The sequence below is a fragment of the Pseudomonas sp. Irchel s3f19 genome, from assembly GCF_900187555.1.
Lineage (GTDB): Bacteria > Pseudomonadota > Gammaproteobacteria > Pseudomonadales > Pseudomonadaceae > Aquipseudomonas > Aquipseudomonas capeferrum.
The window spans coordinates 1-57671 of the sequence record NZ_FYDW01000001.1 but is presented as its reverse complement, the minus strand read 5'-3'; the positions used below and the strand labels follow the sequence as shown (position 1 = coordinate 57671).

Sequence of the window (57671 nt, the reverse complement as noted above, 5' to 3'; positions counted from 1 at the left end):
CGCCGTCGTCGAACATGTGGGCGACGTGTGCCTGGCCGATCACGGGCTTGCTATGCCTGGTTGTACTCCGGGTTCAAGGCTGCATCGACGACTTCGATCCAGTGCCTTACTGGTGTGCGCCCGGCCCCGTCGAGGTGGGTTTGGCAGCCAATGTTGGCGGTGACGATGATAGACGGCATGCCGCTTTCCAAGGCGTCGAGGCGGTTGTCGCGCAATTGCCGTGACAGCTCAGGTTGGGTCAACGAGTAGGTCCCGGCCGAGCCGCAGCACAAATGACCGTCCGGCACCGCGGTGAGGGTGAAGCCCAGCCGTGTCAGCAGGCTTTCCACTGCTCCGCTGAGCTTGAGGGCGTGTTGCAGGGTGCAGGGGCAATGGAAGGCCACGCGTTGTTCGGCGCACAGGCCAAGTTGCTCGACCGGCTCTTCACGCAGCACTTCCACCAGGTCACGGGACAGGGCGCTGACCCGTGCAGCCTTGGCGGCGTACTGCGTGTCCTTCTCCAGCAGGTGGGCATAATCGCGCACAAACGCGCCGCAGCCGCTTGCCGTCTGCACGATGGCTTCGGCACCTGCCTCGATGGCCGGCCACCAAGCGTCGATATTGCGCCGAGCGCGCTGCAAACCCTGGGCCTGGGCGTTGAGGTGGTAATCCACCGCGCCACAGCAACCGGCCTCGCGGATCGGTTCGACGCTGATGCCGAGGCGGTCCAGCAGGCGTGCGGCGGCGGCGTTGGTATTGGGCGACAGTGCAGGCTGCACGCACCCTTCGAGCAACAGCACCCGGCGCGCATGGCGCGGCGCCGGTCTTTGTCCGGGTGCGGCGACCTGGGCCGGCAACTTGCTTTTGAGTAGCGCCGGCAACAGCGGGCGCAGCGCCTGGCCGGTGAAGCTCAGGGCCTTGAACAGTGCGGGGCGCGGCACCACGGCCCGTAGGGCCTGGCGCAGCAGGCGCTGGCCAAGCGGGCGCGGTACTTGTTGTTCGACCACGGCGCGGCCAATGTCCAGCAAGTCGTGGTACTTCACGCCGGAAGGGCAGGTGGTTTCGCAGTTACGGCAGCTCAGGCAGCGGTCCAGGTGCAGTTGCGTGCTGGTGGTGACCGGCGCGCCTTCGAGCACCTGCTTGATCAGGTAGATGCGCCCGCGTGGCCCGTCCAGTTCGTCGCCGAGCAACTGGTAGGTGGGGCAGGTGGCCGTACAGAACCCACAGTGCACGCAGCTGCGCAGAATGCTTTCGGCCTCTTCGGCGCGGGCCAGGCGTTTGGCGGCTTCGCTCAGATTGGTTTGCATGGCAGGGCCTCACAAGTCCGGGTACAGGCGGCCAGGGTTGAAAATGCCCTGGGGGTCGAGCTGTTGCTTGAGTGCCCGGTGGTAGCGCAATAGGGCCGCAGGCAGTGGTGCGCTGCTGTCCTCACCCGGCGCGTAGCCGGTGACATGGCCGCCGACCTGGGCGACGGCGGCACGAAGCGACTGGGCCGATGCGCTCGACTTCAGCCAGCGCTGCGCACCGCCCCAGTCGATGAGCTGGCGCCCAGGCAAGTTCAGCGCCCCGCTGGCGATGGGCACGGACAACCGCCACAACGGCGCCGGGTCGTCGAAAAAGGCCATGCGTTGTTCGCGCAGGTCGTGCCAGAACCCGCTGTCGAGCTCGTCGCCCCCCAGGCGTTGGCGTGCCGACTGCACCGAGCCTTCACCGCCTTCCAGGCGCAGGTAAAGTGCCTCGCCGTCATGGCAGGCGGCGCTGATCGGCAGCGGCTGCTGGCCCCATTCGGCCAGTGCCGCGAGCGCCTGCTGGCGGCCCATCGGCAGGCACAGGCTCAGGCATTGGCGCGGCTGCGGCAATACCTTCAGCGACACCTCGGTGAGCAGGCCAAGGCACCCGAAACTGCCGGCCATCAGCCGCGAAACGTCGTACCCCGCAACATTCTTCATCACCTCGCCCCCAAAGCGCAGCAGCTTGCCGTGGCCGGTGATGACACGAGTGCCGAGCACGTAATCGCGCACCGCCCCGGCCCATGGCCGCCGTGGCCCGGACAAGCCCGCAGCGACTGCGCCGCCGAGGGTGGCTTCGACGCCCAGGTGTGGGGGTTCGCAGGGCAGCATCTGGCCGGCTTCGTGCAGCGCCGCCTCGATCTCCAGCAGCGGCGTGCCAGCGCGTGCGGTAATCACCAGCTCGGTCGGGTCATAGCTGACGATGCCGCGATGGTTGCGGGTATCGACGAGCTCCCCGGTCACCGGGCGGCCCAGCATGGCCTTGCTGTTGCCGCCCTGGATACGCAGCGCAGTGCCCAGCCTCAGTGCCTGGTTGACCTGGTCCAGCAGGGCCTGGCTCATGTCGCGGTCCTTGCTCATCAGAAGCGCTCCAGCTCGGGGAAGGGCAGCTGCCCGTGGTGCACGTGCAGCGCGCCGAACTCGGCGCAGCGGTGCAGGGTAGGGATGTTCTTGCCCGGGTTGAGCAAACCCTGCGGATCGAAAGCGGCCTTGACCGCGTGGAACAGGGTGATTTCGTCGCGGTTGAACTGCGTGCACATCTGGTTGATCTTCTCTCGCCCGACGCCGTGCTCGCCGGTGATGCTGCCGCCCACGGCCACGCACAGTTCGAGGATCTTGCCGCCGATGGCCTCGGCGCGTTCCAGTTCGCCTGGGCGGTTGGCATCGAACAGGATCAACGGGTGCATGTTGCCGTCGCCGGCATGAAACACGTTGGCCACACGCAGGCCGTACTGCTCGGAGAGTTCGCTGATGCCCTTGAGCACCCGGGGCAGCTCGCGGCGGGGGATGGTGCCGTCCATGCAGTAGTAGTCCGGCGAGATGCGCCCCACCGCCGGGAACGCGTTCTTGCGCCCGGCCCAGAAGCGCGCGCGTTCAGCCTCGTCGCAGGCCAGCCGCACCTCGCGGGCGCCTGCCTGGGTCAGCACCGCTGCGACCCGCTGGCAGTCGTCATGCACGTCTGCCTCGACACCATCAAGCTCGCACAGCAGGATCGCCGCCGCGTCCACCGGGTAGCCGGCGTGGATGAAGTCCTCGGCGGCGCGAATCGCCAGGTTGTCCATCATCTCCAGCCCGCCAGGGATGATCCCGGCGGCGATGATCTCGGCCACGGCCCTGCCTGCATCCTCCACGCAGTCGAAACTGGCCAGCAGCACCCGCGCCACCTGGGGTTTGGGCAGCAGCTTGACGGTCACCTCGGTGATGATGCCGAGCATGCCTTCGGAGCCGGTGAACAGGGCCAGCAGGTCGAAACCGGGGCTGTCGAGGGCGTCGCTGCCGAGCGTCAGGCGTTCGCCCTCGACCGTGAGCATCTCCACTTTGAGCAGGTTGTGCACGGTCAAACCGTACTTCAGACAATGCACGCCGCCGGCATTTTCCGCCACATTGCCGCCTATGGTGCAGGCAATCTGTGATGAGGGATCGGGGGCGTAGTACAGGCCATGGGGCGCCGCAGCCTGGGAGATGGCCAGGTTGCGTACCCCGGGCTGAACACGGGCGAAGCGGCCCTGGGCGTTGATTTCGAGAATGCGATTGAAGCGCGCCATCACCAGCAGAATGCCTTTGGCAAGTGGCAAGGCGCCGCCAGAGAGACCGGTGCCGGCACCGCGCGCCACCACCGGCACACCGCGCTGGTGGCAGAGTTGCAGCAAGGTCTGCACTTGCTCCAGACGCTCGGGCAGCACCACCAGCAGCGGCACTGTGCGGTAGGCCGAGAGGCCGTCGCATTCATAGGGTTTGAGGTCTTCCGCGCGGTGCAGAATCGCCAGGTCCGGCAACGCTTGATGCAGGGCCAGCAGCAGGGCGGGCAGGTCCACGGCAGGCAGCGCCCCATCGACCCGCTCGTCGTAGAGGATGTTCATCGGCTCACTCGGCGGCAATTGTTATTGTTGCTGGAAGCCTATCACCCCTTCAGCCGGCTGCGAGTCCTGTCGGAATCTTTGACGCACAAACCCGCACCTGCTCATGCTGCTAAAAGGGTAGGTGCGGGTTTGCTTGAGGCGGGGTGATCAATGGTCGGCGACAGGGTCGTCCTGCGAGAGTATGGCCCGGGCCAGTTCTTCATCATTGGCCTGCAGGCCGGGATGGTCCTTGCGCGCCTGTTCCAGCGCCGACTCCACATAGGCGCCGCGGATCGCACCACCGCTGGCGACGAATGCAGACAGCTCGTCACGGGCCGGGATGATCCGTTTGTCGTCCTTGAAGGTCGAATACAACGAAGCGGAAACACCGGCCGAGGTGGCCACGTCGCCCGCGTCGACGCGGGCCAAGGCAGCACCGGCAGGCAGCAGGAGCAGCAGCGCGGGGGCGAGGAATAGGTGGCGCATAGCGTATTCTCCAGTAGCGTGAAGCCCAAGGAAATAAACCACTCAGTGTTTAAGAGCGCCTCAACGTGCGAGTAGTTCAATTCCTGGGTTGCCGCCGCATGGCGCCACCAAGCGCCGCTTACGCCAATTGGTAAGTGGTCTTCACCCGGGTAAAAAACTGCCGCGCATGGGTCCCTTGCTCCCGCGAGCCCAGGCTCGAAGCGCCGTTGCCGCCAAACGGCACGTGATAATCCACCCCCGCCGTGGGCAGGTTGACCATCACCATCCCCGCTGAACTGTGCCGTTTGAAATGCTCGGCGTGGCGCAGCGAAGTGGTCACGATCCCGGCTGAAAGGCCAAATGCAGTGTCCTCGGCAGCCGCAAACGCCGCGTCGTAATCACTCACCTTGAGCACACTCAGCACCGGCCCGAAGATCTCCTCGCGGTAGATGCGCATCTGCGGCGTGACCTCGGTGAACAGGGCGGGGGTGAACAGGTAGGCCCCGGCCTGGTTGTCGATACGCTCCCCACCACACACCAGCTTCGCGCCCTGCTCAAGGCCAGAGGCCACGTACGACAGGTTCTGCTCCAACTGCCGGCTATCGACCACGGGGCCGATGTCGGTAGCCGCTTGCAACGCATCGCCCACCTTCAGCGCGCGGGTGCGCTCCGCCAGGCGCGCCACGAAGGCGTCATGAATACCTTCGGTGACGATGACCCGAGAACTGGCCGTGCAGCGCTGGCCGGTGCTGTAGAACGAGCCGTTCAGTGCCACCTCCACTGCCTGTTCAAGGTCCGCATCGTCCAGCACGATCAACGGGTTTTTGCCCCCCATCTCCAGCTGCACTTTCTTCATGCCTTCGGCGGCCAGCCTGGCGATCTGCCGGCCGGTGTGCTCGGAACCTGTGAAGCTGATGCCATCAACCAGCGGCGAGCGGATCAGGGTGTCGCCCACGCTGCGCCCTGGCCCGATCAGCAGGTTGAACACCCCGGCGGGCAAGTTGGCCCGCGAGATGATCTCGGCCAGCGCCCAGGCCGAGGAGGGCACCCGTTCGGCCGGCTTGAACACCACGCAGTTACCGAAACACAGCGCCGGGGCGATCTTCCACGCCGGGATGGCGATCGGGAAGTTCCACGGGGCGATGATGGCGACCACGCCCAGTGGCTGGGTGAACACATCGATGCCCACGTCCTGGCGCACCGATGGGTACTTTTCGCCTTCGGCGCGCAGGGCTTCCTGGGCGTAGAACTTGAACGAACGGCCGGCCCGGTCGACTTCGCCCAGTGCCTCACGCAGCACCTTGCCCTCCTCGCGGGCCAGCAGCGTGGCCAGTTCTTCGCGGCGGGCAAGTATTTCTGTGCCAATGAAGTCCAGTGCGTCGGCGCGTTGCTGCGGGTTGCTGCGGGCCCAGGCGGGCGCGGCGCGGCGGGCAGCCAGCAGGGCCCGCTCGGTCAGCGCCTGGTCGGCCCGCACGAAACGCTCGATCACCTCGCTGGGGTTGGACGGGTTGCGGTTTTCCAGCACATTATTGCTGCTGTCCAGCGCGACGAAGGCGCCATCGACATAGTTGCTCTTGGTGACCAGGGTCATGCGCTTCGGATCCTTTTTGCGTTGGCTTGGCGGGCGACGAAAGCGCTGATGTTGTCCACGGCGCTGTCCATCAACTGCTGCATGGCATCTTCACTGCTCCAGGCGATGTGCGGGTTGAGCAAGAAGTCGTCGCGGTCGATCAGCTGGAACAGCGGGTTGCTCGGGTGCAGCGGCTCCTGCTCGACCACATCCAGTGCCACGCCGCCCAGGCGGCCTGCCTGCAGCGCCTGGATCAGCGCAGCCTCATTGACCACGCCGCCACGGCCGGTATTGACCACCACGGCATCGGGCTTCATCAGCGCCAACTGCGCGGCATCGATCAGGTTGTAGGTGGCCGGCGTCAGTGGGCAGTTGATCGACAGCACGTCGCAGCTGCGCAGCAATTCGGCCAGCGGCCGGCAGTCCGGGCCCTGGCGCTTGCCGCCGCGGTCTTCGAACAGCACCTGCATGCCGAAGGCTCGCGCCAGGTGCGCCAGGCGCAGGGCGATCGGGCCGCTGCCGATGATCGCCAACTGCTTGTCGCGCACATCGCGGATGCGGTGGTTGAAGTAGATGTTCTGGTACGGTTTTTCGCCGGCATGCACCTGGCGCATCAGCCGGGTGAACGCGGCCGGGCGACGGAACAGTTCGAGGATCATCGCCAGGCTGTGCTCGGCCACGGTGTTGGCGGCATAGCCCGGCACGCTGGCGACCTCGATGCCATGGGCGTCGCAGTAATCGACGTCGACGATATCGCGGCCAGTGAGGGCAAGCGAGATCATCTTCAGCTTCGGCAACTGGCGCAGGTGTTCCTCACGCAGCGGCACGCTGCAGGTGAAGGCGATGGTCGCGTCCTGCAGGTGGTCGAGCATCTGCTCGGGGCAGGTGTAGGCAAACTGCTGCCAGGTGTGCGCGCAGTCGGGGCGCTTGAGGCGGGTGGAGGGCGCCAGGCCCTCGTCGTCGAGCAGTACGATATGTTCGCTCACGGTCCGTTCCTTACTTTTTCTGGGCTGGCACGTAGCCGGCCGGGGCCATGGCCACCAGGCGGCGGGTGACGAAACCGGCATCCTGATCATGGTCTTCGAGGGTTTCCTTGCGAACCAGGGCGTCACGCACCAAGTGCGCGCCGAAGAAGCGCAACGGCTCTGGCGGCAACATTTTCATCTTCTGGTTGACCAGGCCACAGTTGGCCCATTCGTCATTGGCGTGCTCGACCAGCGACTTGATGATGCGGCTGGCAAACACGGTGGTCGCCACGCCGTTGCCGGAAAAACCAATGCCGTAGCTGATGTTCTGGTGGTGGTCGAGGTAGCCGAAGTTCGGCAAGCCCTTCATGGCCCGGTCGATGGGGCCGGTCCAGCTGCTGACCACTGGCACATCTTGCAGTTGTGGGTACAGGCGGCGCAGTTCGGCTGCGACCTTGTCGGCCGCTGGCGAGGGTTTTTCATACAGGTTGCCAATGCGCCCGGCGTAGGCGAACTGGCCCAGTGGCTTGCCGAACACCACGCGCCCGTCGGGGGTGTTGCGCCAGTAGTTGAGTACGGTGCGCGAGTCGGTCATGCATTCGCCGCCACTGAAGCCGATGGCATCGAGCTTGGCCTTGACCGGTGCCGTCGCCACCATGTCGCTGGACATGATCGCGATCATCCGGCGCAGCTCCGGGAACTGCGCGCCCCAGGCGTTGAGTGCCAGTACCACCTGTTTGGCTTTTACCTGGCCCTTGGCGGTGTGCACCACGGGGCTGGCGCCGCGCTGCAGGTGGGTGAACGGTGACTTCTCGAATATCTGCACGCCCAGCTTCAGCGCCACTCGGCGCAGGCCACGGGCGAGCATGGCGGGCTGCACGGTGGCGGCGTTGGGGTCGTAGATGCCGCCCAGCACCAGCGGCGAGCCGACCCGCCCGCGAATGGTCTGGCGGTCCAGTTCCTGGAAGGGGTTGACGTCGAGCTTCTGCAGGCCGTCGGTCAGCACTCGCCACGAATTCATCTGGCGCGGGTTGGTGGCAGTCCACAGCCAGCCGTCCTTGCGGTACTGGGCCTCGATGCCGTGTTCCTGGCAGAAGCTGCCGATTTCGTCGATGGCCGACTCGGCGGCCTCGCAGATGCGCCTGGCTTCGGCGTCGCCGCAGATGGTGCGCACCGACAGGTACTTGCCCCACCAGTTGGTGGCAACGCCGCCGTTGCGTCCGCTGGCACCCGAGCCACAGCGGTCACGCTCGACGATGACAATGGTCTGTTCTGGGTGGGCCTGCTTCAGGCGGATAGCCGACCACAGCCCAAGGAAGCCGCCGCCGACGATACACACGTCGGCTTGAATCGAGTCCTGCAGGGCAGGGGCGAGGTCGTTGTCCAGGTCCAGCGCCTGGGCATACCAGAATCCACGGTACATGAGGGGTGCCTCTGAGCATGTTTGTCTTGTGCATACATGATGCTCAGCGCGGCCAGGGGGCGATATTACAGTCATGACAATTGATAGGAAGTAGGCGTTCGCTCAGCGAGGGACTGGCACCCTTGTCAGAGTAAGGAAGAGCGAGGCCTTGGTGGGGCATCTCGGCAGTCAACCGTAGCGTCCTGCCTTGTCTGAGATCTTCTATTTATAGTGCTGAATATGATAGGGCGGACGCCGGTGTACGCTTAGAATGGCATTCACTTCGGATGTGATGAGAGCAGCGTCCATGGTCGCCGAACAATACCTACAACAACCGCAGGCCGCCGAAACCGTCTCGCAGATCAAGCCTGAACTGCGGGTCGGTTTCCTCCTTCTCAATCAGTTCACCTTGGTGCCCGTCGCCGGGCTGGTCGACTCGCTGCGCTTCGCCGCCGACAAGTCGTTCCGCAGCCAGCAGGTGTACTGCCAATGGGACTGGATGACCCTCGACGACCAACCGATCACCGCCAGCTGTGGCATGCCCATTTCGCCAACCAAGCCGCTGAACTTGTTTGCCCAGTACGACTACATCGTGCTGGCGGGCGGGCTGTTGAGCGAAACGCGCAACCCGCCAGGCTGGCTGCTCGATGCGCTGCGTGAGGTGCATGCCGCGAACATCCCGATCATTGCCCTGTGTTCGGCGTCGTTCGTGCTGGGCAAGGCAGGCCTGCTCGATGGCCGGCGTTGCGCGTTGCATTTCACCTTGCGCGACGAGTTCAAGGAGCGCTTCCCGCTGTCCACCGCAGTGATCGACAAGAGCTATGTGGATGACCGTGGCATCATCACTTGCCCGGGCGGCACGGCGATCGACCTGGCGGCCAACCTGATCCGCAGGCATTGCGGTGCGGTGCGGGCGCAGAAAGGGCTGGAGTACCTGCTGGTGGACGAGCGCGCCGACCAGCAAGAAGGCCAGGCCGCCAGTGATTCGGTGTACCAGAACGACCGCGTGCAGCGCGCCATTGCCTTCATGCGCGCCAACCTGGATGCATCGATGACGCTCAAGGCCGTGGCCGAGGCGGTGGGCACCCACCCTCGCCAGTTGCACCGCGAGTTCGTCGCCAACACCCAGGAACCACCGGCCAACTATTGGCGCAAGCTGCGCCTGGACCATGCGCGGCGGTTGCTGGTGAATACCAGCCAGAACATCACCACCATTGCCCTGGCGTGCGGGTTTTCCGATGCGTCGCACTTCATCTTGTGGTTCCGCAAGCAGTATGGCGAGACGCCGTACAGCTTCCGCAAGCGGCGCCACGAGGTGGAGCGGTTCGATTGGCATGGGGACAAGGTAGGGCTGGACCCGGAGTTGTAGGGTGTTGCTCAAGCTTTTTTGGGGCCGCAAACGGCCCCAAAATCTCAGTCAGATGCACTGTCAAAACCAGCCAAACGCCTGAGTCTCGATCCCAACTGTCTCACGCCTAGAACAACACGTAAGTCTTGCGCAGGGTCTCGTGGATGTCCCACACGCCTTCGCAGTTCTCCGGGAACAATACCGCGTCGCCCGCCCGCAGCTCGACCGGCTCGCCGCCGTCGGGGGTAAAGGTGCAACTGCCGCTGACGATGTGGCTGAACTCACGGTTTTTCAGGTAGCGGCGGAACACCCCCGGGCTGCTTTCCCAGACGCCGATGCTGGCGCCGACCGCTTCATCGGTCTGCTCCTGCGCCGTGGCGGCCTGGGCAATCGGTTCGCCGATCGGCAGGCGGGCAGGGGCGGGTGCGCCCAAGGGCGAAGCAGCGGCATTGCGTACAACGGTAAGTACTTGAGTCATGGAAGGGCTCCTTCAGGCTTTACGAGCGACAGTTTTGTGGGATGGTGACGGTGCAGCGCTGGTGCTGCCCAGCGCGGCGGCCTGTTGCAGGTCGAGCTTGCTGGTCTCTGGCGCCAGCCACCACGAGATCAGTGCACCGAACAGCGAGATCAAGGCGGCGGCGAACATGGTGTTGGCAATGCCGTAGGACACCAGCGAGATCGGCACCAGGTAGGTACCCACGGCCGCGCCAACACGCGATAGCGAAGTGGCCAGGCCCACGGCGGAGGCGCGGATTTCGGTGGGGAACAGTTCGTTGGGGTAGACGTATTCCAGCACCTGAGCACCGCCAATCAGCACCGCGTAGGCACCAAACAGCACCAGCACGGTGGTGGGTGATGCATCGGGGAACAGGCCCAGCAGCAACAGCGACATGCCCGACCAAAGGAAGCTGTGGATCAGCATCTTGCGCCGCCCCAGGCGGTTGATCAGTTTGGTGGCCACCAGGCAGCCCAGGGTGAACAGCAAGGTGATGGCGATCGAGCCATAGGCCGCCCAGTCACCGGTGAGTTTCAGCGCCTGCAGCACCTTCGGGGCGAACGCGTAGATGGCGAACAGCGGCACGATGGCGCACGTCCAGAACAGCGTGACGAAGGCCATGCGCTTGCCGTAGCCGGAGTGGAACAGCGACCACACCGATACGGGTTTGTCGCTGACTTGCTCCGGCAGGTCGGCGATGGAGTAGTCCGGGCCATAAACCCGCTTGATCACTGCATCCGCCTCGGCAATGCGGCCTTTGCTCAGCAGCCAGCGTGGTGATTCCGGCGTGCCGCTACGGGCAATCAGGAACAAGGCACCCGGCACCAGCGCACTGGCCAGTACCCAGCGCCAGCCATCATCGCCGCCGACCCGCAGCAACAGCTCGCCGACCATGTAGGCAGTGGCGGCCCCGGCGAACCACATCAGCACCATCGCGGCCAGCAGCGGCCCGCGTTGCTTGCGTGGCAGGAACTCGGCCAGCAGCGAGGTGGCGATGGGGTAGTCGGCGCCCACCGCGATACCGATCAACAGCCGCCAGGCAAACAGCGCCCAGGCCGACTCCACCCAGAACTGCGCCACCGAAAACCCGACAATGGCGATCAGGTCGACCAGGTACAGCACCTTGCGCCCGTACTTGTCGGTAAACCACCCCCCCAGGAACCCGCCAAGGAACACCCCGATCAGCGCCGAGGCAGCAATCAGCCCCTCCCAGAAGGCGGACAGTTGCAGGGCATTGGTGATCTGCAGCATGTCCACGCCGATGATGCTCAGCACATAGCCGTCGAGGAACGGCCCGCCAGCGGAATAGACCGTCAGCTTGCGGTGGAACGCATTGAGTGGCGCATCTTCGACGGAGCGTTTCGATACGGACATTGGACTTACCTCTTGTTGTTATTCGACGCAGTAGCGCCGCCGCACTATCGCACCGGGCCGCAGAGGTTCCATATAACGGTTGGGACGGGTCATGGCATGCCCTTGCCGGGTGGCTTGGCACCTGCCGTAACGGAACTTATTGAATTTCGTTGGCGCGCAGGATGGCGGCCACGCCTGTGCGGGTGTCCAGCTCAGTGGTGACGGGGTAGGGTGCGGGTGGCAATGCCGCTGCCTATGGGCGCTATACAGACTCGGGGGTCCACAGATGTGGGAGCGGCCTTGCGCCGCGAAGCGCCGCGCGGGCGGCGCTCGATCTCACAGGCGCCAGAAAAATCAGGCCATGCACTTCAAGACCAGCGCCCGATCCTCAATCCCTGACCAACTCCCGCAACGCCGCCCTGGCCTCCGGCGTGCGCAAGCACTCGATAAACAACTGGCTCTCCCGCTCCACAGTCGCCTCCAGCGCCTCACGCAGCCCATCCTTGAGCAGGCGCTTGCTGACCCGCAACGCTTCCTGCGGATAACCCTGCAGGCGCCGCGCCAGTTGCCGTGCAGCCGCCAGGCACTGCTCGCCATCGTCATGCAGCTCATTGGCCAACCCCCAGGCCACCGCCTGCTCGCCATCGAGCAGCTCGTTGGCCATCAGCAAGCGGGCGGCGCGGGCATGCCCGAGCATACGCGGCAGCAACAGGCTGGAACCAAACTCCGGGCATACCCCCAGCGGCGCAAAGGGCATGCGCAGCTTCACCGAACGGCTGACCAGTACCTGGTCGCAATGCAGCAGCAGGGTGGCACCGATGCCGATCGCCGCGCCACTGACCGCAGCGATCAGCGGCTTTTCCAGGCCCATGACAATGCGCATCAGGCGGAACACCGGGCTGTCCCTGTCGCTGGGCGGGTTGTCGAGGAAATCGCGTAGGTCGTTGCCGGCGCTGAAGCAGTGCGCGCCGCCGGTGATGAGGATCGCCTCCACCTGCGGGTCTTCACCCGTCGCCAGCAGCAGGTCGCCAAACTGGCGGTACATGGCGATGTTCAGGGCATTGAGCTTGTCGGGGCGGTTGAAGGTCAGGGTCAGCAGGCCCTGGTCCAGTTCGCGTGTGATCAGGTCGTTCATGGCAGCCGCTTTTGTTGTTGTGGGTGAGCCCGGCAACAGGGTAACCGCCGGGCAGTGGCCATCAGGGTTTATCATGGCGTTCGGCTTGTTGTACAGTCGTTCAGCCCCGTCAACCGCCCGAGAACCGCCGATGAGCCAGGAAGCCCGCTACCACCGCATGCTGCCGCAATTGCGCAAGGCCAACCTGGTCGAAGCGACCTTGGTCTGCCTCAAACGCCATGGTTTCCAGGGGGCCTCGATCCGCAAGATTTCCGCCGAGGCCGGGGTGTCGGTGGGGCTGATCAGCCACCATTACGCCGGCAAGGACGAACTGGTGGCCGAAGCCTACATGGCGGTCACCGGGCGGGTCATGGGCCTGTTGCGCGAAGCCATGGCCCAGGCCGCGCCCACGGCCCGCGAGCGGCTGTCGGCGTTCTTCCGCGCCTCGTTCTGCGCCGAACTGCTCGACCCGCAGCTGCTCGATGCCTGGCTGGCGTTCTGGGGCGCCGTCAAGACCGCCGAGGCGATCAACCAGGTGCATGAACACTCGTATGGCGAATACCGCAACGAGCTGAGCCGGCTGCTTGCCACGCTGGCCGTGGAAGAGGGCTGGCAGGGCTTTGACGCCGACCTGGCGGCGATCAGCCTGAGCGCCTTGCTCGATGGCCTGTGGCTCGAATCGGGCCTGAACCCCGGCACCTTCACCCCGGCCCAGGGTGTGCAGATCTGCGAGGCCTGGGTCGATGGCTTGCAGGCCGGTGGGCGGCAACGCTTCCGCCTGCCCGAGGGCTGTTGATCGCCCGTTCAGTAACGAGTACGCTGCTGTCGCGAGTGTGTAGACCAAACCAATAAAAAAAGAGACGACACGCAATGACGCCTCGGGTATTGATCGTCGATGACGATCCGCTTATTCGTGACTTGCTGCAGGCCTATCTGTCCCAGGAAGGCTACGACGTGCACTGTGCCGACACCGCCGAAAAGGCCGAGGCGCTGCTTGGCAGCCACGACGTCGACCTGGTGCTGCTGGACATCCGCTTGCCCGGCAAGGACGGCCTGACCCTTACCCGCGAGCTGCGGGTGCGCTCGGAGGTCGGCATCATCCTCATCACCGGGCGCAACGACGACATCGACCGCATCGTCGGCCTGGAGTGCGGCGCCGACGACTACATCATGAAACCGCTCAACCCCCGTGAGCTGGTTTCGCGCGCCAAAAACCTGATTCGCCGCGTGCGCCATGCCCGCGAGGTGCACCCAACCCCCGCCTGCGCACAATCGCTGAAGCAGTTTGCCGACTGGGCGCTGGACACTGACCGCCGGCGCCTGATCGACCCCCGTGGCGGGCAAACCTTGCTGACCCACGGCGAGTTCCAGTTGCTCAGCGTGTTCCTGCGCAACAGTGGCCATACCTTGAGCCGCGACCAGCTGATGGACCAGATTCGCAACCGTGAGTGGATGCCCAACGACCGTTCCATCGACGTGCTGGTCGGCCGCCTGCGCCGCAAGCTGCACGACGACCCGGCCGAGCCGCAGTTGATCATCACCATCCATGGCACCGGTTACCTGTTCACTGCCAGCGTGCCGGCGTGAACACCCTTGGCAGCCTGCTCGCCCTGGCCTTGCTGCTGCCAGGCGTGCAGGCCGCAGCGGCCGAGCCGGTGCGCTACTGCGACTACCCGGTATACCCGCCGATTTCCTGGAGCGACGGCCACCAGGTGCGCGGCCTGGCGCCAACGGTGGTTCGTGAGTTGTTCGCGCGGATGGGCCGAGACGTGCAGACCATGGTGCTGGGCAACTGGAAGCGTTGCCTGATGGACGTTGCCGCCGGGCGGGTGGATGTGGTGCTGGCCTACGACAGCGACCAACGTGACCAAGGCATGCGGTTTTCTTCGGTGCCGGTGATCCGTGAGGAAGTGGCGGTGTTTTACAACCGCCGTCGACCCGTGCAGTTCGAGCACCTGGAAGACCTGGCCCGGTACCGTGGCGGGTTGCTCTACGGTGAAAGCTATGGCGCCGAATTCGACCGTTTCGTCGCCCGTCACCAGAACATCGAGCGGGTCTCGTCCAGCCAGCAGAACTTCGGCAAGCTGATCCGTGGGCGCATCGACTTCGTGATTCAGGAGCGGCGCACCGGGGAGCTGTTCATCGAGCACCTGCCCGGCGCCGAAGACATCCGCGCCTTGCCCGCCGCCCTGAGCGTGGACTACCTGCGCGTTGCGGTGTCGCGGCAATCACCGTTGAGCAAGCACATGGACGAGATCGACCGTCAACTGCAGCGCATGCGCGAAGCCGGCGAGATCGACCGTTGGCTGGAGCAGAGCGAAGTGACCTACCGCGACATGATCGACCTGCCGGCGGACGCGCGATGATCCGCCTGCGCACCGATGGCCTGCTGCGGCGCCTGCTGCTGTTCATCCTGCTGTTCAGCCTGTGCTTCACCGTGCTGGCCAGCTCTGTGCAGTTGTACTTCGAATACCGCCGTGAGATGCGCGATATCGAAGCGCGCATGGCGTTGATCCGCGCCGGTTACCTGGCAAGCCTCGAGCGCAGCCTGTGGGACCTCGACGAAGCGCAACTGGATGTGCAGTTGCGTGGCCTGGTGGACTTTTCCGATGTGGCCCGGGTACGCCTGGTCAGCGATGACTTCACCCTGTTGCGCGGTGATGCCGAGCCCAAGGGGCCCCTGCGCATCGAGCGCTTCCCCCTGGATTACCAGCCGCCCTCGGGGCCCGCGCGGCACCTTGGCGAACTGGAGGTCAGCATCGACCTGGGCGCGGTGCACCGGCGGCTGTATGCCACAGGCCTGGCCAGCCTGCTGTGGATGGGCGTTTTCCTATGTGGCCTGGCCGTCGCGCTGTCGGGGTTGTTCTACCGCCTGGTGACGCGCCATTTGCAAGTGATGGCCGAGTTTGCCCGGCGCATCGGTGCCGGGCATTGGCAGCAGCCGCTGCGCCTGGACCGGCGCCGCTCGGCGCGCCCGGACGAAATCGACACCGTGGCCCATGCGCTGGACGATATGCGCCGGGCCATCCTCAGCGACATCGAGCGCCGCGAGCTCGACCGCCTGGCGCTGCAGGGCAAGCGCGATGAGCTGCAGGCCATGGTCGAGCGGCGCACGGCGAGCCTGGCCCGGGCCAAGGACGAGGCTGAAGCCGCCAACCTGGCAAAGTCGCGCTTTCTGGCGACCATGAGCCATGAGTTGCGCACGCCGCTCAACGGCATTCTGGGCATGGCCGAACTGCTGCGTGGGGCCCGGCTCGACGCTACCGACCGGCAACGCCTGGAGGCCCTGTACAAGGCCGGCGAGGGGCTGCTGGCCATTCTTGACGAGGTGCTTTGCTTTGCCCGCCTGGAAGAGGGTGAAAGCCACGCCGAAACGCTGGTTTTCTCGCTGCGCCAGCTGTGCGGGGAGGTGCTGGCATTGCTCGAACCCATGGCCCTGGAGCGCGGCGATACGCTGCACGTGGCGATCGACGGGCAGCTGGCCGAGCACCAGCACGGCGCCGAGCAGTACCTGCGCCAGGTGCTGAGCAACCTGCTGGCCAACGCCATCAAGTTCACCGAGCACGGCCAGGTCACGCTGAGGGTGCAGGTGCTGGCCAGCGATGAACGCGGGCAGCGGCTGCGGGTGTCGGTCAGTGACAATGGCATCGGCATCGAACCGGCCATGCAGGCGAAGATCTTCGACCGCTTCATCCAGGCCAGCGAAGCCGTGGCCCGGCGTTACGGGGGCACCGGCCTGGGCCTGGCGATCTGCAAGCACCTGGTGCAAAAGCTGGGCGGGTGCATAGGCCTGGACAGCGTGCCAGGGCAGGGCAGTTGCTTCTGGTTCGAGCTCGACATGGCGCGTGGGCAGCCTGCCGTCGCCCGTGAGCACGCTCACGTAGCCTCGGCCAGCCTGGATATCCTGGTGGTCGAGGACGTGGCGCTGAACCGCGAGGTGGTGGGCGGCTTGCTGGCCCGCGATGGCCACCGGGTGTGCTTTGCCGAGGACGCCGAGCAAGCCCTGCAAGCCTGTGCCCAGCGGCGGTTCGGCCTGATCCTGCTGGACGTGCACTTGCCCGGCATGAACGGGGTGGAGTTGTGCCGGCGTATCCGCGCCACCCCAGGGCCAAACCGTGACAGCCGCATCCTGGCGCTGACCGCCGGGGTGCAGCCAGCGCAGGTGCCCGGTTACCTGGCCGCCGGCATGCAGGGGGTACTGGCCAAGCCGCTGCGGCTGGGCCAGCTGCGCCAGGCCCTGGCCGAGGCGGCGCCTGCCGAGCTGGCTGCGCCTGCCGATGGCTTGGGCATGGACTGGTCGCTGCTGCAAACCCACCGCAGCTTGCTCGGTGAGCAGAAGCTTCAGGACCTGCTGGCGGTGTTGCGCCAGTCGCTCGAGCAACACGCTACCGCGTTGGCCGATGCCCTGCAGGCCATGGACTGCACAGAGGTGTTGCACCTTGCGCACCGCCTGGCGGGCAGTTGCGATTCCCTGGGTTTTGCCGGCCTGGCTGCGCTGTTGCGCCGCCTTGAGGCGGCAGCGCAGCGTCACGACGCGCAGGCGCTGCTGGCGCTCGGCGAGCCGCTGACAGCCCAGCTGGAACAGGCCCGCACGACCCTGCAACAGCTGACCCAGCGCTGACGTACAAAAAACTTACGACTTTTTACATCTTCGAGCGGTTCGTACAACGGCACCTTACATCCGTTTCCAATAATCGATGGCAACCGTGTTGCACGCGGTCCATGAGGCTTATTGGAGATAACAATAATGACATGCCGTAGCGCTCAGCCCCTCCTTGAACCAACGCTTGTAAGCGGCGCGCCCGCGTTGCCACGCACCCCCAGCAACGGGGGGATGCGCCATGACTGACACTCACGAAGGCAAGATCCAGCTCACCCGCGCGCTGAAAAGCCGGCACATCTTCATGCTGTCGCTGGGCGGTGTGATCGGCACCGGTCTGTTCATGGGCTCGGGCGTGACCATCAACCAGGGCGGGCCGATGGGCGCGATCCTGGCCTATCTGGTGGCGGGGCTGTTGATGTACCTGGTGATGGTCTGCCTGGGCGAGCTGTCGGTGCAGATGCCGGTCTCCGGTTCGTTCCAGGCTCACGCCACCAAGTTTATCGGCCCGGCCACCGGCTTCATGATCGGCTGGGTGTACTGGATGAGCTGGGCCACCACCGTGGGCCTGGAGTTCACCGCTGCAGGCATGTTGATGACCCGCTGGTTCCCCGAGGTGCCGATCTGGTACTGGTCGGCGTTGTTCGTGGTCGTGCTGTTCGGCCTCAATGCCTTGGCCACCCGGGCCTTTGGCGAGGCGGAGTACTGGTTCTCGGGGATCAAGGTGGCGACCATCCTCGGCTTCATCGTGATCGGCCTGCTGGTGATCTTTGGCGCCATCCCGCTGAACAGCGGGGCGCCGGCGCCGATGCTGAACAACCTGATGGGCGAGTCGGTGTTCCCCCACGGGCTGTCGGCGGTGTTCGCGGTGATGATGACCGTGGTGTATGCCTTCCAGGGCTGCGAAATCATGGGCGTGGCGGCCGGCGAGACCGAGCACCCGGAAAAGAGCATCCCCCGCGCCGTGCGCAACGTGGTGTTCCGCGTGCTGATCTTCTACGTGCTGGCGATTGCCGTGCTGTCAGCCATCGTGCCCTACGAGCAGGCCGGCTTGATGGAAAGCCCGTTCGTGCAGGTATTCGACATGGTCGGCATTCCTTATGCGGCCGACCTGATGAACTTCGTCATCCTCACCGCCATCCTGTCGGTGGGCAACTCCGGGCTGTATGCCTCCACACGCATTCTCTGGGCGATGTCGAAGACGGGCATGGCGCCCAGAAGCCTGTCGCCGTTGAGCAAACGCGGGGTGCCGCTGCGTGCCCTGAGCATCACCCTGTGCTTTGCCCTGGTGTCGCTGATGACCAGCTTCATCGCCGCCGACACCTTGTTCATGGTGCTGATGGCGGTGAGTGGCATGTCTGGCACGGTGACCTGGATCGTCATCGCCCTGGCGCAGTACCGGTTCCGCAAGGCGTTTCTGCGCGATGGTGGGCAGCTGCAGGACCTCAAGTACAAGGCGCCGCTGTATCCGCTGGTGCCGCTGCTGTGCATCACCTTGTGCTGCTCGCTGTTCGTGTTCCTAGCCATGGATGAGACCCAGCGGCCGTCGTTGTATTGGGGCTTTGGCTTCATTGCCCTGTGCTATGCGGCGTATTTCGTGGTGAACCGTCGGCGCCAGGGGGCCTTGGCGCCGAGTGTGGGGTAGGGCTTGGGTCTGCCGGGGCCGCTCCTCCAACAGAACGCGGTCGTCTGTAGGAGCGGCCTCGCGCCGCGAAAGGGCTGCAAAGCAGCCCCCCGCTATCTCACAGCTCACCGCAAAAACCCGAGTTGTGCAAAGTTGTAACAACCCACTCCACCTTGTTGAACACTCGTTTAGTATCAGCTCGTCAAGCCCTCCACCCCTAACAACAATACCGAGAGGCCCCCCATGACTACCCCGTCATCGTCGCTGTTGAGCAAGGTCGAAGCCGGCGTTGCCTGGATCACCCTCAACCGCCCCGAACAGCGCAACGCGCTGGACATCCCCACCCTCAAGCAACTGCATGCCCTGCTGGACACCTGCAACAGCGACCCGGCTGTACGCGTGGTGGTGCTGACCGGCAGCGGGCGCAGCTTCTGCGCTGGTGCCGACCTTGCCGAGTGGGCCGAAGCCGAAGCCCGGGGCGCGCTGGAAAGCTACGGCTGGACCGAGACCGCCCACGCCCTGATGCTGCGCCTGCACACCCTCGACAAACCCACCCTCGCCGCCATCAATGGCACCGCCGTCGGCGGCGGCATGGACCTGAGCCTGTGCTGCGACCTGCGCATCGCCGCCGCCTCGGCCCGTTTCAAGGCCGGTTACACCAGCATGGCCTACAGCCCCGACGCCGGCGCCAGCTGGCACCTGCCGCGGCTGATCGGCAGCGAGCAAGCCAAACGGCTGTTGTTCCTCGATGAACTGTGGGGCGCCGACCGCGCGTTGGCGGCGGGGCTGGTGAGCGAGGTCTGCGCCGACGAGCAATTGCCTGCAGTGGCTGCCGAACTGGCCGGCCGCCTGGCCAACGGCCCGACCTTCGCCTACGCGCAGACCAAGCGGCTGATCCGCGAGGGCGCGCAACGCACCCTGGCCGAGCAGCTCGAGGCCGAGCGCCAGGCCGGCTTGCTGTGCGGGCGTAGCCAGGACGGCGCCGAGGCGCTCAAGGCCTCGGTGCAACGCCGCCCGCCACACTTCGTTGGCCAATAACCCGTTCCCCCTCCAGGACCTTCGCAGATGAATTTCCAACTGACCCAAGAACAAGAAATGTTGGTGGAAGCGGTACGCAGCTTCGTGGCCAAGGAACTGCTGCCCCATGAAGAGGCGGTGGACCGCGCCGACGCCGTGTCGCCGGAGCTTGCCGCGCAGATCCGCGGCAAGGCCATCGCCGCCGGGTTCTACGCCTTCAACATGCCCGAGGAAGTCGGCGGCGGTGGCCTCGACTACCTGTCCCAGGCACTGATCGAGCGCGAGTTGTCCAAGGTTTCCTGGGCACTGCACGTGTTCGTCGCGCGCCCCTCGAAAATTCTCATGGCCTGCAAGGACCAACAGATCACCGATTACCTGCTGCCGTGCGTGCAGGGTGAAAAGACCGATTGCTTCGCCCTGACCGAACCCGGCGCCGGCTCTGACGCCAACGCCATCAAGACCCGTGCCGTACGCCAGGGCGACGACTACGTGATCAACGGCAGCAAGCACTTCATCAGCCACGCCGGCCATGCCGACTTCGCCATCGTCTTCGCGGTCACCGACACCTACGAGCACAACGGGCGCAAGCGCAATGCGGTCACCGCCTTGCTGGTCGACCGGGATACCCCCGGCATGACCATTCGCCGCGGGCCCAAGTGCGTGAGCAACCGGGGTTATCACACCTACGAGCTGTTCTTCGACGACTGCCGGGTACCGGCCAGCAAGGTGCTGGGCGAGGTCGGCAAGGGCTGGGAAGTGGCCAACGCCTGGCTTACCGCCGGCCGCGTGATGGTCGCCGCCAACTGCGTCGGCCAAGCCCAGCGCGCACTCGACGCCTCCCTGCAGTGGGCTGCCGACCGCAAGCAGTTTGGCCAACCCATCGGCAGCTACCAGGGCGTGTCGTTCAAGCTGGCCGACATGGCCACGCAGATCCGCGCCGCCGAACTGCTCACCCTGCACACCGCCTGGAAGATGGACCAAGGCAACATGACCGATGGCGAAGCGGGCATGGCCAAATTGTTCGCCAGCGAAGTGTTGGGCAAGGTCGCCGACGAAGCCGTGCAGATTTTTGGCGGCATGGGCCTGATGGACGAAGGGCCGGTCGAACGCATCTGGCGCAACGCCCGCATCGAGCGGATCTGGGAGGGCACCTCGGAAATCCAGCGGCACATCATTGCCCGCGAACTGCTGCGCCCGTTGCTGCGTTGATCGCCCTGGAGAATCAGCATGTCGCATTCGATTCGTGACAACCTCAAGCGCCTGCTGGCGCCACGGCACTTGGCCTTCGTGGGCGGGCGCAGCATGGCCCGGGCCCTCAAGCGCTGTGCCGAAGGTGGCTTTGCCGGCCCGCTGTGGCTGGTCAACCCGCAGCACGCCAGCCTTGAGGGCATCCCCTGTGTAGCGCAGGTGGCGGACTTACCCTGCGCGCCTGACGCGGTGTTCATCGCCACCAACCGTGAGCTGACCCTGCACTGCGTCGAGGCGCTGGCCGCCCTCGGTGCCGGGGGTGCCATCTGCTATGCCTCGGGCTTTGCCGAGAGCGGCGAGCAAGGCCACCTGCTGCAGCAGCGCTTGCTGTCGGCGGCCGGCAACATGGCCTTGCTCGGCCCCAACTGCTATGGCCTGCTCGACTACCTGCACGGTGCCGCCCTGTGGCCGGTGGCCCATGGTGGCAAGCAGGTAGAGAAGGGCGTGGCGATCCTCACCCAAAGCGGCAACTTCGCCTACAACCTGTCCATGAGCGACCGTTCGTTGCCGGTGGCTTACATGGCGTCGGTCGGCAACCAGGCGCAGTTGGGCGTGGCCGAGCTGATGGACGTGCTGCTCGACGACCCACGGGTGACCGCCATCGGCTTGCACCTCGAGGGCCTGAAAAACGTGCCCGGCTTTGCTCGCGCTGCGTACAAGGCGCTGCAGCAGGGCACGCCGATCATTGCCCTGAAGACCGGCGTGTCGCAGATCGGTGCGGAACTGGCGCTCAGCCACACCAGCTCGCTGTCTGGCTCCGATGCCCTGTATGACAGCCTGTTCCAGCGCCTGGGCGTGATTCGCGTGAGTGGCCCGGTGAGCTTCGTCGAGACGCTCAAGGCCGCCGCTTGTGGCCGCCTGCCTGGCGATGGCCGGCTGCTCGCGCTGGCCTGTTCGGGCGGTGACGCCGGTTTGATCGCCGACTACGCCGAGTGCAACCAGCTGAGCCTGCCCAGCCTGGAGCAGGGGCAGGTCGCCGCGCTGGCCCACGTGCTGCCGGCCTACGCCAACCTGGTCAACCCGCTGGATTTCACCACCGCGATCTGGGGTGATGAAGCGGCCCTGCAACGCATGCTCGACAGCACCCTGTGCGGCGCGGCGGATGCGGCCATGCTGGTGCTCGACTACCCGGCGCAGTTCACCGGCGAGCGCAAGGAATGCGACCTGTTGCTGGCGCTGTACTGCGATGCGCTGGAGCGCCACGGCAAGATCGGCTTCGTCACCTCGGCGTTTCCCGAGCTGTTGCCGGCAGCCGCCCGTGAACGCCTGCATGCGCGCGGCATCGCTGCGCTGCAAGGGGTTGAAGATGGCTTGGCGGCGTGGGGGCGGATCGTGGCGTATCAACGCAGCCGCCAGCGCCTGCTGGAGCAGGGCGAGGCGGCGCAGGTACCGCTGAGCCCACAGCCCCTCGAAGGCGCTGGCCGGCTGCTGGATGAATGGCAGTCCAAACAAGCCCTGAGCGCCTTTGGTCTGCCGGTGCCGGCCGGGGTGCTGAGTACCCCTGAACGCGCGCTGGACGATGCTGCCGGGGTGGGCTACCCACTGGTGCTCAAGGCTGTCAGTGCGCAGTTGCCGCACAAGACCGAAGCCGGTGCGGTTGCGCTGAACCTGCGTGATGCAGCGGCGCTACAGGCCGCCCTGGTGCAGATGCGCGAGCGCATCGGCGCCTATGCGCCAGGCGTGCCGTTCGACCAGATACTGCTCGAACCCATGGCGCCGCCGCCGTTGGCCGAGCTGATCGTCGGTATCAAGCGTGAAAACGATTTCGCCCTGGCCTTGGTAATCGGCGCTGGCGGCGTGCTGGTGGAGTTGCTCAAGGACAGCGTCAGCCTGTTGCTGCCGACCACCGACAGCGCCATCCGCGCCGCGCTGCTGGGCCTGCGCAGCGCCAGCCTGTTGCAAGGTTTCCGTGGCCGCCCGGCGGCCGACCTGCAGGCACTGGTGGCGGCGATCCGCGCCGTGGCCGACTACGCCTGTGAAAACGCCGGGCAATTGCTGGAACTGGATGTGAACCCATTGATGGTCGGTGCCCACGGCACCACCGCGGTCGATGCGCTGATCCGCCTCGGCCAGCCGCAAGGAGATCAACATGCATGAGCGCCCGATGACTGCCGGCCAGGCGCTGGTACGGCTGCTGGCCAACTACGGGGTGGATACTGTGTTTGGTATCCCTGGGGTGCATACCCTGGAGCTGTACCGCGGCTTGCCCGGCAGTGGCATCCGCCATGTGCTGACCCGGCATGAGCAGGGCGCCGGCTTCATGGCAGATGGTTATGCCCGGGTCAGTGGCAGGCCGGGGGTGTGCTTTGTCATCACCGGCCCAGGCGTGACCAATGCCGCCACCGCCATTGGCCAGGCCTATGCCGACTCGATCCCGCTGCTGGTGATTTCCAGCGTCAACCACACGGCCAGCCTGGGCAAAGGCTGGGGCTGCCTGCATGAAACCCAGGACCAGCGCGCCATGACTGCGCCGATCACGGCGTTTTCCGCCGTGGCGCTGGGCGCCGACGACCTGCCCGAACTGATTGCCCGTGCCTGGGCGGTATTCGATAGCGAACGCCCGCGCCCGGTGCACATCTCGGTGCCGCTGGACGTGCTGGCCGCGCCCGTTGCCCGCGACTGGAGCGACGAGGTGGTGCGCCGGCCAGGGCGGGGCCAGCCCGACCAGGCCACGCTGGGCCAGGCCGCGCTGAAGCTGGCCGCAGCCAAACGGCCAATGATCATCGCTGGCGGCGGCGCGTTGCACGCTGCCGAACAACTTCAGCAACTGAGCACGCGCCTGGCCGCGCCGCTGTTCACCAGCGTCGCCGGCAAGGGCCTGCAGCCTCCCGAGGCGCCGCTCAATGCCGGTTCGAGCCTGTGCGTGGCGCCAGGCTGGCAACTGATCAGCGAAGCCGATGTGGTGCTGGCGGTGGGCACCGAAATGGCCGACACCGACTTCTGGCGCGAGCGCCTGCCGGTCAATGGCGAGTTGCTGCGGGTGGACATCGACCCACGCAAGTTCAACGACTTCTACCCTTGCGCCGTGGCCCTGCACGGTGATGCGCGGCAGACCCTCGACGGCTTGCTGGCGTCCTTGCCCGAGGGCGATCGCGACCCTCGTCAGGCTATCGCAACGGTGGCCGCCCTGCGCCAGGCCATCCGTGACGGGCATGCGCCGTTGCAGGCCATTCACCAGGCCATCCTCGATCGCATCGAAGCGGTGCTGCCGGATGACGCCTTCATCAGTAGCGACATGACCCAACTGGCCTACACCGGTAACTACGCCTTTGCCAGCCGGGCGCCGCGCAGCTGGCTGCACCCCACCGGTTACGGCACCCTCGGCTACGGCCTGCCGGCAGGTATCGGCGGCATGTTCGCCACTGACCACCGCCCCGGCCTGGTGCTGGTCGGCGACGGCGGTTTCCTCTATACCGCCCAGGAGCTGGCCACCGCCGTCGAGGAACTGGACCGGCCGCTGGTGGTGCTGCTGTGGAACAACGATGCCCTCGGGCAGATCCGTGACGACATGCTTGGCCTGGACATCGAGCCGGTTGGCGTGCTGCCGCGCAACCCCGACTTCATCGGCCTGGCCCGCGCATTTGGCTGCGCAGTGCGCCAGCCGCGCGACCTGGATGCCTTGCAGGCAGACCTGGCCTGCGGCTTCGCCACGCCAGGCGTGACCTTTATCGAACTCAAACATACCTGCGTCTGCTGACAGCGGCGCATTACCCATGACAAGAGAAACCCCCATGCCATTTCGCCGCACGCTTCTGGCTGCTTCCCTGGCCCTGCTGATCACCGGCCAGGCCCCGCTGTATGCCGCACCACCGCTGTCGATGGACAACGGCAGCAACGCCCTGACCGTGCAAAACAGCAATGCCTGGGTCGAGGTCAGCGCAAGCGCCCTGCAACACAACATCCGCACCCTGCAAGCGGAGCTGGGTGGCAAGTCCAAGCTGTGCGCCGTGCTCAAGGCCGATGCCTACGGCCACGGCATCGGCTTGGTGATGCCCTCGGTCATTGCCCTTGGCGTGCCCTGCGTGGCGGTGGCCAGCAACGAGGAAGCCCGCGTGGTGAGGGCCAGCGGCTTTACCGGGCAACTGGTGCGGGTGCGCCTGGCCAGCCTGAGCGAGCTGGAAGATGCCTTGCAATACGACATGGAAGAACTGGTCGGCAGCGCCGAATTTGCCCGCCAGGCTGACGCCATCGCCGAGCGCCATGGCAAGACCTTGCGTATTCACCTGGCGCTCAATTCCAGCGGCATGAGCCGCAACGGGGTAGAGATGGCCAGTTGGAGCGGGCGCGGTGAAGCGCTGCAGATCACCGACCAGAAGCACCTGAAGCTGGTGGCATTGATGACCCACTTCGCTGTGGAAGACAAGGACGATGTACGCAAGGGCCTGGCAGCGTTCAACCAGCAGGCCGACTGGCTGATCAAGCATGCCAAGCTCGACCGCAGCCAGCTGACCCTGCACGCGGCCAACTCCTTCGCCACCCTGGAGGTGCCCGAGGCGCGCCTGGACATGGTCCGCACCGGCGGTGCGCTGTTCGGCGATACCGTGCCGGCGCGCACCGAGTACCAGCGCGCCATGCAGTTCAAGTCGCGGGTGGCCGCCGTGCACAGCTACCCGGCCGGCAATACTGTCGGCTATGACCGCACCTTCACCTTGGCGCGTGACGCGCGCCTGGCCAATATCACCGTCGGCTACTCTGACGGCTACCGCCGTGTATTCACCAACAAGGGCCATGTGCTGATCAACGGCCACCGCGTGCCGGTGGTGGGCAAGGTGTCGATGAACACCTTGATGGTCGATGTCACCGACTTCCCCGACGTCAAGAACGGCAACGAGGTGGTGCTGTTCGGCAAGCAGGCCGGGGGTGAGATCACCCAGGGCGAAATGGAAGACATCAACGGTGCATTGCTGGCTGACCTGTACACCGTGTGGGGCAGCTCAAACCCGAAGATTCTCGTCGACTGACCCCGTACTGAAGGGAGATTGCCATGCATTACGCCAAGCTGACCCAACGTATCGCCGGCGACGGCGCCGCCGCCTGGGACATCCATTACCGCGCCCTGGCGCTGCAGGCCGAGGGCAAGGACATCCTGCTGCTGTCGGTGGGGGACCCGGACTTCGACACCCCGGGCCCCATCGTCGAGGCTGCTATCGACAGCCTGCGAGCAGGCCATACCCATTACGCCGATGTGCGCGGCAAGCTCGCCCTGCGCCAGGCCATCGCCGATCGCCACCGGCAACGCAGCGGCCAGGCCGTCAGTGCCGAGCAGGTCACGGTGCTGGCGGGTGCGCAGTGCGCGTTGTTCTGCGTGGCCCAGTGCGTGCTCGACCCCGGCGACGAGGTGATTGTCGCCGAGCCCATGTACGTCACCTACGAGGCGGTGTTCGGTGCCTGCGGCGCCAAAGTGGTACCGGTGCCGGTCAAGCCGGAGAACGGTTTTCGGGTGTGCCCGCAGGACGTCGCGGCGCGCATCACCCCGCGTACCCGCGCCCTGGCCCTGAACAGCCCGCACAACCCCTCGGGGGCAAGCTTGCCGCGCGCGACCTGGGAGGCACTGGCAGCGCTGTGCATCGCCCACGACCTGTGGCTGATCTCTGACGAGGTGTACAGCGAGCTGCTGTACGACGGCGAGCATGTCAGCCCTGGCAGCCTGCCGGGCATGGCCGAGCGCACCGCGACCCTCAACAGCCTGTCGAAATCCCACGCCATGACTGGCTGGCGGGTGGGCTGGGTAGTGAGCTCGCCTGAGCTGGCCACGCACCTGGAAAACCTGGCCCTGTGCATGCTGTATGGCTCGCCGGACTTTATCCAGGACGCCGCCGTGGTGGCCTTGACCCAGCCGATGCCAGCACTGGAGGCCATGCGCGACGCCTATCGCCAGCGCCGCGACCTGGTGTGCGAACACTTGGCGGGTTGCCCGGGCGTCAAGGCCCTGAAACCCGATGGCGGCATGTTCGTGATGGTCGATATTCGCGCAACCGGCCTCAGCGCGCAGGCCTTTGCCGACCGCCTGCTGGACCGCGAAGGTGTGTCGGTGCTGGCCGGCGAGGCCTTTGGCCCCAGCGCCGCCGGGCACATCCGCCTGGGGCTGGTGGTGGGCCCCGAGGCGCTGGTCGATGCCTGCCGGCGCATTGCCCGTTGTGCCCAGGCACTGATGCAACAGCAGGCCCCTGCGTGAGTAGGCGCGGCTGTATCGAGTGTTGCGCCGTCGCTGACGCATCCCGTTTTGTGTGAGGAGAAACGTTGTGAATGTACTGATCGTCCACGCTCACCCCGAGCCACAATCCTTCACCGCAGCCCTGCGTGACCAGGCCGTGGCCACCTTTCGCGACCAGGGCCACCCGGTGCAGGTCAGCGACCTGTACGCCATGGGCTGGAACCCGGTGGCCAGTGCTGATGATTTCGCCCAGCGCGAGAACCCCGAGTACCTGGTCTATGCCCTGGAGCAGCGCCTGGGGGTCAAGAGCGGCGCTATCGCTGCGGATATCCAGCAAGAGCTGGACAAGCTGTTATGGGCGGACCTGCTGGTGCTGAACTTCCCGATCTTCTGGTTCTCGGCGCCGGCCATGCTCAAGGGCTGGATCGACCGGGTGCTGGTGTCGGGCGTGTGCTATGGCGGCAAGCGCTTCTACGATCAGGGCGGGCTGGCTGGCAAGAAGGCGCTGGTGACGGTGACCCTGGGCGGGCGTGAGCACATGTTTGGCGAAGGGGCGATTCACGGGCCGCTCGAGGACATGTTGCGGCCGATTCTGCGGGGGACGCTGGCCTATGTCGGGTTCGAGGTGCTGCCACCGTTCGTGGCCTGGCACGTGCCGTACATCAGCGCCGAGGCCCGCCAGGGGTTTTTGCAGCAATACCAGCAGCGTCTGGAGCAGTTGGCAGACGACCAGCCGCTGGTGTTCCCACGCTTGGCGCAGTTCGATGAGGCGTTGTATCCGCTGAGGTAACGCGGTTGTGTATGTGTGTGTAGGAGCGGCCTTGCGTCGCGAAAGGGCTGCGCAGCGGCCCCCGGATATGTGCGGTGACGCTGAAATCGAGGGGCCGCTACGCAGCCCTTTCGCGACGCAAGGCCGCTCCTACAAACGGCCACCCACACATTCGGGGTATGTTGCCCTCAAGCAAATCCCCCGATAGTGAACCCATCGGCTCGATCCGGAGCAGTCACACGATGGAGTTGCTATGCGCAAGGCACTGAAGGTGATTGGCGGTCTGCTGCTGGCGTCGGCCGCCACGCAGGCACTGGCGGTGGAGGAGGGCAGCGCGAACACGCTAAGGCTGTACAACTGGACCGACTACATCGGCGAGACCACCCTGGCCGACTTCGAGAAGGCCACCGGCATCAAGGTCGTCTACGACACCTTCGATGGCTACGAGACCGTCCAGACCAAACTGCTGACCGGCCGCTCCGGCTATGACCTGGTGATGCTCAACGCTTCCCTGGTCCCCCCCTTGATCCAGGCTGGCGTGTTCCAGGCGTTGGACAAGCAGCAACTGCCCAGCTGGCACAACCTGGATGAGCAGGTGGTCAGCAACCTGCAAGGGTACGACCCGGGGCTGAAATACTCGGCACCCTACACCTGGGGCAGTTCAGGCATCACCTACAACGTCGACAAGATCACCGCACGCATGCCCGATGCACCGATCGGCTCGCTGGCCATGCTGTTCGACCCCAAGATCGTCTCGCGCTTCGCCGACTGCGGCGTCACCTTGATGGACGCGCCGACCGAGGTGATCCCGCTGGCCCTGCAGTACCTGGGCAAGGACCCACGCAGCGCAGCGCCGGCCGACCTGAAGGCTGCCGAGCAACTGCTGATGGGCATTCGCCCGTACATCCGCAAGTTCGATTCGGTCAACTACCTCACCAGCCTGCCCAATGGCGATGTCTGCCTGGCACTGACCTGGTCAGGTGACTACGCCACTGCCCAGGCCCGTGCGGTAGAGGCGAAGAAGGCCATCAAGCTGTCGTTCTTCATCCCCCAGGAAGGTTCGCTGATCTGGTTCGACAACCTGTACATCCCCAAGGACGCGCCGCACGCGGCCAACGCGCACCGCTTCATCGAGTTTTTGCTGCAGCCGCAAACCATGGCCAAGGTCACCGACTACATCCACTACGCCAACAGCAATGCCGCTGCCACGGCGTTGGTACAGGCCGACATCCGCCAGGACCCGGCGATCTACCCCGATGCCAAGACCCGCGAACGCCTGTTCGCCCAGAAGACCCAGAGCCCCAAGGACATGCGCGCCATCACCCGGGTCTGGAGCACGGTCAAGACCGGTTTCTGAACACTGCCAACCGATTCCCGCCAAGGAGCTGCCCATGGCCACCCCAAGCAAAGCATTCGCCATCGCCCACGACCCACTGGTGGACGCCGACAAGGCCCACTACATGCACGGCTACCATGTGTTCGACGAGCACCGCGAACAGGGCGCGCTGAACATTGTCGAAGGTGAAGGCGCCTACATTCGCGATACTCACGGCAACCGTTTTCTCGATGCGGTCGGCGGCATGTGGTGTACCAATATCGGCCTGGGCCGCGAAGAGATGGCCCTGGCCATCGCCGACCAGGTACGCAAGCTGGCCTACTCCAATCCGTTTTCCGACATGGCCAACGACGTCGCCATCGCGCTGTGCCAGAAGCTTGCGCAACTGGCGCCGGGCGACCTCGACCACGTGTTCCTCACCACCGGTGGCTCCACTGCCGTCGACACCGCCTACCGGCTGATCCAGTACTACCAGAACTGCCGTGGCAAGCCGCACAAAAAGCACGTGATCGCCCGTTACAACGCCTATCACGGCTCCACCACGCTGACCATGGCGATCGGCAACAAGGCGGCCGACCGCGTGCCCGAGTTCGACTACGCCCATGAGCTGATCCACCACGTCTCCAACCCCAACGTGTACCGTGCGCCGGACGACATGGACGAGGCCGAGTTCCTTGACTTCCTGGTGGCCGAGTTCGAAGACAAGATCCTTTCCCTGGGCGCCGACAACGTGGCCGCGTTCTTCGCCGAGCCGATCATGGGTTCGGGCGGGGTGATCATCCCGCCCAAGGGCTACTTCGAGCGCATGTGGCAGGTGTGTCAGACCTACGACATTCTGTTCGTCGCCGACGAAGTGGTGACCTCGTTCGGTCGCCTGGGCACCTTCTTCGCCAGCGAGGAGCTGTTCGGGGTAACCCCGGATATCATCACCACCGCCAAAGGCCTGACCTCGGCCTACCTGCCGCTGGGTGCGTGCATCTTCTCGGAGCGGATCTGGCAGGTGATCGCCGAGCCAGGCAAGGGCCGCTGCTTCACCCACGGTTTCACCTACAGCGGGCACCCGGTGTGCTGCACAGCGGCCCTGAAGAACATCGAGATCATCGAGCGCGAGCAGTTGCTGGCGCACGTCAAGGATGTTGGCAGCTACCTGGAACAACGGCTGCACAGCCTGCGCGACCTGCCCTTGGTCGGGGATGTGCGCTGCATGAAGCTGATGGCCTGTGTCGAGTTCGTTGCCGATAAAACCAGCAAGGCGTTGTTCCCCGACGCGGTCAACATCGGAGAGCGTATCCATAGCAAAGCCCAGGCCAGGGGGTTGCTGGTGCGGCCGATCATGCACCTGAACGTGATGTCGCCGCCGTTGATCATCACGCACGCGCAAGTGGATGAAATCGTCGAAACCTTGCGCCAGTGCATCATCGAAACGGCGCGTGAGCTCACCGCGCAAGGGCTGTACCAAGGCCGATGAGCCTGGCGCAAAGGGCTGTGCGTGGGCGTGCCTGGCAGGCTAGACTGCCGGGCATGACCCAAGCCTCTCCCGACACTCCGCTCACCCTTTCGCTGGGGGCACTGCAGCAATGGCATGCGGCGCTGCAGCGTGCCCTGAGCCACAGCGAAACGGCCGATGCCCTGCACTACGTGGCCGCCGCGATTGGCGAACTGGTGCAGGTGGAGTCGATGATGATCAGCCTCGAATGCCAGGGGCAGGCACCGCAGCTGCTGTATCAGCAGGGCATCCCCGAAGTGCACCGTGCTGCGGTGCTGGAGCGCTATTTCGCCGCCGGCTATCTGCTCGACCCCTTTTGCCTGGCCGTGCAGAGTGGCCTGGCCGAGGGGTTCTATCACCTCGAAGAAATCGCCCCGGACCACTTCTTCGACAGCGACTACTACAAGGCCTATTACCTGGGCACCGGCTGCAGCGAAGACAGCTACTACATCGTCGACCTCAGCCAGGGGCGCAAGCTGTCCTTCAGCCTGTTCCAGGGGTGCAGTGGCACGCGCTTGAGCAGCGGGCAGATCGACTTGCTGCGGGCGGTCGAGCCGATGGTGCGCGAAGTGCTGGGGCGTTATGCCCGTTACAACCTTGAAGCCGCCACGGCTTCGGCCGAGCGCGGCAGCGTTCAGGCGGCGTTCGAGAGTTTTGGTTGCCAGGTGCTTACCGATCGGGAGCGAGAGGTGGCGCACATGATCTTGCGGGGGCATTCGGTGAAGTCCACGGCGGTGCAGCTGGGGATTTCACCGGAGACGGTGCGGATGCACCGCAAGAACCTGTATCTGAAGCTTGAGATCAATTCACAGTCGGAGTTGTTTGCGCGCTTTATCGACTGGTTACGGCAGGGGGCGGTTGCGAGCTGATAAGTGTTTGGCGTGAGGTTTGTGGCGCCTATGAGGTCGAGCGCCGCCCGCGCGGCGCTCGACCTCATAGGCGCCAAAAACCTCACGTCAAACACCTGGCAGCCCTCACAACCCCCTCAGCTTCGCCTCCAGCGCCGCAATGTGCGCCTGCAACCGCTCATGCTCCTGCCGCTCGGCGGTGATGTCTTCAAACACGCTGATCAGGTGCTCCGGCTCACCGTTGTCGCGGCGCTGCAGCGAGGTGCGGGCGCGCACCCAGATGTATTCGCCGCTCTTGTGGCGCACGCGTTTTTCCACCTCGTAGCGCTCGGTTTCACCCGCCAGCATGCGCGCCAGCAATTGCAGGTTCAGCGCCAGGTCGTCGGCATGGGTGATGTGCTGGAAGGTCATGGCGTACAGCTCTTCGGCGCGGTAGCCGAGCATCTCGCAGAGGCTGTTATTGACCCGCTGCCAGGTGCCGTCCGGGTCGATGTAGGCGAGGGCACCCCAGGCCAGCTCGAAGATCGCGCGAAAGCGTTCTTCGCTGTTGCGCAACGCCTGCTGGGCAACCTGGCGCTCGGTGTTGTCCATGCTGATGCCGACCATCTTCACCGAGCGCCCGGCGCTGTCGCGTACCACCGTGGCGCGGGAGGAAATCCAGCGCACTTCACCCTCAGGCCGGGTGATACGGAAATCACACTCGCAGCCACTGCCCTCGGCGACGGCCTGGGCGTACATCGCCTGCATGTGCGCCACGTCTTCATCCGGCAGATGGCGCCAGAAGTCTTCGTTGCGGTGCACTGGCCAGCCATACACCTGTTCGACGTTTGGCGAATAGGTGACCTCGTCGCTGATCAGGTTCCATTCCCAGGTCACGATACGCGCACCTTCCTGGGCCAGTTTCATGCGCGTTTCGCTTTCCATGATTTCGGCGGTGTAGCGCCTGCGCAGGTCGGTCATCGGCAACTCGACCACCTGTGGCTGCTGGATGTTCTGCAAGGCTTCGTCGCCATAGCGCAGCCAGATCCAGTTGACCTTGAGAAAGTCGGCCAATTTACGCAGGTTGTCGTAGTCGATCTCCCCGCCGCGGGTCCATTTGTGCACCGCTGTGCGGGAAATACCCAGGGCCGTGCCCACGGCTTGCAGGGTCAGCTTGTGATGCTCGAGCAGTTCCTTGAGGCGAAAGGCAAAGCTGTTTTCCAACATCGGCAGAGTGTCCTGATCGGGGCCAAGAGCCTGCCAGTATACTCAAGCTGTCAACTTTTGGTTGACGGTGAAACCCGTGGGGCCGCCCCGCAGCCCCGATCGCGCGTTACAGGTCCAGCACCAGGCGTGCCGAGCGTGCCCGCGACACACACAGCATGATGCTCTGCTGGGCAGCCTTTTCGTCATCGCTCAGGTACTGGTCGAAGTGCTCGGCTTCGCCTTCCAGGATGGCGGTTTCACAGGTGCCGCAGACGCCTTCGCGGCACAGGCACTCGACCTTGGCGGCCTTGGACTTCTCGATGGCCTGAAGAATGGTCATGCCTTCTTCCACCTGCAACTCGATGCCCGACTGCGCCAGCACCACGGTGAATGCCGAACCGGTCACCGGGGCTGCGGCAAACTGCTCCCAATGCACGCGTTGCTCGGCAATACCGGCCTTGGCGGCGCAGGCGATGACTGCATCGATCAGTGGTTTGGGGCCGCACACGTACAGGTGCGCGGACGCATCCAGGCCCGCGCACAAGGCCGCCAGGTCAAGCTTGCGATCGAGGCTGTCGATGTAGAAGTGGGTGTTGTCGGCATGCGGGCCGTTGGCCAACTGGGCCTGGAACGCGCCATGTTCCGGGGCGCGGAAGGCGTAGTGCAGTTCGTAGTCGGCGGCGCCGCCTTCGAGCTCGTGCAGTTGTGCCAGGAAGGGGGTAATGCCGATGCCGCCGGCAATCAGCACATGGCGGCCGGCCGCTGGGTCCAGGGCGAACAGGTTGTTGGGCGAGGAGATGGTCAGGCGGGTGCCGACCTGCACCTGCTGGTGCATGAAGGCCGAGCCGCCCTTGGATTGTTCCTCCAGGCGCACGCCAATCTGGTAGCTGCGGGTATCGCGCGGGTCGCTCATCAACGAGTAGGCGTTGCTGAACTGGCTGCCGTCGGCACCCTGCATCTGCACGATGACATGGCTGCCACCGGAGAAGGCCGGCATCGCCGCGCCATCTTCGCGGGCCAGGGTAAAGCGCTTGATCAGCGGCGTGGCCTGTTCCACTTCGGTCACGCACACGCTGAACATTTCATATGTGTTGGCCATGGTTCACCTCGACTGCCAGGGCGCGCGGCAGGCCGTGCCGCGCACCAGTACGTGCAAATGACTCAAGCGGTAGCGATCAATCGTCGAGGTGGGCCACGGCGATCAGGTTGTGGAAGTGGGCAATGCCGTGCTCGCTCATGCCGCTGCGCTCGCGGTCGGCCATGATCCGGCCCTGGCCACGGTAGCCGCGGGATTTCAGGCCCTTCTGCACGCTTTCGACCAGGCGCAGGTCTTCTGGGCGAAACACTTCGCGGTACCAGTCGATCAGCTTCTGTTGCTCCTCGGTGATGTCCGTGTTGAGGAAGTAGATGTCGTAGTGCTGCAGGGTCGTTTCCGCATCCACCGGGAACTCGTAGATCACGGTCATGAAGTTGGCTCCTGGCGGCACGTTGAACATGGTGCACGGCCAGGCCCAGAAGCCGGCGAAGGACGGGTCTTTCACGCTTTCATCGAAGGTGAACGACTGCTCCGACGGTTTTGCCAGGCCGTACTGCAGGGTCCAGTTACCATGCATGCTGTGGCTGTACTGGCCGACGTCTACCGAATCGGAGAAGCCGGGGTGGGCAGGGGCGCAGTGGTAGCACTCAAGGTAGTTGTCGACGATCGACTTCCAGTTGGCCGGGGTGTCGCTGACGAAACGTGCGGCCAGGTGCAGGTCGTCGATCACGCCACAGGCTTCACGCATGCGCGCTTGCAGGCCCGGCAACTGGTCTTCGACCGAGCCTGCGTCCATGTCCATGTCCATGTTGATGAAGATGAAGCCTGCGTATTCTTCGACGCGCAGCGGCACCAGGGTGGAGTTCTCTTTGTCGAAGTTCACCACGTTGTCGCAGTTACGGGCGTGGGCAAGCTCGCCGTCGAGCTTGAAGGTCCAGGCGTGGTACGGGCAGGTGATGACGTTCTTGGCCTTGCCGCTGCCGCTGAGCAACTGGTGGCCGCGGTGCGGGCAGACGTTATAGAACGCGCGCAGCACGCTGTCACGACCGCGCACCACGATGATGCTCTCGCCAATCACTTCGCGGGTGATGTAGGCATTGTTCTGCGCCACTTCGCTGCGGTGGCCGACACAGATCCAGCTGCGCGCGAAGATGGCTTCCTTCTCGTGCTCGAAAACCGAGGCCTGGGTGTAGAAGCTGGCAGGGATAGTGAACGCCTCTTCGGCGTTCGCACAGAAATCGGCGGGCAGGCGTTTGAAGTCATTCATGACGGGATCTCACAAGCTCGGTTTATAGTTATTGGTTAACACGTATCTATTGGTTAACAAGCCGGGCAAAAAAATTTGCCGTCGTGGGGCGAGGCCGCCCCACACAGGCCAGTTCAGTTCACTCGTTTCAATGCACGGCGGCGGCACTGCGCGGGGCATGCTCGGCAGGTGTTTCACCGGCCAGGCGCGCTGCCTCTTCCTCGATGCGGTAGGCCGAGACCTGGCCGTAGTCTTCGAACATCCACTTGAAGAAGCCGTAGATCTTCACCAGCAGAATCACCATGAACGGGATCGCCGTCAGTACCACCGCGGTTTTCATGGTCGACAGCGATGCCTTGGCGAACAGCATGGCCAGTGGCACCAGGGTCAGCACCACGCACCAGAACAGGCGATGGGTCGGTGTCGGGTCATCGCCTTCGCGCAGGTTGCGGGTGCTGGTGGCCGCTACCGCATACGCGGCGGCGTCCATGTGCGAGGCGCAGAAGATCGCCATGATGAACAGGTACACACCCAGGAACACCTGGCCCCATGGCAAGGCCAGCAACAGGTGTGTCACCGCCGATTCGCCGCCTTGTTCACTGAGCATTTTCGGCACGTCGATGGCACCGGTGATGAACTGGTGCATGCTGTAGCTTTCCAGCGCGCCGAAGAAGAACCAGCAACCGAAGCTGCCGCCCATCAGCAGGGCCATCACCACTTCCTTGATCTGCCGGCCGCGCGACACGCGGGTCACGAACATCGCCACGCCCGGTGCGTACGACACCCACCAGAGCCAGTAGAACACCGTCCAGTTGCGGGTGAAGGCACCGTCGCCGGCCGGGTCGGTGAACAGGCTCATGTGCACGTAGTTCTGGATCATCAGGCCAATCGAGTTGGCCGTATTGTTGATGGTGAACTGCGTCGGGCCAACCAGCAGGATGACGGCGGCAAATACCAGCGCGCCGATGCACACCATCTTGCTCAGGCGCTGCAGGCCGCCATCGATACCGATGTAGGAGCTGAGCGAGAACATCACCGCGACGGCACCGATCACCAGCAATTGCACGGTGAAGGTGTCGGGGGTGCCGGTGAGGTCATGCAGGCCGCGGGTCAAGGTCGAGGCGGTAAGTGCCAGCGATACCGTCAGGGCGCCCATCATGGTCAGCAGGAAGATCAGGTCGACACTGCGGCCAACGGGGCCGGTCGCCTTGAAACCGGTCACCGCTTCGATGATCGAGGCCAGGTTCAGGCCGCTCTTCTTGCGCACGTGGAAGTGATAAGCCATGGCCAGCGAGGCCAGGGCATAGATCGACCAGGCGCTGACGCCCCAGTGGAAGAACGAATAGCCAATGCTGTACTCGAGCGCCTTGGGGGTAGCTGCGGCGATGTTGAGGCCGGGAGTCTGGTAGTAGTAGGCCCATTCCATCACGCCCCAGTACAGGGTCGAGGAACCCATGCCGGCGCAGATGAACATGAACACCCAGGTCGCGGTGGCGTACTCGGGTTTGCCACTGCCCAGGCGGATATTGCCGTACTTGCTGAAGGCCAGGTACAGCACGGCCAGGGTGCTACCGAACACCAGCACCTGGACACTGGTGCCAAAGGTACGGGTGGACAGTTCGAACAGCTGGTTGGCCGCGTGTTCGGCTTCGGCGGGGAACATTGCAAGGCCCAGCACCGTGAGCAGCACGGCGATCAGGCTCATGGTAATCAGGAACACATCAATCTTTTTATTCTTGTGCGACATCATCGTCTCCTGGACGTTGGCGTACTTGTTATACCCGGCAGGCTTCCGGGGTGTTGCAGTACCACTCCTTCCTTGGTTGTTAACTAAAGGTTAACGTACATCTAATGGTTAACAGATTTTGCATTTAATCCGCGCCGCTCGCAAGAGGGGAAGGGCCGATTGTCAGACACGTGTGCTAATCGGCCCGGCCGGGTCAGGCTTCGATCAAGGCCGTGATGGCCCGGCCGACTTCCTGGGTGGACTTCTGCCCGCCCATGTCGCGGGTGGTGTCACCGGCGGCAATGACCTGTTCGATGGCCGTGAGGATGTCATCGTGGGCCGCACGGTAGCGCGGGTCGGCGCCGTCGTTGCCGAGGAACTCGAGCATCAGCGCACCGGACCAGATCATCGCGATCGGGTTGGCGATGTTCTTGCCGAAGATGTCCGGTGCCGAGCCGTGTACCGGTTCGAACAGGGACGGGAACTTGCGCTCGGGGTTGAGGTTGGCCGACGGGGCGATGCCGATGGTGCCGGCGCAGGCCGGGCCGAGGTCGGACAGGATGTCGCCGAACAGGTTCGAGGCCACTACCACGTCGAAGCGGTCCGGTTGCAGGACGAAGCGGGCGCAGAGGATATCAATGTGCTGCTTGTCCCAGCTGATTTCCGGATAATTGGCAGCCATGGCCGCCGTGCGCTCGTCCCAGTACGGCATGCTCACGGCCATGCCGTTGGACTTGGTCGCCGAGGTAACGTGCTTGCGCTCGCGGGTTTGCGCGACATCGAATGCGTACTTGAGAATGCGGTCGACACCGCGGCGGGTGAACACCGATTCCTGCAGCACGAACTCGTTTTCGGTGCCTTCGAACATGCGCCCGCCCAGGGACGAGTATTCGCCTTCGGTGTTCTCGCGGATCACCACGAAGTCGATGTCACCGGGCTCGCGGCCTGCCAGCGGGCAGGGTACGCCCGGGAACAGGCGCACCGGGCGAATGTTCACGTACTGGTCGAAGTCACGGCGGAACTTGAGCAGCGAACCCCACAGGGAAATGTGGTCCGGTACCTTGTCTGGCCAGCCGACCGCGCCGAAGTAGAGGGCGTCGAAGCCCTTCAGCTGCTCGAACCAGTCGTCCGGCATCATCTTGCCGTGGGCCAGGTAGTAATCGCAGCTGGCCCACTCGAAGAATTCGAAACTGATGTCCAGGCCATGCTTGCGGGCGGCAGCCTCGACCACGCGGATACCTTCTGGCAGTACTTCGATGCCGATGCCATCGCCAGGGATTGCTGCAATTCTGAATGTCTTGCTCATGGGGGGGCGCACTCGTTGTCTAGGGAACAGGTGCGGGCCATGCTATAAGGCCTTGAATCGGAGATAATCTAGCCATTCATGGATTCTTGGAACACGAAGTGTGAATAATCTGCCAAACCTCGACGACCTCAATATCTTCCTCCTGGTGGCCAAACGCGCCAGCTTTGCTGCGGTGGCCGACGAGTTGGGCATGTCGGCGGCGTACATCAGCAAACGCATTCGCCTGCTTGAGCAAAACCTCGAGGTGCGCTTGTTGCACCGCACCACCCGGCGGGTGACGGTCAGCGAGGAGGGCGAGCGGGTGTACCAGTGGGCGCTGCAGATTTTCGATGCGGTGCAGCGCATGGGGGATGACATCAGCGCCCAGCACCGCGAACCGGCAGGGCAACTGCGCATTGCCAGCAGTTTGGGCCTGGGTCGGCGGTTTGTGGCGCCGGCCTTGTCGGAGCTGGCCGAGCGCTACCCACGTCTGGATATTCGCCTGGATGTGCATGACCGCCTGGTGGACTTGATCGAAGAGGGGGTCGACCTGGACATCCGCGTGGGCAATACCATTGCGCCCAACCTGATCGCCAAGCGCCTGGCCAGGAACCGCCGGGTACTCTGTGCCGCGCCGGGATACCTGGCGCGCCACGGCACGCCGAAAGTGCTGGCCGACCTGGGCAGCCATGACTGCCTGGTGATCAAGGAACGTGACCACCCGTTTGGTATCTGGCAGCTGGAGGGCCCTGATGGCGAAGAGAGCGTGCGGGTGACCGGGGGCTTGTCGAGCAACCACGGCGAGGTGGCCCACCAGTGGTGCCTGGATGGGCGCGGGATCTTGCTGCGGTCCTGGTGGGATGTGCACGACAGCTTGCTGGATGGGCGGCTGGTGCAGGTGTTGGCGGACTATCACCAGCCGGCGGATATCTGGGCCGTGTACACCTCGCCACTGGCAAGCTCGGCCAAGGTGCGGGTGGCGGTTGAGTTCTTCCGTCGGTATTTTGCCGAGCGGTATAGCTTGCCGGAGTAGGGGGTGGGGGTGGGGCATGCCTTGGTTCTTGCAGCGCCTGGGAGATCGAGCGCCGCCCGCGCGGCGCTTCGCGGGGCAAGTCGGATCGCCGCACCGCCGCTCCCACATCTGTTTCGGGCCAATTATTCCTGAGGCATTGGCGCGCGGCCCCTTGGTGCCCGCCTCAATATCGCGTCGTACAAACAAGGCGGTCGCGCGCAAATGCCGCAGGCCTCATTGGCCCGAAACAGATGTGGGAGCGGCGGTGCGGCGATCCGACTTGCCCCGCGAAGCGCCGCGCGGGCGGCGCTCGATCTCCCAGGCGCTGTAAGAACCAAGGCATGCACCCGCCCCCCCATCGCCCTTACCTGACAGGCACCCGGCTAACCGCCTTGATTTCCCGCAAGGCCAAGCTCGACTGAATCGAAGCAATGCCCGGTTGCCGACGCAACACTTCCTCGACAAAGCGCCCATAGCTCTCCAGGTCGGTCGCCAGCACCGTCAGCACATAGTCAGCCTCACCCGTCACCTTGTGGCACGACAACACCTGCGGCAGCTTCAAGATCACCTGCTCGAAGTCATCAGGCGCTTCGGCCGAATGGTTGCCAAAGCGCACCTGGGCAAACGCCATGACGTCATACCCCAGTTTCTTGCGGTCCAGGTTGGCCTGGTAGTCCTTGATCAGCCCCAACTCCTCCAGGCGCTTGCGCCGGCGCCAGCAGGGCGTGACGGTCATCGACAAGCGCTCGCCCAGGGCGGCGCTGGACAAGGTGCCGTCCTCCTGCAGCAAGCGCAGCAGCTCGCGGTCTACCTCGTCCAGTTCTTCGTAAGCAAAAGCTTTGCTCATCTTGTGGCTACCGGCTGAATATTTTGCTCAAGCATCCGGTTTGCCTGAGCATAAAGCAAAGCATTTTCACTGCTCTCTCGCGAAAATTGGTTATCCGATAACACCTTGAAAAAGGACATTCGCGTGCTGACAGTCTTTAGCCAAAATCATCGCTTGCACCATGGCTCCGAGCTCAAGGACGGGGCAATCACACCCTCATTCGAAAACCCCCAGCGTGCCGACACGGTGCTGGCTCGTGTCCAGGCCACGGGCCTGGGCGATGTCATCGCCGAGCAGGCCTTCGACCGTGCCTGCTACGTCGCGGCGCACAGCGAGCGCTACGTGAGCTTTCTGGAAAATGCCTGGGCAGAATGGACGGCCACCGGCAAGACCCATGATGCGCTACCGCTGGTATGGCCGGTGCGCGACCTGGCCATCGACCGAGAACCGGGCTTCATCGACGGCAAGCTGGGCTTCTACGCCATGGACGCCGGCGCGCCGATTACCGGCGGCACCTGGGAGGCCGTGCGCAGCAGCGCCAACGTGGCCCTGACCGGCATGCAACGGGTCATCGATGGCGCGCACAGCGCCTTCGCCTTGTGTCGCCCACCCGGGCACCATGCGGCCCGTGAGTACATGGGCGGCTACTGCTACCTCAACAATGCCGCCATTGCCGCCGAACGCTGCCTGAGCCAGGGCGCGCAGCGGGTGGCCGTGCTGGACGTGGACTTTCACCACGGCAACGGCACGCAGAACATTTTCTACGACCGCCCCGATGTGTTCTTCGCGTCGATCCACGGTGACCCGCACTCCTGCTACCCGTACTTCTCCGGCTATGCCCACGAACAGGGCTCGGGGGCGGGCGAGGGCTTCACTGCCAACTACCCGCTGAACAAGGGCACCGCCTGGGCGCAGTATCGGCAGGCCTTGCAGGAGGCGCTCAAGCGCGTTGTCGCGCACCAGCCCGACTTTCTCGTCGTATCCCTTGGCGTCGATACCTTCGAGGACGACCCGATCAGCCACTTCAAGCTCACCAGCGAAGACTTCCTGCGCCTGGGCGCCGAGATCGCCCGTGCGGGTATCCCGACGCTGTTCGTGATGGAGGGCGGCTACATGGTCGACGAAATCGGCATCAATGCCGTCAACACCCTGCAAGGTTTCGAAAGCGCCTGTTGATAGCACGTGCAAATAGCACCGGGGCAAGGCCTGTGCGGGCCTTGCCCCTGGCACCCATTCCAACAATAAAAAGAGGTCGCTCATGCAAGACATGTCCGCAAGCCTTGAGCAAAGCAAACCTGCAGATTCGCCCCGTGACGGGCACCTGAAACGCACGCTGGAAAACCGCCACATCCAGTTGATTTCTATCGGTGGCGCCATCGGCACCGGCTTGTTCATGGGGTCGGGCAAGGTCATCGCGCTGTCCGGCACCTCCATCCTGCTGGTCTACGCCATCCTGGGTTTCTTCGTGTTCTTCGTCATGCGGGCGATGGGCGAACTGCTGTTATCCGACCTGCGTTTCAAATCTTTCGCCGACATCGTCGCCCATTACCTGGGGCCGCGCGCAGGCTTCGTGCTGAGCTGGTCGTACTGGTTGAGCTGGAGTGTGGCGGTGGTCGGTGATGTGGTGGTCGTGGCCGGGTTCTTCCAGTACTGGTATGCGGACGTGCCCGCCTGGATACCGGCGTTCCTCACCCTGTTCGTGCTGCTGGGCCTGAACATGCTGGCGGTGCGAATCTTCGGCGAAGTGGAGTTCTGGTTCGGGATCATCAAAATTGTCGCCATCGTCCTGCTGATCATCACTGCAGCCGTAATGATCGCCACCGCCTATGTATCACCCAATGGGGTGGTCGCCTCGCTTGCCAATGTGGTGGCGCCAGGCGCGGTGCTGCCCCATGGCATCAGCGGCTTTTTTGCAGGGTTCCAGATTGCCGTGTTTTCCTTCGCCGGCACCGAGCTGATCGGTACCACTGCGGCCGAGGCAAAGAACCCGCACCGCTCGCTGCCCAAGGCCATCAACACCATTCCCTTGCGCATCCTGCTGTTCTACATCCTGGCACTGGTGTGCATCATCAGCGTGGTTTCGTGGGCAGAAGTACCGGCCAACCGCAGCCCCTTCGTCGAGCTGTTCCTGCTGGCCGGCTTCCCGGCTGCCGCCGGCATGCTCAATTTCGTGGTGCTGACCTCGGCGGCGTCCTCAGCCAACAGCGGCGTCTATTCCGGGTGCCGGATGCTCTTCGGCCTCGCCGAGCGGCGTAACGCACCGGCCATCTTCGCCAGGCTTTCGGCACTCAGCGTGCCGGTGTACAGCTTGCTGTTCTCCGGGGTGTGCATGCTGACCGGGTTGACCTTGCTGTTCATCATCCCCGAGGTGATGACGGTGTTCACGCTGATCTCGACCATCTCGGCGATCCTGGTGATCTTCACCTGGTCGATGATTCTTGCCGCGTACCTTGCCTACCGCAAACGCAACCCGGCCGCGCACCAGGCGTCGACGTTCAAGCTGCCAGGTGGCGTACCCATGGCCGTCACGTCGCTGGTTTTCCTCGGCTTCGTGCTGGTGTTGCTGGCCCTGGAGCCGGATACGCGGATGGCGCTGTGCGTGATGCCGTTGTGGTTCGTCTTCCTGCTGCTGGCCTATCGCCGGCGCACGGCTTAACGCCCCTTGGCCAGGTAGGCGGCATACTCCTCATCCGGCACCATGCTGCCACCGGTGCCCCACACCAGGTGCGTGGCGTTGGCCATGCGTTGCGCCGTCAGCCCCCTGCGCGCCAGGTACTGCGGCGCTTGCAGCACCTGCAGCATGCCGGGCATGCCGGCCAGCGCCGAGGGCTCCAGCCGTACCTGCTCCAGGTCATGGGCCAGTACCAACAGTTGGTACAGACGCTCGTCCGTTACCGTGTAGTAGCCATCCAGCAAGCGTTGCATGGCCTTGCCGACGAAACCGGAAGGGCGGCCCACCGCCAGGCCGTCGGCGGCGGTGACGTTGTCGATGCCGAAGTCCTGCACGCTGGTCTGGTCATGCAGGCCGGTGTAAACGCCAAGGAACATGCAGGGCGAATGGGTCGGCTCGGCGAAGAGGCAGTGCACATGGTCGCCAAACACCAGCTTCAAGCCAAACGCCACTCCGCCAGGCCCGCCGCCCACGCCGCAGGGCAGGTAGACGAACAGCGGGTGTTCGGCGTCGACCTTGATACCGGCGGCGTTGAATTGGCCCAGCAAGCGTTCGGCTGCCACGGCATAACCGAGGAACAGGTGCGGCGAGTTTTCGTCATCGACGAAGTAGCACGCAGGGTCTGCTGCGGCCTGCTGGCGGCCTTGCTCCACCGCAACGCTGTAGTCGGACGGGTACTCGATCACGTTCACGCCGTTGGCGCGCAGCTTGTCCTTTTTCCACTGCCGCGCATCGGAAGACATGTGCACCGTGGCCTGGAAGCCCAGCCGGGCACTCATGATGCCGATCGACAGGCCCAGGTTGCCGGTGGAGCCGACGGCCACTTTGTACTGGCTGAAGAACTGCCGGGCTGGGTCGCTGGCCAGTACCCGGTAATCGCTGTGCAGGGTGATCAGGCCGGCCGCCAGCGCCAGGTCTTCGGCATGCTTGAGCACTTCGTGGATGCCGCCGCGGGCCTTGATCGAGCCAGAGATGGGTAGCTCGCTGTCGGCCTTGAGCCAGAGTGAGCCGCTGGGCGCAAGGCCGGCTGCTTGCTGCAAGGCGTGCTGCAGGGTTGGCAGCGGGCGAATCGGTGATTCGATGATGCCGCCAGAGGCGGCGGTGTCTGGGAACACCGTGGCCAGGTACGGAGCGAAGCGCAGCAGCCGGGCACTGGCTGCGTGCACGTCGGCGGCAGTCAGGCCGACGTCTTCCAACGCCTCTGCGGTTGGCGCGATGCCAGGGTTGAACCAGCAGGTTTCGCGCAGTGCCACCAGGTCCTCGACCAAGGGGTGGGAGGCGTACCAGGCGTCTAGCGTTTTGCCGTGAATCATTCCATTGCTCCTGTGGTGTTGCTGTCTGGGCGCTGCATATACCTCCCGGTATATGGACAGCCCGCTGCCTGCCGAATAGCTTAACCGTCGACGGGGCGCACCTTGCATGCGCGATAAAAACAATTACGCCCCCGTGTCTTTCAGTCCTGCCAACCCTATAACGCTTACAAGAATGAGGCGGCAAATGGAAAACATCGGCACCTATGTCATCTACGTCATCATGGTGTGCGCGGTACTGGGCGCCGTGGCATCCATCTACAACCCGGAGGGTGAACTGGGCCAGGAATTCATCGCCGGCCTGCACAGCATTGGCCCGATCTTCATCCCCGTGGCTGGCATCATGGCGGCAATCCCGTACATATCCGCAGGCATCAGCCAGCTCATCGCGCCGCTGTTCCTGGCGTTGGGCGCCGACCCAGGGATTGCCGGGCCGATCTTCATCGCCTCTGACATGGGCGGCTACCAGTTGGCCAAGGCCCTGGCGCAAAGCCCGGAAGGCTGGATCCTCGGCCTGATCACCGGCTTCCAGTCCGGTTCGACGATCATCTTCGTGATCCCGGTGGGGCTGGCCATGCTGCGCAAGGTCGACCACAAGTACATGGCCTTGGGGATCATGGCCGGCTTGTTGACCATTCCCGTCAGCATCATGGTAATCGCCATGACCATGCAACTGCTCGGCCTGGATGTTCGGCCGGACATCGCCACCACCGGCGCGGCCACCCAGGCGCTGCATTTCACCTGGCCGATGCTGGTGCGCAACCTGATGCCGTTGATTCTGTTCTGTATCGTGCTGGCCGCCGCGCTGCGCTACTTCCCGACGCTGATGGTGTACCTGTTCCTCAAGCTCGGTCAGTTCATGTATATCGGTGTGGTGCTGGTGCTGGTGGCCTCCATCGTTCAGTACTTCACCGGTTTTTTCAGCGCTGTGTTCGGTAGTTGGGGCTTCGCCCCGATCATCGCTGATGCCGACGACCAGTTCCGCGCGCTGGAAATTGCCGGCTACGTTGGCCTGATGCTGTGTGGGGCGTTCCCGATGGTGCACCTGCTCAAGCGCTTTCTGGCACGGCCCATCGAGCGGGTCGCCTCGCGGTTCGGCATGTCCGGGGTCGGCGCCGCCGGGGTGCTTGCCGCCTCGGCCAACATTCTGGCCATGTTCAGGCTGGTGAGCGAGATGCCGCCCAAGGACAAGGTGCTGGTGATCGCCTTCTCGGTGTGCGCCGCCTTCACCTTCGGCGACCACATGGCCTTCTCCGCCAACTTCCAGCCCTCGCTGATTCTGCCGCTGATCATCGGCAAGCTCAGCGGTGGTCTGTTCGCCATGCTGCTCGCCAGTTGGCTGGCTGTACCCAAGGCTGTGGAGATGGGGCGCGAGGACGATGCCGCCAGTGCCTACAAGGTAGCCGCCGAACCGTCCTGACCGAAAAACGTCGCCGACATGATCCGGAGCGCCCAGGGCGCCCCGGATTTTGTGCTTTTTGCGGTGCAGGGCGGTAAGTTGCCCAGGGGCTTGTGTGCACGACAGCGGGGTGAGTGATGACATTGGAAGAAGCGAACAGGCTGGCGGCGGTGATCGATGCGATCGGCACGGACGCTTTGGGGCCGGCCATCGATGCGCTCTTACGGGCAAAACTGGCATTCGAGATGAGCTGTGGTTATCTGTTCAAGTTCAACCAGCATGCGCTGCTGGTGCATAACGGCTACAACGATTCGGTGTCCGAGCGCACCCTGAACGCCTACGTGCGGGGCGGCTACCTGCTCGACCCGTTCTATGTCGCCTGCGTCAACGAGCACCCAGGCGGGCTCTGGCGCATGAGCGAGCTGGCGCCCGACAGTTTCTATGCTTCAGGCTTTTCCATCTCCAAGGACATCCACCCGTGCGTGTCGTCCGACTACGGCACCTCGGTGGAGGAGGTGGGGTTCATCATTGCGCTGCGGCCTCAGGTGGCCGTCGTCTACTCGCTGATGCGCAACCTCAGCAGTGGCAGCTTCAGCGAAGACGACATGCAGGTGCTGGCTGCCATGGCGCCCGTGCTGGCCTCGGTGTTGGGCCAGCATTGTCGGCTGCGCTATGCCGATTACCTGCGCGATGCGCCTGCCGAGGGCGGGGTGCTGGAAGATGCCTTTGTCGAGATTTTGCAGGGGCAGTTGACCGAGACCCAGCGCTACATCGCCAAGTTGCTGTTGCAGGGGCACAGCAATGCTTCGATTGCCAGGCAACTGAACATCTCGGATGGCACGGTGAAAGTGCACAAGCACAATATCTACCAGCGGCTGGAGATCTCCACCAACGCCGAACTGTTTCGCCTGTTCATCGATTACCTGGCCAAGGCCTGAACGCCTGAAACGCACAACGCCCGAGGGGCTGCCTCGGGCGTTGTGCCAAGCCGTTGCGGCTTACTTGAACAGCGGGCTGAGGTGCTCGCTCAGGTAGATACCCTGGGGGTCGAGCTGGCGGCGCAGGTTGCGAAAATCCTGGGCACGGGGGTAGAGGGCACTGACGTCGTCACCGGTCAGAAAGTGCAGCTTGCCCCAGTGCGGCCGAGCGCCGTATGCGCGCAGGATCTGGTCGACCGCACGCAGGTAGTCCCAGTAGTCGGTGCCCGGCTGGCCAGACACCGAAATGGTCACGCTGTCTTGCTCGAAGAACGGGCTCATCCAGGCGCCGTCGCCGGCGGTGAAGCGGTACTCGATGGGGTAGATCGCCTCGGGGAAGTCCTCGAGCATCAGCTTGCGCACGGCCCGCAAGGCTTCCTTGCTGTGCCGGAGGGGCACGGCATATTCCAGTTCATGGAAGTTGGGCAGGTACTCGATCGGGTACACGTCCGAGCTGTAGGCGACTTTCTCGAATTCGCTTTCCCAGGCCGGGCGGTCGGTGATGTCCATGACTTTCACCTCGCACACATCGGTGGTGCGCCCACTGGTGGAGGTTACCGCCGTGTCCGGCAGGCAGTAGCAGTGCCGGCTCTGCTCGTAGGGGCACCAGAAGAAGCTGAAGTGGCGGTGCGTGCGCGCCAGTTCATCGTGCTTGTCCATCACGCTTTCGAAGTCTTCACGCCAGATGCGTTCGTGCAGGTTGAAGCTGTCGGTCACCTGCAAGGTCAGTTCCGACACGATCCCCAGCACGCCCAGCGATACTCGGCTCGCCTGCAGCAGGTCGGGCGTACTTTCATCCACCACGATGATCTCGCCGTTGGGTTGAACCAGCTTCAGGCCAACGATCGACGAAGCCAGGTTGCCCAAGGTCAGGCCGGTGCCGTGGGTGCCCGTGGTCAGGGCGCCGGCGATCGACTGGCTGTCGATGTCGCCCTGGTTGACCATCGACAGGCCGGCCGCCCGCAGCGCCTTGCCGAAGGCGTTGATGGTGGTGCCGGCGGCTGCGGTAACGCGTTTTTGCTCAAGGTCGATGTGGCGCACACCGCTCATGTTGCCCAGCGACAGATGCAGGCCGTTGGTCAGCGCCACCGGGGTAAACGAATGCCCGGAACCCGCCACGCGCACGTTCATGCCATTGGCGCTCGCCTGGCTGACCAGGGTGCACAGCTCGTCTTCGCTGGAGGGGGCGCCACGTGCCGCGCGGATACACGACTGGTTGCCCGCCCAGTTGCGCCAGTGCGCCTGGTCGAGCCCGAACTCGTTGATGTGCATGTTGTTCGATGAGGTGCTCACGTTGCTCTCCTGCCCATTATTATTGTGATCAGATGGCGGTGTAGCCGTTGTCGGCAAACAGGTGGGTGCCGTTGACGAAACTGGCATCGTCGCTGGCCAGGAACAAGGCCGCGGTGGCCACCTCCGAGGGTTGGCACAAGCGCCCCTGGGCGGCGGCGATCGCGTGTTCGCTGACATCCACCCCGTGCTTGCGCAGCATGTCGATTTCGCGCAGGCCGTGGTCGGTGGCGATGAAGCCCGGGCAGATCGCATTGGCACGGATGCCGCGGTCGCGGAACTCCACGGCGATGGCCCTGGCGAACATGTGCGTGGCGCCTTTGCTGGTGCAATACAGCACCTCCATGGGCGTGCCCACCACCGCCGAAATCGACGACGTGCAGACGATGCTGCCACCGCCCGCCGAGAGCATGCCCGGCAATACCGCCTTGGTGACCAGGAACATGCTTTTCACGTTCACGGCCATGATCCGGTCCCACTCTTCTTCGCTGGTTTCAAGGAAGGGCACGGCGGCCAGGATGCCGGCGTGGTTGAGCAACACGGTGATTGGCCCGAACGCTTGTTCCACGGCCGCGACTGCGGCTTTGACCTGCTGCGCGTCGGACACATCGGCGGGTGCGAACAGCACGTGATGGCCGGCATCGCGCAATTGCCGAGCCACCTCGGCGCCTTTGCTGCCCGGCAAGTCGACGATACCGACCCGCGCCCCCTCTGCCGCGAACAGTTGCGATGCGGCCAACCCGCACCCTCCCGCGCCGCCTGTAATCAGCGCGACCTTGCCATTGAGACGTCCCGTCATGTTCGACTCCGCGCTGCGCCGGAAGCCGGCGCAGCAATGGTTTTCTATTGAGTGTTTGTGATGCCTCGGCACTGTGCGATCGCGTGTCGGAGCATGAAACACTTCAACGGGAACATCCATATACCGAAGGGTATACGGGGCAGGTCAGGGGGTCTGTTGGGCAATCAACGCCAGGCAGCGCTGCACGATCGGGCTCACATCGCCCTTGCGACGGCTGAGAATGATCGGGCTGACGGCACTACTGTCGAGCAAGCCGACATACGCGATGTCGGTGCGGTGCTGCTGTTGCACAGAAGACGGCACCAGGGTAACGCCGAGCCCGACCGCGACCAGGCCGATGGCGGTCTGCAGTTCGTTGGCCCATTGGCTGATCTTCAGGGTCATGCCGTGATGGGCGAACAGTGCCAGCACATGGTCGGCGTAGCTGGGCCGGGGGTTGGCCGGGTAGAGGATGAAGGGCTCCTTGGCCAGTTGGGCGAGGGTCAGTGGGTTGCCCGTCAGCGGGTGGCCCTTGGGCAACACCGCGACCAGTGGGTCTTCGCACAGCACCTGCTGGAGGATGGCCGGGTCATCGATACGAATACGGCCGAAGCCGATATCGATGCGGCCACTCTTGAGCGCCTCGACCTGCTGCAGCGTAGTCATCTCGCTCAAGCCCAGCTCCAGCTCGCTGTCCTGGCGCAACTCGCGGATCAGCTCTGGCAGCACGGTGTACAAGGTCGAGGGGGCAAAGCCGATGCCCAGCCACTGGCGTTGCCCCTGGCCGATGCGGCGGGTGTTGTCGCTGATGTTCTCCAACTGCTGCAGCACGGTGCAGGTCTGCTCGTAGAAAAACCGCCCGGCCTCGGTCAGGCGCAGCGGGCGCTCACGCACCACCAGCAACGTGCCGAGCTGGTCTTCGAGCTGGCTGATCTGTCGGCTCAGCGGCGGCTGGGCGATATGCAGCAGCTCGGCGGCGCGGGTGAAGTTCAGTGTTTCGGCCAGCACCTTGAAATAGCGAAGGTGGCGCAGCTCCATCAGACCTCCAGGGTATGGTGGGAGATTCATTTGATATTGGACGGCCGGCAGGTTGTCGCGCAATGCTTGATTAATCAAGTAAATGCAGTGTCGGGCCCGCAGTGTGCGGCCCGACCAGACGGGACCTGCCGACCATGACCAACGCCCTGATCGAACGTGTAGACGCCATTATCGTCGACCTGCCGACCATCCGCCCACACAAGCTGGCAATGCACACCATGCAGCAGCAGACCCTGGTGGTCTTGCGCCTGCGCTGCAGCGACGGCGTCGAAGGTATCGGCGAGGCCACCACCATCGGTGGCCTGGCCTATGGCTACGAGAGCCCCGAGGGTATCAAGGCCAACATCGACGCGCACCTGGCGCCGGCCCTGATCGGCCTGCCGGCAGACAACATCAATGCCGCCATGCTTAAGCTGGACAAGCTGGCCAAGGGCAACACCTTTGCCAAGTCGGGTATCGAAAGTGCCTTGCTCGATGCCCAGGGCAAGCGCCTGGGCCTGCCGGTCAGCGAACTGCTGGGCGGCCGCGTGCGTGACAGCCTGGAAGTGGCCTGGACCTTGGCCAGCGGCGACACCGCCCGCGATATCGCCGAAGCCCAGCACATGCTGGAAATCCGCCGCCACCGCGTGTTCAAGCTGAAGATCGGCGCCAACCCGGTGGACCAGGACCTCAAGCACGTGGTGGCGATCAAGCGCGAGCTGGGCGACAGCGCCAGCGTGCGGGTCGACGTCAATCAGTACTGGGACGAGTCCCAGGCCCTGCGCGCTTGCCAGGTGCTGGGCGACAACGGCATCGACCTGATCGAACAGCCGATCTCGCGGATCAACCGGGGCGGTCAGGTGCGCCTGAATCAGCGCAGCCCGGCACCGATCATGGCTGACGAATCGATCGAAAGCGTCGAGGACGCCTTCAGCTTGGCCGCCGACGGCGCGGCCAGCATCTTCGCCCTGAAAATTGCCAAGAACGGCGGCCCCCGTGCGGTGCTGCGCACTGCGCAGATCGCCGAAGCAGCCGGTATCGCCCTGTACGGCGGGACCATGCTCGAAGGCTCGATCGGCACCCTGGCTTCGGCCCACGCGTTCCTCACCTTGCGCCAATTGACCTGGGGCACCGAGCTGTTCGGGCCGCTGCTGCTGACCGAAGAAATCGTCAACGAGCCACCGCAGTACCACGACTTCCAGCTGCACATTCCACACACACCGGGCCTTGGCCTGACCCTGGACGAGCAGCGCCTGGCGCGCTTCGCCCGCCGCTGATCTTGAAACTGAACGCCTAAGGAGAACCCGCATGCTGTTCCACGTGAAGATGACCGTGAAACTGCCGGTCGACATGGACCCGGCCAAGGCCGCCCAGCTCAAGGCCGACGAAAAGGAACTGGCCCAGCGCCTGCAACGCGATGGCACCTGGCGCCACCTGTGGCGCATCGCCGGGCACTACGCCAACTACAGCGTGTTCGACGTCCCCAGCGTCGAGGTCCTGCACGATACCCTGATGCAACTGCCGCTGTTCCCCTACATGGAGATTGAAGTGGACGGCCTGTGCCGGCACCCTTCGTCGATCCACAGCGACGACCGTTGAGTCGTCCCTGACTACCTGACAAGAACAATACGAGGTAAGCAAAATGACCGTGAAGATTTCCCACACTGCCGAGATCCAGTCGTTCTTCGAGAGGGCCGCAGGCCTTGGGCACGCCGAGGGTAACCCGCGCTTCAAGCAGATCATCCTGCGCGTGCTGCAGGACACTGCCCGCCTGATCGAAGACCTGGAAGTGAGCGAGGATGAGTTCTGGCATGCCGTGGACTACCTCAACCGCTTGGGCGGTCGCAATGAGGCAGGGCTGTTGGCGGCGGGCTTGGGTATCGAGCACTTCATCGACCTGCTGCAGGATGCCAAGGATGCCGAAGCCGGCCTCACCGGCGGCACCCCGCGTACCATCGAAGGCCCGCTGTATGTTGCTGGTGCGCCTGTCAGCCAAGGCGAAGCGCGCATGGACGACGGCACCGACCCGGGCGTGGTGATGTTCCTCCAGGGCCAGGTATTCGATACCGAGGGCAAGCCGTTGGCGGGCGCTACCGTCGACCTGTGGCACGCCAATACCCAGGGCACCTACTCGTACTTCGATTCGAGCCAGTCCGAGTACAACCTGCGCCGGCGCATCATCACCGATGCCGAAGGCCGCTACCGCGCCCGCTCGATCGTGCCGTCTGGCTATGGCTGCGACCCACAAGGGCCGACCCAGGAATGCCTGAACCTGCTCGGCCGCCATGGCCAGCGCCCGGCGCACGTGCATTTCTTCATCTCGGCGCCGGGGCATCGCCACCTGACCACGCAGATCAACTTCGCGGGTGATCAGTACCTGTGGGACGACTTCGCCTATGCCACCCGCGACGGGCTGATCGGTGACCTGCGTTTTGTCGAGGATGCAGCGACGGCGCGTGACCGAGGCGTGCAAGGTGACCGCTTTGCCGAGCTGGCGTTCGACTTCCAGTTGCAGCCTGCCAAGGCGCCTGAGGCGGAAATCCGCAGCCATCGGCCGCGTGCCTTGCAAGACGGCTGAGATCAGGGGTTGCGTGCGCTTGTGAGATGACCGCAAGCGCGTTTCTACAGGATTTATCGTTTGTGCCTGGGCCTTTCCGTGCGGGGAGGGTCCGGGCTTTTTTGTGGGTTATCGAGCGCCGCCCGCGCGGCGCTTCGCGGGGCAAGCCCGCTCCCACATTTGTTTCAGGCCAATGCGGCCTGTGGCATTTGCGCGCGACCGCCTTGTTTGTCCGACGCGATATCGGGACAGGCACCAAGGGGCCGCGCGCCAATACCTCAGGAATAACTGGCCCGAAACTGATGTGGGAGCGGGCTTGCCCCGCGAAGCGCCGCGCGGGCGGCGCTCGATCTGATAGGCGCTGAAAATGCCAAGCCAGGCACCTGGTGCCCCCGACTACTATCGGGTCATGCTGGCCTACGTGGCCAACCCCTCAGCCCCCGACCGGATGCTCGCGTTGCATGCTCTGCCGGAAGCACTTGCAGCCTTTGGCCAGCAGCACGATGGCCAGCAACGACGCGGCGAAGCTGACGATCGACATCGACGAACCGACTGCTGCCGGCACACCGAAGTAGCGGTCGGTAATCAGCGCCACCAACGTGGTCCCCAACCCCAGGCCCAGCAGGTTGCTGATCAACAGGAACACCGCCGATACCTGCGCACGTACCTGGTTCGGCGAGAGGATCTGCATGGCTGCAGTGGACGCCGGCATAGGGAACGAGGCGAAGAACATGGCCGGCACCAGCAAGGTCACCGACAGCCACAGCTGGTCCACCTGCGAATACAGCACGGCCGGTACGATCATGCCCAACGCGCCAATCACCCCGGTGCGCATGGCCGCATCGCTACGCCCACGCTTGGCCAGGTGGTCGGTCAGCCAACCGCCGAATACCACCCCCGTGGTGTTGGCCAACAGCAAGATGGTGCCGAGCATGAAACCGGCCTGCTCAGGGCTCATGCCGAACTTGCGGATGTACAGCGCGGGTGTCCAGCTCATCATGCAGAACAGTGCCATGGCGTAGAACGAGAAGCCCAGGTAGTGGCAGCTGAAAGTCGCCCGGTGACGGCCGATGAAGCGCAGGCCATCGGTGAGTTTCACTTTGCGCACGTTACCGTCAGCATCCAGCTGCGCGCCCTTGCGCTCCGGGTTGCGCACCGTCAGCCAGATCAGCAGGCCAACGATCACACCGGGCAAGCCGACAATGAAGAACGCCAGTTGCCAGGCCTTCATGGCGCCCAGGAACGCCACCTCGATGGTTTGTGCGTCCTTGAGCAAGGTAATCACGTAGCCGCCGACCAGAAAGGCAATGCCACCACCAACGAACGAGCCGATGGAGTAGATGCCCACAGCGCGGCCGAGCTTTTCCTTGGGGAACAGGTCACTGAACATCGAATAGGCCGAAGGCGACAGCGCCGCTTCGCCGACCCCCACGCCGATACGGGCGAGGAACATCTGCGTGAAATTCTTGCTCAGGCCGCAGGCGGCCGTGGCGAAGCTCCAGAAAATCACCCCGACCGCGATGATGCGTGGCCGCGAGAAGCGGTCGGCCAAGTAGGCGATGGGCATGCCCATGAAGGCGTAGAACAGCGAGAACGCCAGGCCGTGCAGCAGGCTGAACTGGGTATCGCTCAGTTGCAGGTCGGCCTTGATCGGTTCGATCATCAAGGCCAGGATCTGCCGGTCAACGAACGAGAAGATGTAGGCCACCATGCACAGCAGGACCACATACCATTCGTAGACGTAGCGTTTTTTGCTTGGCTTGAGGTGTTGCGCTTGGGTGAGGGTGTTCATGCACGCGAGCTCCTGATTTGGACAGCCCTGATGTGGAAAGCCTGACGGCCTCATCGCAGGAGCAGGCTGCTCCTGCCAAGGGGGCTACCGTCAGTTATTTTCTGCAGCGGCCTGTGGCTTGATGGAAATCACCGCCAGGGTGGTAATCGCGCCCATCACCATGAGCATCACCGACACCGGCCAGGCGTCCTTGTACACGCTGAACAGTGCGGTCGCCGCCAGTGGCGCCAGGCCACCCGAGAAGATCGAGGCAATCTCGTGCCCCATGGCCAGCCCCGAATAACGCACCTTGGCCGGGAACAGCTCACCCATCAGCGCGGGCTGGGTGCCGATCATGGCGCCGTGACAGAAGGCCATGCCCAGCAGCGCCGCCAGGTACACCCACACTGGCGAGTGGGTATCGAGCATCCAGAAGAACGGGAACGCCAGCACCATCAAGCCGACCGAACCGATGGCATACACCACCCGCCGGCCAATGATGTCCGACAGCCAGCCCCAGAACACGATGGTGCCGGCCTCGACGATCATCGCCACCATCACGCTGGCCAGCACCAGCTGGGTATCCAGCCCGGTGAACTTGGCATAGGCGATGGTGAAGGCCAGGAACAGGTAGGCACTGCCGTTCTCGGCGATGCGGATACCCATGGCCTGCAGCACCGCCTTGGGGTGCTTGCGCAGCACTTCCATGGCCGGCATGTGCTCGGGTTTGTCCTGCTGGGCCTGCTCTTCGACGAAGGCCTTGCTCTCTGGCAGGCTGCGGCGGATGTACACGCCCACACCAAAGATCAGGATGCTGGCCAAGAAGGGCACCCGCCAGCCCCAGCTCATCATGTCGTCGACCGGCAGCATCTGCACCAGGTAGAACGCTGCGGCAGACATCACGAACCCGCCGGAAACACCCAACTGGCTCCAGGCCGCATAGAACCCGACCCGGTCCTTGGGCGCATTCTCGCTCAGCAGCAGCACGCCGCCGCCCCATTCGCCGCCCGACGCGACGCCTTGCAGCACGCGCAAAATGACCAGGCAGGCGGGGGCCAGGTAGCCGGCCTGCTCGAAGGTGGGCAGCAACCCCATGGCAAAGGTTGCCGCACCCATGATCGCCAGGGTCATCACCAGGGCCTTCTTGCGCCCGGCCTTGTCGCCGATGTGGCCGAAGATCAGGCCACCCAGCGGGCGTGCCAGAAAGCCCACGGCGAAGCCTGCGAACGAGGCCATGGTGCCGAGCACCGGGTCGGTGCCGGCGGGGAAGAACAGCGGGGCGAAAATCAGCGCCGCCGCCGTGCCATAGAGGAAGAAGTCATACCATTCCAGGGCGTTGCCCAGGACCGAGGCAATGACGATGCGGCGCATGGTGCGCGGGTCGGTATCACGGGTGATGTTGGTGTTCAGGTTACTCATGAGCCATCTCCATGCGGGCCGGTCACCAGAACTTCCAGGTGTAGGAAGTGATCAGGCGATACTCGTTGTAGTCGTTGCCGTACTGTTGCTGGGTACGCATGTTCTTGAGGTCGAAGGCCAGGTCCTTGAGCGGGCCGCTCTGGACCACATAGCTGAGCATGATGTCGCGCTCGCTTTCCTGGTCCCGTGCAAGGCCCGGGCCGCGGTCGATGTCGGTGCCTTTGATGTAGCGGGTGAACAGCTTCAGCCCGGGCAGGCCGATGGCGGCGAAGTTGTAGCCGTAGCGCACCGACCAGCTGCGTTCGTCCGGGCGAATGAACGGCAGGCCTGCCCAGTTCGGCAACCACAGCTGCGGCACGTAGCCGTTGAGCGTCGGGAACACGGTGTCGCCGGTCATACGCTGGTAGCTGAGGCCCAGCATGTGCCCGCTTTTTTCCAGGGTGACCAGGCCGAAGTAGGCGCGGTTATCCACGGCGCCGCTGCGCGCGGCGCCGTCTTCGCGGTTGTTGAAATAGCCGACGTCGGTTTTCAACTGGTAACCATCGGCAAACTTCAGGGCGTGCTTGATGCCACCGTAGTCCTGCTTGTAGATGTCGTTGAGCACGCCATGGAAGTAGCTGGCTTGCAGGTCCGGGGTCAGCGCATAGGTGGCGCCGGCGAAGTCCAGGCCATCACTGTCCTGGTCGTCGCGGGTGCCGTAGCGGTACAGGCGCTCGTGGTTGGACGACTCGCGGGTGACGATCGACCAGAAGCGCCCGCCGACGAGGGTCAGGTTGTCGATGTCGCGTGATTCGATTACCGCGCCCTGGTAAAGGGTGTCGAGCTGGCGGCTGGGGTCGTTGGAGGCGACTGGGTAGAAGGGTTTCTGGTCACCGATCAGCACCTTGGTCTTGGCGTACTTGAGCTTCAGCGTCGCACCGCCGCGGCTGTAGTCGTCGGCGGCCTGCTGGCGATGGCGGCTGTAGGGTAGTGAGCCATCATTGCCGGTGGCGTCCAGGCGCAAGGCGTACTGGCCGTTGAGGTCGAGGCCGACTGCCAATGGGGTATCGGTGTAGCCAGATTCGAACTGCAGGTCGAAGCCCTGCGACCAGTTGCCGACCTTGGACACCGGTGCACTGGGGTTGGTGAAGTTACGGTTCAGGTAGAGGTTTCTGAAATTGAGCGAGAGGTGGCTGTCATCCACCACGTCGGCCAAGCAGGTCAGGGGTAATACAGCGCCCACACACAGGCAAAACGGTTTCGCACGCAACGGCCATTTGAGTTCCATGGGGTAATCCTGGAAGTGTGATCAGTACAAGTCCTGGGCAGTTGTTCAACTGGGCAGAAGGGGCTGCAGGTCTTGCGCCCGCTTGTCTGTCACGTATTTGTTTTTGTTTTTCTAGATATCCAGCACCAGGCGCTTGCCGCGCGCCCGGGAACAACACAACACGATCTGTTCGTTGGCGTGTTTCTCCTCGTCGGTCAGGTAGTGGTCACGGTGGTCGGGTTGGCCTTCGAGCACGTCGCACAGGCAGGTGCCACACACGCCTTGCTCGCACGACACCTCGACCTTGATGCCGACGCTGCGCAGCGCTGCGGTCAGGGTCTGGCCCTGCTGCACCTGCACGGTCTTGCCGCTGCGCGCGGCCACCACCTCGAAGCTGCCGCCCGAGGTGTCGACCTCGGCCTGGAAGTACTCGTGGTGGATATGCGCGTCGTCGTAGCCTTGCTGGCGTGCGCCCTCGATCACCCAGTCCATGAAGCTCGCCGGGCCACAGGTATAGAGGTGCACACCTGGCGTAGCCGGGCCGAGTACCTGGGCCAGGTCCAGTTGCTGCTCAGGGCCTTCGTCACTGAAGTGGGTGAACACGCTGGCGGCAAACGGTGCGGCGAGCAGTTCGTCGACGAACGCGCAGCGGCTGCGCGAGCGGCCGCGGTAGTGCAGTTCGAACGGCTGCCCTTGGGCATGCAGGGCATGCGCCATGGCGATCATCGGGGTGATACCGATGCCGCCGCCCAGCAACAGCGAGCGCGTGGCGTCGCCGGCCAGCGGGAACAGGTTGCGCGGCGCACTGATGCGCATCGGCGTGCCGGGCAGCAGGTGCTCGTGCGCCGCCACCGAGCCGCCGCGGGACTGGCTGTCCTTGAGCACGCCAATGCGGTAGACATTGGTGTGCGCGGGGTCGCCGCACAGCGAGTACTGCCTGACCAGGCCGGGTGCCAGGTGCAGGTCGACGTGGGCACCTGCCGCGAAACGCGGCAGGGTCTGGCCATCGACTGCGGCCAGCTCCAGCACCAGCACGTCGCCGGCTTGCACCTCGCGGGCTTGCACGATCACTTCGAGCAGTGGGTCGATCATGCCGGTGGCCCTAGAGGATGTAGCCGATACCGGCAAGGGTATCGTCGCTGTTGATCAGGCTGATCACCTTGCGGTGGATTTTGAAACCGCCCGCCGCCCGCACCAGGGTGTAGGTCAGGTCGGCGCTGTAGTGCTTGAGGCTTTCTTTGCGAAATTCCCGCACGTTCTGCGCGCAGCGCACGGTGACGTTGACGCCGTCGTCGCTCA

Annotated in this window: 48 protein-coding genes and 1 pseudogene; 24 read left to right on the top strand and 25 right to left on the bottom strand. The window is 64.3% G+C overall.

The genetic code is table 11. From position 1 onward, the window contains the following. Positions 1 to 50: 50 nt before the first annotated feature. The 7 genes from glcF to CKW22_RS00215 all read right to left on the bottom strand — a co-directional run bounded on the left by glcF (position 51) and on the right by CKW22_RS00215 (position 8249). Positions 51 to 1286, bottom strand: coding sequence for a glycolate oxidase subunit GlcF (glcF, locus tag CKW22_RS00245; RefSeq protein ID WP_047580983.1), 1236 nt, complete (start codon positions 1284 to 1286; stop codon positions 51 to 53). Positions 1287 to 1295: 9 nt separating this feature from the next. Continuing rightward, on the bottom strand, positions 1296 to 2348 hold the full coding sequence (glcE, locus tag CKW22_RS00240; RefSeq protein WP_095063592.1) for a glycolate oxidase subunit GlcE: 1053 nt from the start codon (positions 2346 to 2348) through the stop codon (positions 1296 to 1298). Beyond that, positions 2348 to 3847 carry a glycolate oxidase subunit GlcD gene (glcD, locus tag CKW22_RS00235; protein ID WP_047580981.1) on the bottom strand — a complete coding sequence of 500 codons (1500 nt, stop codon included), beginning with the start codon at positions 3845 to 3847 and terminating at the stop codon, positions 2348 to 2350. The genes glcE and glcD overlap by 1 nt, the downstream gene beginning before the upstream one ends. A gap of 147 nt (positions 3848 to 3994) precedes the next feature. Further along, a complete protein-coding gene (locus tag CKW22_RS00230) occupies positions 3995 to 4312 on the bottom strand; it encodes a DUF2388 domain-containing protein (RefSeq protein WP_012271811.1) in 318 nt (105 codons plus the stop codon). A gap of 118 nt (positions 4313 to 4430) precedes the next feature. Next, positions 4431 to 5882: an aldehyde dehydrogenase family protein gene (locus tag CKW22_RS00225; protein ID WP_095063591.1), complete on the bottom strand. Its 1452-nt coding sequence runs from the start codon at positions 5880 to 5882 to the stop codon at positions 4431 to 4433. Further along, the gene (locus CKW22_RS00220) at positions 5879 to 6847 is read right to left on the bottom strand and encodes an NAD(P)-dependent oxidoreductase (protein WP_047580973.1); all 969 of its coding nucleotides are present in this window, start codon (positions 6845 to 6847) and stop codon (positions 5879 to 5881) included. The genes CKW22_RS00225 and CKW22_RS00220 overlap by 4 nt, the downstream gene beginning before the upstream one ends. A 10-nt stretch (positions 6848 to 6857) precedes the next feature. Then, on the bottom strand, positions 6858 to 8249 hold the full coding sequence (locus tag CKW22_RS00215) for an FAD-binding oxidoreductase (protein WP_033698788.1): 1392 nt from the start codon (positions 8247 to 8249) through the stop codon (positions 6858 to 6860). 286 nt (positions 8250 to 8535) lie between these two features. On the opposite strand from CKW22_RS00215, the gene CKW22_RS00210 reads away from it, so the two are divergent. After that, on the top strand, positions 8536 to 9597 hold the full coding sequence (locus CKW22_RS00210; RefSeq protein WP_033698786.1) for a GlxA family transcriptional regulator: 1062 nt from the start codon (positions 8536 to 8538) through the stop codon (positions 9595 to 9597). 106 nt (positions 9598 to 9703) lie between these two features. Here CKW22_RS00210 and CKW22_RS00205 read toward each other — a convergent pair whose 3' ends face one another. The 3 genes from CKW22_RS00205 to CKW22_RS00195 form a co-directional block, all read right to left on the bottom strand. Beyond that, on the bottom strand, positions 9704 to 10054 hold the full coding sequence (locus CKW22_RS00205; RefSeq protein WP_033698785.1) for a cupin domain-containing protein: 351 nt from the start codon (positions 10052 to 10054) through the stop codon (positions 9704 to 9706). 12 nt (positions 10055 to 10066) lie between these two features. Continuing rightward, entirely contained in the window at positions 10067 to 11446 is a 1380-nt protein-coding gene (locus CKW22_RS00200; protein ID WP_095063590.1) for an MFS transporter, read from the bottom strand. Between the two features lie 367 nt (positions 11447 to 11813). Continuing rightward, entirely contained in the window at positions 11814 to 12560 is a 747-nt protein-coding gene (locus CKW22_RS00195; protein WP_047580971.1) for an enoyl-CoA hydratase, read from the bottom strand. Positions 12561 to 12690: 130 nt separating this feature from the next. Between CKW22_RS00195 and CKW22_RS00190 the strand changes: the two genes are divergently transcribed. The 15 genes from CKW22_RS00190 (at position 12691) to CKW22_RS00120 (ending at position 31642) form a co-directional block, all read left to right on the top strand. Further along, positions 12691 to 13335, top strand: a complete 645-nt coding sequence (locus CKW22_RS00190) for a TetR family transcriptional regulator C-terminal domain-containing protein (RefSeq protein ID WP_033698782.1) — start codon at positions 12691 to 12693, stop codon at positions 13333 to 13335. Between the two features lie 74 nt (positions 13336 to 13409). Next, positions 13410 to 14126: a response regulator gene (locus CKW22_RS00185; protein ID WP_095063589.1), complete on the top strand. Its 717-nt coding sequence runs from the start codon at positions 13410 to 13412 to the stop codon at positions 14124 to 14126. After that, positions 14123 to 14905: an ABC transporter substrate-binding protein gene (locus tag CKW22_RS00180; protein ID WP_095063588.1), complete on the top strand. Its 783-nt coding sequence runs from the start codon at positions 14123 to 14125 to the stop codon at positions 14903 to 14905. The genes CKW22_RS00185 and CKW22_RS00180 overlap by 4 nt, the downstream gene beginning before the upstream one ends. After that, positions 14902 to 17160: an ATP-binding protein gene (locus CKW22_RS00175; RefSeq protein WP_095063587.1), complete on the top strand. Its 2259-nt coding sequence runs from the start codon at positions 14902 to 14904 to the stop codon at positions 17158 to 17160. Before CKW22_RS00180 ends, CKW22_RS00175 begins: the two co-directional genes overlap by 4 nt. A 220-nt stretch (positions 17161 to 17380) precedes the next feature. Next, entirely contained in the window at positions 17381 to 18784 is a 1404-nt protein-coding gene (locus CKW22_RS00170; RefSeq protein WP_047580965.1) for an amino acid permease, read from the top strand. Between the two features lie 222 nt (positions 18785 to 19006). Further along, complete coding sequence (locus tag CKW22_RS00165) at positions 19007 to 19801, top strand: enoyl-CoA hydratase/isomerase family protein (protein WP_033698775.1); 795 nt, start codon at positions 19007 to 19009, stop codon at positions 19799 to 19801. 27 nt (positions 19802 to 19828) lie between these two features. Further along, on the top strand, positions 19829 to 20989 hold the full coding sequence (locus CKW22_RS00160; RefSeq protein WP_047580963.1) for an acyl-CoA dehydrogenase family protein: 1161 nt from the start codon (positions 19829 to 19831) through the stop codon (positions 20987 to 20989). Between the two features lie 18 nt (positions 20990 to 21007). Beyond that, positions 21008 to 23125 (top strand): acetate--CoA ligase family protein, encoded by a 2118-nt coding sequence (locus CKW22_RS00155; protein ID WP_047580960.1) that lies wholly within the window; start codon positions 21008 to 21010, stop codon positions 23123 to 23125. Next, positions 23118 to 24725: a 5-guanidino-2-oxopentanoate decarboxylase gene (locus CKW22_RS00150; protein WP_095063586.1), complete on the top strand. Its 1608-nt coding sequence runs from the start codon at positions 23118 to 23120 to the stop codon at positions 24723 to 24725. Before CKW22_RS00155 ends, CKW22_RS00150 begins: the two co-directional genes overlap by 8 nt. 34 nt (positions 24726 to 24759) lie before the next feature. Further along, positions 24760 to 25989 carry an alanine racemase gene (gene alr / locus CKW22_RS00145; RefSeq protein ID WP_033698770.1) on the top strand — a complete coding sequence of 410 codons (1230 nt, stop codon included), beginning with the start codon at positions 24760 to 24762 and terminating at the stop codon, positions 25987 to 25989. A 23-nt stretch (positions 25990 to 26012) separates the two neighbouring features. Continuing rightward, positions 26013 to 27203 carry a pyridoxal phosphate-dependent aminotransferase gene (locus CKW22_RS00140; RefSeq protein ID WP_033698769.1) on the top strand — a complete coding sequence of 397 codons (1191 nt, stop codon included), beginning with the start codon at positions 26013 to 26015 and terminating at the stop codon, positions 27201 to 27203. A 67-nt stretch (positions 27204 to 27270) separates the two neighbouring features. Continuing rightward, positions 27271 to 27972 carry an NAD(P)H-dependent oxidoreductase gene (locus tag CKW22_RS00135; protein WP_033698768.1) on the top strand — a complete coding sequence of 234 codons (702 nt, stop codon included), beginning with the start codon at positions 27271 to 27273 and terminating at the stop codon, positions 27970 to 27972. Positions 27973 to 28204: 232 nt separating this feature from the next. Beyond that, entirely contained in the window at positions 28205 to 29308 is a 1104-nt protein-coding gene (locus CKW22_RS00130; RefSeq protein WP_033698767.1) for a polyamine ABC transporter substrate-binding protein, read from the top strand. Between the two features lie 34 nt (positions 29309 to 29342). Next, entirely contained in the window at positions 29343 to 30755 is a 1413-nt protein-coding gene (locus CKW22_RS00125; RefSeq protein WP_033698766.1) for an aminotransferase, read from the top strand. A gap of 53 nt (positions 30756 to 30808) precedes the next feature. Continuing rightward, positions 30809 to 31642, top strand: coding sequence for a helix-turn-helix transcriptional regulator (locus CKW22_RS00120; protein WP_033698765.1), 834 nt, complete (start codon positions 30809 to 30811; stop codon positions 31640 to 31642). A gap of 105 nt (positions 31643 to 31747) precedes the next feature. Here CKW22_RS00120 and CKW22_RS00115 read toward each other — a convergent pair whose 3' ends face one another. The 5 genes from CKW22_RS00115 to CKW22_RS00095 form a co-directional block, all read right to left on the bottom strand. Then, positions 31748 to 32827: a helix-turn-helix transcriptional regulator gene (locus CKW22_RS00115; RefSeq protein WP_033698764.1), complete on the bottom strand. Its 1080-nt coding sequence runs from the start codon at positions 32825 to 32827 to the stop codon at positions 31748 to 31750. Between the two features lie 106 nt (positions 32828 to 32933). Then, complete coding sequence (locus CKW22_RS00110) at positions 32934 to 33905, bottom strand: PDR/VanB family oxidoreductase (RefSeq protein WP_095063585.1); 972 nt, start codon at positions 33903 to 33905, stop codon at positions 32934 to 32936. Between the two features lie 76 nt (positions 33906 to 33981). Beyond that, positions 33982 to 35109, bottom strand: coding sequence for an aromatic ring-hydroxylating dioxygenase subunit alpha (locus CKW22_RS00105; RefSeq protein WP_095063584.1), 1128 nt, complete (start codon positions 35107 to 35109; stop codon positions 33982 to 33984). A gap of 127 nt (positions 35110 to 35236) precedes the next feature. Further along, on the bottom strand, positions 35237 to 36835 hold the full coding sequence (locus tag CKW22_RS00100) for a BCCT family transporter (RefSeq protein ID WP_050506109.1): 1599 nt from the start codon (positions 36833 to 36835) through the stop codon (positions 35237 to 35239). Positions 36836 to 37028: 193 nt separating this feature from the next. After that, on the bottom strand, positions 37029 to 38120 hold the full coding sequence (locus CKW22_RS00095; protein WP_033698759.1) for a tartrate dehydrogenase: 1092 nt from the start codon (positions 38118 to 38120) through the stop codon (positions 37029 to 37031). A gap of 100 nt (positions 38121 to 38220) precedes the next feature. Between CKW22_RS00095 and CKW22_RS00090 the strand changes: the two genes are divergently transcribed. Continuing rightward, positions 38221 to 39132 carry a LysR substrate-binding domain-containing protein gene (locus tag CKW22_RS00090; protein WP_033698758.1) on the top strand — a complete coding sequence of 304 codons (912 nt, stop codon included), beginning with the start codon at positions 38221 to 38223 and terminating at the stop codon, positions 39130 to 39132. A 343-nt stretch (positions 39133 to 39475) separates the two neighbouring features. Here the strand turns inward: CKW22_RS00090 and CKW22_RS00085 are convergent, their stop codons facing one another. After that, complete coding sequence (locus CKW22_RS00085; RefSeq protein WP_033698757.1) at positions 39476 to 39958, bottom strand: Lrp/AsnC family transcriptional regulator; 483 nt, start codon at positions 39956 to 39958, stop codon at positions 39476 to 39478. A 123-nt stretch (positions 39959 to 40081) separates the two neighbouring features. Here CKW22_RS00085 and CKW22_RS00080 point away from each other — a divergent pair, with 123 nt between their 5' ends. Together CKW22_RS00080 and CKW22_RS00075 are read left to right on the top strand one after the other, a co-directional pair. Further along, entirely contained in the window at positions 40082 to 41113 is a 1032-nt protein-coding gene (locus CKW22_RS00080; protein ID WP_095063583.1) for a histone deacetylase family protein, read from the top strand. A gap of 82 nt (positions 41114 to 41195) precedes the next feature. After that, entirely contained in the window at positions 41196 to 42593 is a 1398-nt protein-coding gene (locus CKW22_RS00075; RefSeq protein ID WP_033698755.1) for an amino acid permease, read from the top strand. Here CKW22_RS00075 and CKW22_RS00070 read toward each other — a convergent pair. Beyond that, positions 42590 to 43921, bottom strand: a complete 1332-nt coding sequence (locus CKW22_RS00070; RefSeq protein ID WP_033698754.1) for a D-serine ammonia-lyase — start codon at positions 43919 to 43921, stop codon at positions 42590 to 42592. The two genes, CKW22_RS00075 and CKW22_RS00070, sit on opposite strands and share 4 nt — an antisense overlap. Before the next feature lie 184 nt (positions 43922 to 44105). Here CKW22_RS00070 and eutH point away from each other — a divergent pair, with 184 nt between their 5' ends. Together eutH and CKW22_RS00060 are read left to right on the top strand one after the other, a co-directional pair. After that, a complete protein-coding gene (eutH, locus tag CKW22_RS00065) occupies positions 44106 to 45338 on the top strand; it encodes an ethanolamine utilization protein EutH (protein WP_033698753.1) in 1233 nt (410 codons plus the stop codon). 116 nt (positions 45339 to 45454) lie between these two features. Further along, positions 45455 to 46255 carry a helix-turn-helix transcriptional regulator gene (locus CKW22_RS00060; protein WP_095063582.1) on the top strand — a complete coding sequence of 267 codons (801 nt, stop codon included), beginning with the start codon at positions 45455 to 45457 and terminating at the stop codon, positions 46253 to 46255. Positions 46256 to 46315: 60 nt separating this feature from the next. Here the strand turns inward: CKW22_RS00060 and CKW22_RS00055 are convergent, their stop codons facing one another. The 3 genes from CKW22_RS00055 to CKW22_RS00045 form a co-directional block, all read right to left on the bottom strand. Continuing rightward, positions 46316 to 47587, bottom strand: a complete 1272-nt coding sequence (locus CKW22_RS00055) for a D-arabinono-1,4-lactone oxidase (RefSeq protein ID WP_033698751.1) — start codon at positions 47585 to 47587, stop codon at positions 46316 to 46318. A 28-nt stretch (positions 47588 to 47615) separates the two neighbouring features. Continuing rightward, positions 47616 to 48383 (bottom strand): SDR family NAD(P)-dependent oxidoreductase, encoded by a 768-nt coding sequence (locus tag CKW22_RS00050; RefSeq protein WP_033698749.1) that lies wholly within the window; start codon positions 48381 to 48383, stop codon positions 47616 to 47618. A gap of 144 nt (positions 48384 to 48527) precedes the next feature. Further along, on the bottom strand, positions 48528 to 49400 hold the full coding sequence (locus CKW22_RS00045; protein WP_047580946.1) for a LysR family transcriptional regulator: 873 nt from the start codon (positions 49398 to 49400) through the stop codon (positions 48528 to 48530). A 134-nt stretch (positions 49401 to 49534) separates the two neighbouring features. On the opposite strand from CKW22_RS00045, the gene CKW22_RS00040 reads away from it, so the two are divergent. From CKW22_RS00040 to catA, 3 genes are read left to right on the top strand one after another with little or no spacing between them, the layout of a single operon-like run. Continuing rightward, the gene (locus CKW22_RS00040; RefSeq protein ID WP_033698746.1) at positions 49535 to 50656 is read left to right on the top strand and encodes a muconate cycloisomerase family protein; all 1122 of its coding nucleotides are present in this window, start codon (positions 49535 to 49537) and stop codon (positions 50654 to 50656) included. Between the two features lie 31 nt (positions 50657 to 50687). Next, positions 50688 to 50978, top strand: coding sequence for a muconolactone Delta-isomerase (catC, locus tag CKW22_RS00035; RefSeq protein ID WP_095063581.1), 291 nt, complete (start codon positions 50688 to 50690; stop codon positions 50976 to 50978). A 43-nt stretch (positions 50979 to 51021) separates the two neighbouring features. Continuing rightward, positions 51022 to 51957: a catechol 1,2-dioxygenase gene (gene catA / locus CKW22_RS00030; protein ID WP_033698744.1), complete on the top strand. Its 936-nt coding sequence runs from the start codon at positions 51022 to 51024 to the stop codon at positions 51955 to 51957. A gap of 412 nt (positions 51958 to 52369) precedes the next feature. Here the strand turns inward: catA and CKW22_RS00025 are convergent, their stop codons facing one another. From CKW22_RS00025 to CKW22_RS00005, 5 genes and pseudogenes are all read right to left on the bottom strand, one after another. Further along, a complete protein-coding gene (locus CKW22_RS00025; RefSeq protein WP_033698743.1) occupies positions 52370 to 53728 on the bottom strand; it encodes an MFS transporter in 1359 nt (452 codons plus the stop codon). Positions 53729 to 53818: 90 nt separating this feature from the next. Then, positions 53819 to 55126, bottom strand: a complete 1308-nt coding sequence (locus CKW22_RS00020) for an MFS transporter (protein ID WP_052040608.1) — start codon at positions 55124 to 55126, stop codon at positions 53819 to 53821. 22 nt (positions 55127 to 55148) lie between these two features. Beyond that, positions 55149 to 56393 carry an OprD family outer membrane porin gene (locus tag CKW22_RS00015; RefSeq protein WP_033698740.1) on the bottom strand — a complete coding sequence of 415 codons (1245 nt, stop codon included), beginning with the start codon at positions 56391 to 56393 and terminating at the stop codon, positions 55149 to 55151. 111 nt (positions 56394 to 56504) lie between these two features. Continuing rightward, positions 56505 to 57464, bottom strand: coding sequence for a PDR/VanB family oxidoreductase (locus CKW22_RS00010; protein ID WP_047580938.1), 960 nt, complete (start codon positions 57462 to 57464; stop codon positions 56505 to 56507). 10 nt (positions 57465 to 57474) lie between these two features. Continuing rightward, positions 57475 to 57671, bottom strand: a pseudogene (locus CKW22_RS00005) (hypothetical protein); the annotation flags it as partial.

What these genes read in the sequence shown, in the direction of transcription:
- glcF (WP_047580983.1), bottom strand. Translation starts at nt 1,286, where the DNA reads ATGCAAACCAATCTGAGCGAAGCCGCCAAACGCCTGGCCCGCGCCGAA.
- glcE (WP_095063592.1), bottom strand. Translation starts at nt 2,348, where the DNA reads ATGAGCAAGGACCGCGACATGAGCCAGGCCCTGCTGGACCAGGTCAAC.
- glcD (WP_047580981.1), bottom strand. Translation starts at nt 3,847, where the DNA reads ATGAACATCCTCTACGACGAGCGGGTCGATGGGGCGCTGCCTGCCGTG.
- CKW22_RS00230 (WP_012271811.1), bottom strand. Translation starts at nt 4,312, where the DNA reads ATGCGCCACCTATTCCTCGCCCCCGCGCTGCTGCTCCTGCTGCCTGCC.
- CKW22_RS00225 (WP_095063591.1), bottom strand. Translation starts at nt 5,882, where the DNA reads ATGACCCTGGTCACCAAGAGCAACTATGTCGATGGCGCCTTCGTCGCG.
- CKW22_RS00215 (WP_033698788.1), bottom strand. Translation starts at nt 8,249, where the DNA reads ATGTACCGTGGATTCTGGTATGCCCAGGCGCTGGACCTGGACAACGAC.
- CKW22_RS00210 (WP_033698786.1), top strand. Translation starts at nt 8,536, where the DNA reads ATGGTCGCCGAACAATACCTACAACAACCGCAGGCCGCCGAAACCGTC.
- CKW22_RS00205 (WP_033698785.1), bottom strand. Translation starts at nt 10,054, where the DNA reads ATGACTCAAGTACTTACCGTTGTACGCAATGCCGCTGCTTCGCCCTTG.
- CKW22_RS00200 (WP_095063590.1), bottom strand. Translation starts at nt 11,446, where the DNA reads ATGTCCGTATCGAAACGCTCCGTCGAAGATGCGCCACTCAATGCGTTC.
- CKW22_RS00195 (WP_047580971.1), bottom strand. Translation starts at nt 12,560, where the DNA reads ATGAACGACCTGATCACACGCGAACTGGACCAGGGCCTGCTGACCCTG.
- CKW22_RS00190 (WP_033698782.1), top strand. Translation starts at nt 12,691, where the DNA reads ATGAGCCAGGAAGCCCGCTACCACCGCATGCTGCCGCAATTGCGCAAG.
- CKW22_RS00185 (WP_095063589.1), top strand. Translation starts at nt 13,410, where the DNA reads ATGACGCCTCGGGTATTGATCGTCGATGACGATCCGCTTATTCGTGAC.
- CKW22_RS00175 (WP_095063587.1), top strand. Translation starts at nt 14,902, where the DNA reads ATGATCCGCCTGCGCACCGATGGCCTGCTGCGGCGCCTGCTGCTGTTC.
- CKW22_RS00170 (WP_047580965.1), top strand. Translation starts at nt 17,381, where the DNA reads ATGACTGACACTCACGAAGGCAAGATCCAGCTCACCCGCGCGCTGAAA.
- CKW22_RS00165 (WP_033698775.1), top strand. Translation starts at nt 19,007, where the DNA reads ATGACTACCCCGTCATCGTCGCTGTTGAGCAAGGTCGAAGCCGGCGTT.
- CKW22_RS00160 (WP_047580963.1), top strand. Translation starts at nt 19,829, where the DNA reads ATGAATTTCCAACTGACCCAAGAACAAGAAATGTTGGTGGAAGCGGTA.
- CKW22_RS00155 (WP_047580960.1), top strand. Translation starts at nt 21,008, where the DNA reads ATGTCGCATTCGATTCGTGACAACCTCAAGCGCCTGCTGGCGCCACGG.
- CKW22_RS00150 (WP_095063586.1), top strand. Translation starts at nt 23,118, where the DNA reads ATGCATGAGCGCCCGATGACTGCCGGCCAGGCGCTGGTACGGCTGCTG.
- alr (WP_033698770.1), top strand. Translation starts at nt 24,760, where the DNA reads ATGCCATTTCGCCGCACGCTTCTGGCTGCTTCCCTGGCCCTGCTGATC.
- CKW22_RS00140 (WP_033698769.1), top strand. Translation starts at nt 26,013, where the DNA reads ATGCATTACGCCAAGCTGACCCAACGTATCGCCGGCGACGGCGCCGCC.
- CKW22_RS00130 (WP_033698767.1), top strand. Translation starts at nt 28,205, where the DNA reads ATGCGCAAGGCACTGAAGGTGATTGGCGGTCTGCTGCTGGCGTCGGCC.
- CKW22_RS00125 (WP_033698766.1), top strand. Translation starts at nt 29,343, where the DNA reads ATGGCCACCCCAAGCAAAGCATTCGCCATCGCCCACGACCCACTGGTG.
- CKW22_RS00120 (WP_033698765.1), top strand. Translation starts at nt 30,809, where the DNA reads ATGACCCAAGCCTCTCCCGACACTCCGCTCACCCTTTCGCTGGGGGCA.
- CKW22_RS00115 (WP_033698764.1), bottom strand. Translation starts at nt 32,827, where the DNA reads ATGTTGGAAAACAGCTTTGCCTTTCGCCTCAAGGAACTGCTCGAGCAT.
- CKW22_RS00110 (WP_095063585.1), bottom strand. Translation starts at nt 33,905, where the DNA reads ATGGCCAACACATATGAAATGTTCAGCGTGTGCGTGACCGAAGTGGAA.
- CKW22_RS00105 (WP_095063584.1), bottom strand. Translation starts at nt 35,109, where the DNA reads ATGAATGACTTCAAACGCCTGCCCGCCGATTTCTGTGCGAACGCCGAA.
- CKW22_RS00100 (WP_050506109.1), bottom strand. Translation starts at nt 36,835, where the DNA reads ATGTCGCACAAGAATAAAAAGATTGATGTGTTCCTGATTACCATGAGC.
- CKW22_RS00095 (WP_033698759.1), bottom strand. Translation starts at nt 38,120, where the DNA reads ATGAGCAAGACATTCAGAATTGCAGCAATCCCTGGCGATGGCATCGGC.
- CKW22_RS00085 (WP_033698757.1), bottom strand. Translation starts at nt 39,958, where the DNA reads ATGAGCAAAGCTTTTGCTTACGAAGAACTGGACGAGGTAGACCGCGAG.
- CKW22_RS00075 (WP_033698755.1), top strand. Translation starts at nt 41,196, where the DNA reads ATGCAAGACATGTCCGCAAGCCTTGAGCAAAGCAAACCTGCAGATTCG.
- CKW22_RS00070 (WP_033698754.1), bottom strand. Translation starts at nt 43,921, where the DNA reads ATGATTCACGGCAAAACGCTAGACGCCTGGTACGCCTCCCACCCCTTG.
- eutH (WP_033698753.1), top strand. Translation starts at nt 44,106, where the DNA reads ATGGAAAACATCGGCACCTATGTCATCTACGTCATCATGGTGTGCGCG.
- CKW22_RS00060 (WP_095063582.1), top strand. Translation starts at nt 45,455, where the DNA reads ATGACATTGGAAGAAGCGAACAGGCTGGCGGCGGTGATCGATGCGATC.
- CKW22_RS00050 (WP_033698749.1), bottom strand. Translation starts at nt 48,383, where the DNA reads ATGACGGGACGTCTCAATGGCAAGGTCGCGCTGATTACAGGCGGCGCG.
- CKW22_RS00045 (WP_047580946.1), bottom strand. Translation starts at nt 49,400, where the DNA reads ATGGAGCTGCGCCACCTTCGCTATTTCAAGGTGCTGGCCGAAACACTG.
- CKW22_RS00040 (WP_033698746.1), top strand. Translation starts at nt 49,535, where the DNA reads ATGACCAACGCCCTGATCGAACGTGTAGACGCCATTATCGTCGACCTG.
- catC (WP_095063581.1), top strand. Translation starts at nt 50,688, where the DNA reads ATGCTGTTCCACGTGAAGATGACCGTGAAACTGCCGGTCGACATGGAC.
- catA (WP_033698744.1), top strand. Translation starts at nt 51,022, where the DNA reads ATGACCGTGAAGATTTCCCACACTGCCGAGATCCAGTCGTTCTTCGAG.
- CKW22_RS00025 (WP_033698743.1), bottom strand. Translation starts at nt 53,728, where the DNA reads ATGAACACCCTCACCCAAGCGCAACACCTCAAGCCAAGCAAAAAACGC.
- CKW22_RS00020 (WP_052040608.1), bottom strand. Translation starts at nt 55,126, where the DNA reads ATGAGTAACCTGAACACCAACATCACCCGTGATACCGACCCGCGCACC.
- CKW22_RS00015 (WP_033698740.1), bottom strand. Translation starts at nt 56,393, where the DNA reads ATGGAACTCAAATGGCCGTTGCGTGCGAAACCGTTTTGCCTGTGTGTG.
- CKW22_RS00010 (WP_047580938.1), bottom strand. Translation starts at nt 57,464, where the DNA reads ATGATCGACCCACTGCTCGAAGTGATCGTGCAAGCCCGCGAGGTGCAA.